Below are 57,671 nucleotides of genomic sequence, written 5' to 3' on the forward strand. Positions count from 1 at the left end.
CGGGGCATTATTGCCTGCGAAAATTCAAAAGCCTATTCATCCAAACGCCCGGCAGGCGTTCTGGCCTCATCGGCGAACGCGCTTGGCGGGAGGGGAAACAGTCATGGCGAAATCCAGCTCGATCCAACTGGATTCCTTCGAACTGACCATTGGCGATATAAAGGATGCCGATCTCGATGCTCTGCATGCGCTGTCCCTGTCGGTAGGCTGGCCGCATCGCGCCGAGGACTGGCAGATCGTTCGCGACATGGGACGGGGTATCGTAGCGCATGATGCCATCGGCCGTGTGCTCGGCTCGGCCATGTGGTTCGATTTCACGCCCGATTTCACGACATTCGGCATGGTGATCACCTCACCAAGGTTGCAGACGCTGGGAACTGGCCGCTGGATGATGGAACACATCATTGCTGAGACCGGTTCGCGGGCGCTCGGCCTCAGCGCCACCCACTCCGCCAAGCGGCTCTACGGCTCTTTCGGGTTTCGTACCGAAAGGATCGTTTATCAATGCAATGGCGAGGCGGTCGCTCCGCCCGCGGAACCCTTGCCATCCGGCACGCTGTTGCGATCGGTCGATGAAAGCGATCTTGCCGAGATCGCGGCCTTGGATCTGGCGGCCTATGGCGCGGATCGCACGCCCATTCTCGCGCGCCTTCTAAGCGTTTCGAAAGGGGTGGCGCTCGTCCGGGGTGGTCGAATGATCGCCTTTTCGCTGTGTCGCCGCTTCGGGCGCGGTCATGTGATCGGCCCTGTCGTGGCGGCGAGCGACGAGGCGGCGATCGCCGTGACGCGGCCGCATGTGGTCGAGCATGCAGGCAGTTTTCTGCGGATTGATACTCGTCAACAGACCGGTGCCTTTCCACGTTTCATCATGCGATCGGGACTGCCGATCTACGACACCGTTACCAGCATGTCGCTACGGCGCTCCTGGCTGCGCGGCGACGGCGCTCCCCCAGTGATGGATTGCCGCTGACCTATGGTTTGGCCAGCCAGGCGCTGGGATAGCGATCGCTCACCGGCGCTTTGCCGCCATGAAAATCCTCTCCAGTTCGAACGAATTCCGCCTCGGTGCGTTGAACGAGGTGCGAATGCCCAAGGAGGAAACCTCATGAAGAACGTCGCTCTCATTGCCGCTGCCATCTCGCTGGCTCTCGGTATCTCCACAGCTGATGCCCAAACGATGCATCGGTCACACAAGCAACCCCATAAGGAGCAGGCCGCAGCCGGGCCGAAGGAACGCCTCGGCACGTTATCCTGCCAGATTGCAGGGGGTGTCGGGATGGTGATCGGCTCCAACAAATCGGTCGAGTGCCTGTTCAAACGGCGATCCGGACCGGCTGAGCGCTATGTCGGATCCATCGGCAAGCTCGGTCTCGATATCGGCATCACGGGCAAGTCCTATTTGAGCTGGGTGGTTTTCAGCACCCAGGCGACCCGTGCCGGAGACGGTGCTTTGGCCGGCAGTTATGTCGGCGCGTCCGCAGGAGCCTCGGTGGGTCTGGGCCTGGGGGCGAATGCGCTCATCGGCGGAAATTCGAAAAACTTCGGCCTGCAGCCGTTGAGCGGCGAAGCGGGAACGGGGCTTAACGTTGCCGCCGGCGTATCGAGGCTGCAATTGCGCTCGGCCACGAGATAAGGTGCCGGGAAATTCCTTACGCCGCGTGCCATGGGAGTGCGCGCGGCAAAGGTAAGGAAACGGAAGTACTGCCGGCTGGGCATGCCGATGAATGGGAAAATCCGGCCCTCGAACGGGGTCGGTCGTACCGACAAACTTCGGCACTTGTTTGCTAAGGATCTATGACTATATTGGCCGGGCACTCGACCGTGTCTGTTTGGGTCGAGATTGCTCATGGCTGCATAGCTGCCTTCACCCGGCAATTTGACTTGCCGGTGGACTTTGGAAGGAGAAATTCATGTCCATTACTCCCAGTAACCTCAATAGTTCGAAAGCTTCCGTGGTTCCCCATTCTGAAATTGGCGCCGCCGTCAGGCGTTCCCGCGAGGCCATCGGCTATACGATCGCCGATCTCTCAGAGACCTGTGGCCTTACCCAAGACGAGATTTCCGAGATCGAGCTTGGTGCTGATGCAGATCCGGCAAAACTTCGGCGGCTCGCTGCTGCATTGCAGGTTGCGCCATCGACCTTTCTGGTCATGTGAAAACGGGGCGCACCCATCCGGGTGCGCCACCCCTCGATCGCTAAGCGACCCGTTTCAAGTTTTCAAAGCTCTCCATGGACTTCCAGCGCCTGCAATTGGCGGTCAAAAGGTAGGTCCGGTCGCGTTCCCCGCCGTGTCAGTTCCGACTTCATCTGATTGAGAAGATCGCTGATCATCTGTTTGAGTTCGTCGGTTGCCATGCTTTCGGGGTAGGAAACGGCGATGCCGATGATCTCGCCGCTTTCAGGGTCGCGCAATGCGATGCCCTGGGAGGCTACACCGTGCAATGTTTCGCTGGAAGCGGAAGAGCGTCCTGTCTTCCGGATTTTCTGGATGCGTTCCAGAAGGGCATCGTGGTCGAGCGGACTGTTCGGCGACACGAAGGGCAGCGGATCCGGTACACGATCGCGCCACTCCTGATCGCTCAACAATGCCAGCATGGCGCGACCGCTTGATGTCGCATGCAACGGCATGCGGTGGCCTGGCACCGCCGCGATCGCTAGGGGGCTGGAGCCGCGAACGATCCTGAGAGCGACCATCTGTGTGCCGTCGAATACGGAGATGTATCCCGTGTGTCTGCCGATTCTGCAGATGTCTTCGAGGCGTTTCTGAACCATATCCAGAAAATCATGATTGGAGCGGCAGATTTGTCCGAGTTCGAAGAGCCGAATGCCAGGAGAATAGAGCCGACGTGTCGGTTCGAACTCCAGGATTCCGCTCTCCCGCAAGGTGCGCATGACGCGGGAGATCGTTGCTTTCGGCCGTCGAACTCTCCGTGTCAGTTCGGCCTGCGTCAGCGCCGGTTCTTCAAGCGAGAAGCAAGCCAGAACAGCGACTGCATCCTCAAGGGAGCTCATTTCAATACTCTTCAATGGCGATAACTTATAGTTCCACTATTGGAGCTCGATGTCAAATATGAGACGAATGCTGGACTTCACAACCGGAAACATTTATAATTATCATGGTCTATAGATAAGCCTAACAATTGGGCGCATACCAATCGATGACTTTTATTGGTATTAAGTCTGTCAAGAAACGGCGACTGGCCCTAATTGGGGCATGGGAATTTTTTAGTGTGCGGAAAATATTAGGAAGCACTGTATCGCGGCTGTGCAGGTCGGCTAGCTAAGCGGATTTGGTACGCAATTATTAGGAAATATTGGCATGTGGCAGAGTAATAAGAGCCTTCGCGCCGACATCGATCTCGGCGGCACTTTTACTGATTCCATCCCACTCGACATCTCCCAATCTGCGATCCATATGCAACCCTGTCTGGCGACAACAAAAGATCCTTTGCCTGGTGGCGCGGACGAGTTCGTCGAGGACGCCAGAATTGCAACCTCCGGCCGCAATGACGTTGCTCGTGGGGCTCAGGTCGAAAGAAAGATAGAGACGATCGACGGGGTTGCCGCCAAGCGTTTTCGTGAAATGTTCGAAATTGGTAACGATCCGGCAGATGCCAATCTTCCGGGCTTTGCGCCAATCCAAATCGAGATCCAAAGCGCTGACGGCTTTTTCGTCGTCGATACCATCGAAAAAGCCGTCGCATGTCTCACAGGCCACTGGCTTGGTCTCAAAGGTGAAGCCTTCGAGGCAGCGCTTCAGGCCTGTATCGATGGGATCAATCATCGGATTTCACCGGAAGAGATCCGGCAAGCTTTTATCAAGGCTGCCAACGAGGCGGGCATCCGCATCATCCCCTGACATTTCGGAATTCGCCGGTTTCTGACGGATCGTCCAGATGGCCGCAGTGCAGCATTGTGTCGGGCTTTCCTTGCAGGTAGCCGATGCCGTATCTTATCCGTTCTTCAATATTCGTCCGCGCAGGCAGAGGATGGATGCTGTCGCCTTTCCCGGAGGTGGAGGTCCGGCCATCGCTCCGAGCAAATTAGCCGGACCTCCTGCTATCGCAATTTGGCGGTTGCGACAGCGGCTCAGATGTGTACCGCTTATGGCGGACAGTCCATGCGGGAAACGACAGCAAAAGTCTGATTGCGCACGGTGGATCAAATCTGCGCCGGGATGAAAGATCGGACGTGCTCGACCGGTACTGAGGCCTATTCCATTCTTACAATCTGACATCGCGTCGAACCGCGTTTGCTCGGTTGCCGATCTGTAGAGACATTTGTGCCGCCGACCAGCTCTTCGGTCGGATCATCCGCAAGCAGAAAAAGCCGTGAAATTCAGCGAGCTTGTTCGCTGGAAGGTGCAGCTGACTGAGTGACGAAGGGGAGGCTCAACGACCCAATTGAGTGGTCCGCCCCGTTGAGCCTCCGGCCGCCACGAATCTCAATCTGCAGCAGCAGGACAAACCTGACGATTGCGCGAAAACCGGTCTATTTGAAAAGCGACAAAACGAGCCTGATGACGCCAGCACCTGAGAGATATGGTTGCGGATATCAGCGTTACGGAAGGGGTTCTGTGCCGGGCGGAGACAGCGCCTGCCTTGCTATTGCGATGAGCTCAACATCGAATCCGTCACAAGATATCGCCTCAGTGAATGAAGCGTGGGCGCCATCGCAATTATAGCTTGCTCTAAAAAGACGATTTGCAATCTTTTTCAATACGTATTGCGACATCCTTATACACGTAAAGCTTACATATTGGAAATATATATGCGTACCTTCGTATTTACACATATAATCAAGTCTATATTATGGCTCCGATGTCAACTTGCTGAAGTTGCATGTTAATCCATGAATTGCCTTGAGGAGAATAAAGAATGCATAAAGTACTCGGATCCACCGCTTTCCTTTTCGCGATCGGTCTGGCGAGTGCGAGCTTCGCAGCGGACCTCTCGGTCGAGACGCCGCCGACGGCGCCTATTGAGCAGCCGGTATTTACCTGGACAGGCTTCTATGTCGGTGTGAATGGTGGTGGCGGCTTCGGCGGTGATGACAACTTTGGCTTGCGTTCCGGCGGCAACTATCTTGGCAGGTTCGGTAAGCTTGAAGGATCGGGTTTCTTCGGCGGCGGTCAGGTCGGCTACAACTATCAGATAGATCCCAATTGGGTCATCGGCCTTGAAGCCGATTTCCAGGGCTCCGACATCCATGACTCCTTCACCAACGGCGGTGCGAGTGGCACCTCGAAGATCAACTGGTTCGGCACCCTCCGTCCGCGTCTTGGCTATGCCTATGACAATACATTGTTCTACGGCACCGGCGGCCTTGCCTACGGGCATATTGATTACAAGGGATCGTTGGCTGGTGTCGGCAGCTTCGATGAAGACAAAACCAAAGCCGGTTGGGTACTCGGCGCCGGCGTTGAACACGCCTTCACGGATCATGTGACCGCGAAGCTCGAATACCAATATGTGGACTTTGGAAGCTTTACCGCGGGGGGAGATGCTCTTTCAAGCAAAGCAACTGCTGACTTCCACAGCATTCGTGTGGGGTTGAACTACAAGTTCTGACAAGTGGCTAGTTTTAGTATCAGAGAGAGGACAGTAACATGGCTTTGATTAATATTGGTCTCCTAAACGGTGGTACAACCGTAATCAACAGCGCCAATGCCGGCGGCGCCAGTGACACGATTTCGCTGGGGCTCGTCTCCAACGGCACGGTGGTTGTCGATGGTGTCGACGTTACCATCAGTGCCCTCGTTGGCGGTGGTATCCTGTCGAACACGGTCGTTCAGGCCATCAACGGTGCGAATGTAACGTTTACCGGCGGGCTTGCTGGGGTAGCGGCCGGTTCGACCTTTGTCTATCAACCCGGCGCGAATTCCAGCATCGAAGTCCAAACAGGCTTGCTGAATGTTGGTCTGCTGAACGGTGTTACCGTCGACTTCGCTAACGCTGGCGGCACCGGCACCTTCATTTATAACAGCGGCGGGATCAATTTGAACCTTTCGACGCCGCCAAATGTCATCAATGTTCAATCTGGTGACAAGATCGAGGTGACCGGAACGACCGCTGTCTCGCAATCGGGCAATACGATTACCTTCACGACACCGGGGCTCCTTGGTATTCCTACCACAGTCGCCACTTACACGATCCCAGCCGGCGTGACATACACCTACGACAACGCTTCGGATACGCTGACCTTCACAAGCTGCTTCCTGCGTGGCACCCTCATCAGAACGCCGGAAGGAGACGTGCCGGTCGAGGATCTGCGGGTCGGCGACCTGGTGGTCACCCACAAGGGCGTGTCGGAAATTAGGTGGGTTGGTCGTCGCAGGCTCGATCCAAAGGCGATTGACAAGCCGCGTGATACGCTGCCGATCCGTATGATGGCGGGTTCAATTGCGGAGAATATTCCGGAACGAGACCTTCTTATTTCTCCGGATCATTGCATGTTCCTCGAGGAGTCACTGATTCCGGCAAAATTCCTCGTAAACGGAACGACCATCACCCAGGAGACGGTGCTTGAGCCGTTCGAATATTACCACATCGAACTGGAGCAACACAGCGTCATCCTGGCGGAAGGCGCGCAGACCGAAACCTATCTCGATCTCGGCGGGCGTTTGTCCTTCCTAGAACCTGGCGTTCTGCGGTTCGGCGCGTATGCCGGTACACGGAACTGGAACGACTGGTGCTATCCGCCCGTCTATGCAGGTGCGGTGCTCGAAAGAGCCCGTGAGATCCTCAGCGCCCGCGCTGCGGAGTTGGGCTACATCGTCGAAGACGCCAAGGCTTCCTAAGCCGATTGAACCAAAGGGCGGGCGGCTTCGGCCGTCCGCCCCAAAAAACGAACCGGGAGGCGGTGGTTCCAGTATTCAATCCTTCGTCTGACAGCGAAGCCTTGTTAGTACGGCATCCCGCCTGTTTCCTTTGAGCAGGGGCTTGGGAGTGGTGAATGCGTTATGAAGGTGTCGTGTCGCCCTATTCACTCGATGCTGGGGGCATCGACGAAAAATCATTGATTGAAAAATTTTCCGGCAAGACCGTCTTTTTCGACGGTGTGTTTAAAGGCGACTATAGCCTTGCTATCGTTAATCGCCATCTGGCCCGCGCGCTGATCGATCTCGGAGTCAATCTCATATGTCATACGGCTGAGGACGATTGGCAGACCGATGCCCGCCTCGTTGCCGCGCCTGACATCATGCGTCATATGCGCGACGACTACCCCGCAAACGAGCGGTTTGACATTCACCTCAGAAATACCTGGCCGCCAAAAACACACGACATGATCGGGCAGGTCAATGCCTATGTCGGGTTTGCGTGGGAAGAGCTTGAATTCCCGCAGTATCTGGTGGACAGGTTCAACCAGGATCTCGATCTTATCTTGGTGACGGCGAATTTTGTTCGCGACGCCTTCCAGCGATCCGGGGTGACAATTCCGATCGAGGTCATCGGCAATGGCTGTGATCATGCGTCGATCCCCAGCGGTAACCCGGTCTCGCCCTTGCCAGAAAACGGGCGCAAACGCATCCTCCACGTCTCCTCCTGCTTCCCGCGCAAGGGCATCGATGTTTTGATCGATGCATATCTGCGCAGCTTCCGGCCGGAAGACGCAGTGGAACTGGTGATAAAGACCTTTCCAAATCCGGATAGCATATTGGCGTCGGTACTGGCAGAGAAGCGCGAGCAGCTTTCCGACGCGCCTCCGATCGTCGTCATCGACCAATATTATGACGATGAACAGCTTCTAGCTCTTTATCGTTCCGCCGCCATGGTGGTTGCGCCCAGCCGCGGCGAAGGCTTCGCTTTACCCTTGGCCGAAGCCATGCGGCTCGATGTGCCCGTGGTGACGACAAATTACAGCGGGCAACTCGACTTCTGCCGTCCTGACACCGCCTGGCTGGTCGACTACCATATGTCGGCGTCCCGAGCTCATGTGGCGGGCTCCTTCAGTCTTTGGGCCGAACCGTCCGTGGAACATCTGGGCGCACAGATGCGTGCGGTGCTGGATCATCCCGACGAGGCCAAGGCCCGTAGCGAACGGGCGCAGAAATTGCTCGCGGCACATTTCACCTGGCATGCCGTGGCGCGCCGTGTCCTTGCCGCCTTGGCCAAGCCACCTCGTATTGCTGCTGAAGCGAAGTTTGATTGGACGATCGATCTGATCTCCTCATGGCAGCAGCAATGCGGCATTGCGACCTATTCGGAGCATCTTTATTCCCAACCAGCCTTTTCGAACAAGATCGACCATATCTTTGCCCGGCGGATCATGAACGACGCCTTGCCGGAACAATCGCAGGAAGAGACAACCGCGTCGTCTCACGGCATGTCTCGGCTCTGGGGTTACGATCTTTCTTCGCTGAAGCGTTTCGCTGCGAGGCTCGAGCACGGGCGGGCGGATGTGCTGTGGATGCAGCATCATCCGGGCCATTTCTCCACGCCCGACATGGAGTTGCTTGCGCAGGGATTACCGTTGACCAGGCATCGGTTGCGAGTCCTCACGATGCACAGCGTGAAGGAGGCTCTTCGCGGTGGTTCGTTGCGATGGACGAAAGCCTTCGATGTCGTTTTCGTGCATTCGGCGGAGGACGCCGCGACATTGTCGGCAGCGGGGCATTCGAATGCGATCGTTATACCGCATGGCGTCCTTCTCGAACCGGAGAATGCGCCTAAGCCGGATCCATCGCAGTTCACTATCGGCTCTTTCGGTTTCTTGATGCCGCACAAGAATATCGATCGCCTCGTGCTCGCGTTCGCGGAGGCTCGAACCTACGATCCGAGATTGCGGCTGAAACTCTTGAACTGCATGGTTCTGAACGATGAATCGCGCGCCGCGCGGGCCGCCATCGAGAACCTGATCGAGTATCTGGATTTATCGGAGCATGTGACCGCGCGCTTCGATTTCGTGCCCGAGGAGGAGTTGCGTCGCGAACTGATGAGCTGCGACCTGCTTTCCTTCCTTTATGGTCACTCCACCGAAACGGCGACAGGGGCCGCACGCATTGCAATGAGCGTGAACCGCCCGCTGTTATGCTCTCGCTCACCGGTTTTGCGCGATATGTGGCCGATTAGCCATGTCGTCAAAAGTACGGAAATCGAATGCATCGCCGAGGCGCTCCTCAGTCTCGCCCAGAACCCGCTATTGCTGAAGATGCGCGATAACGAACGCCTTCAGGCGGCACATTGGTATTCCTATCCGCGCACTGCTGCGCGGCACGTCATAGCGATCGAACAAATGTTAGGGGGCAATATTGACCGTCGCCGAGTTGCATAGACAACAGCCCGTGAATGTTGTTCCGAAGGACATATTCACCTTGCCGGCCGAATCCTTTGTCGATGCCTGGGCAACGGCATTGGATCTGACGGAGATAGATCTGACACTGGAAGACAGGCTCGCCCTTGCGAACGCCATTCGCGGTGGAACCAACCGATTACGCGTCGTCGATGCGATCAAGGCGCGCCGCCCCGTTCCGTCGCTGCTCAACGAGCGATCCGGCATTCAGGCGATCCGACGTGAGCCGGATCATTATGCCATCCTTGAAAACTTCACCCGGTTCGCACCGGGCGACGATCCGACGTTCCTCCGTTATGCTTTCTCGCGGATTTGCGGCCGCGATCCGACATCGTCGGAACGGATTGGACTGGAATTCGACCTTAGACGCGGCGTTGCCACTCGGGCAGCGGTGGTGAAGAAGATCGTGGCCATTGCGCGCCGGGACGGTCAGACGGCTTTCTGGGACACACTGCTGCCCGAAAACGAAAGCGAAGTTCACGCAAACTCCGATCCGTCCGATGCCCGCCTCTCACCGGCGGGTTTGCTGGTTGATATGGATGGCCAGGCCACGGCTGTCTTTGTCCGCGAAGTCGAGAATGTCGGCTGGATGATTGCTCCCGATCATCTGCGCCAACCGCTTCAGATCCACGAGGGGAACTGGAAAGTCCAGCCCGGTTGGCTGTTGACTGGCCCCAAGCGTAGTTTTGCCGAGGGAACCTGGCTGCTCGATCTCGATCTGGTTCAGGCGCCGAATGCCAGGCTGGATGTTGAAATCGTCGCAAATTCAGGCCTGGACTTCCTTCAGAGCATTACATTGACGGGTTCGTTTTCGGGGACCTTGTGCGTCGCCATCCGGCAGGAGCACCGCTTCGTCGAGTTGCGCATACGCGTCCATGAGCGCAGCCCGGACGATTCCTGGCTGCGTCCTCGCAACATCTCCATGCGGCAGGTACCATGAGACGAGAGCTTCGCATCGCATCCACATTCCTGCGTGCCGGCCACACGACGGATGACAAGGCAGAGGTCGGCGTATCGGTTAATGCATTGGTGGAGGCCGATGCCGCTCGTGACCGGCGAGACTGGGCAAGCGCGGCATTCTATTATCACGAGGCGCTGCAGCGAAACCGGACACGGATCGACCTGTTCGTCCAGCTCGGCCATGCCTACAAGGAACTCGGGGACTTCGACGCCGCGCTGGAAGCGTATCGGCAATTCCTCGACAATGAGCCGCACGATGCCGACATTCATCTACAGCTTGGCCATCTCCACAACAAGATGAACGATCCGGCAGCCGCGCTCGAATGGTATAACCGCGCGAGCGCCCTGGCGCCGAATGATCCTGAAATCACACGACATGTCGATGCGGCAGGTTTGCGATTGTCTCGTTCTGGGATAGAGCGCAGGCGACAGAAGGCTCTGGAGCTTGTGCATTCGGGGCAATGGCAGCAGGCGCGCGAGCAATTGCGGAGCCTGGTCACAGTTGACGGGGAAATCGATCTGATCGCAGTCTATGCGAATGTGACCAAGGAAGCCGGTGATTTCGAGGAGGCGCTACAGCTTTACGAAGCCTATCGCGAGTATGCGAAGACCAATCAGCCGGCCTCGCTAAGCGACGTGGAGATCCAGCTCGGGCACCTTAACAAGGCCAAGCGTGATATAGGCGCTGCCTTGCAACACTATATTCTTGCCCGTGACGCCGAATTTCACCTCTATGGTCACGTTGCCCCCAATTCCATCTGCGAGCGTGAAATCCGTTCGTGCATGGGGGAAATCTATACCTGCTTCTGGCAGGCGGACTGACATGGCCGGCCGGCGTCGGCCATGTCGCATTGCGCTTAGCCGCTGTCGTGATCCCGGATCGCGGTCAGCAGGAGCCAGCCGAGCAGATAGGCGAGGCCGGTGGTCAGGAACACGATGAGAATGTTCTTGAGGGCAAGGGGCAGCTCGGCCTCGTCGGGCAGATGCGGCGGTACCACCACTTCCAGATAGAGCTGCTGCCGGCGCGCATCGGCCCTTGCCGCTTCGAGTGCATCGAGTGCGGTGACCATTGCTTTGTTGGCGAACTCCCGCATCAGGACCAGGCTCTCATAATCCGCGATTTTCGGGGCGATGGAGCTATCATTGCCGACCATCTTGCCGCGTTCCGTTTCAATCTGACGTTCGAGCGCGGCGATCTGGCTCGTCACGAACGGTACCGCGTTGCTATCGGGCGCGGTCTTTTGCATCCCGGCAAGGCGGGCTCGCGCATTGGCCAACTGGACGGACAATTGACTAATGAGCTCGATCATGGAGGTGGAACTGGCATTCGGGTCGATCATCAGTTCCTTGTTGCGGAAGGTCGTGATCTTCTTTTGCGCGTCGATAACCTGCTGTTCCGCTTCCTTCACTTCGTTATCGGCAAACCGAACGGCGTCTCCACGGGCGCGATCGTTCATGCGCAGCAGCAGCTTGCCTCCTAGCGCAAGCAGGGTGTTGTTCAAGTCATAGGCGTCGTGCGCATGAAAGGCGGTGGTCCGCAACACCGTTATGCCGGTCGTATCATTATGGATGACTTCGACGCGATCCGAGTAATACTGGTAGAGTTCCTCCTCACTATTGTTCTCCCAGAAGCGTGGATAACGCATCAACCAGTCGGCCTGCGGACTTCCGAAAATTGCGCGCACGGGCATTTCCTCCCCGAGCTCCTTAAGGGCTTCGCGCGAGCGTATGTATTCCTGAACGGAGAAAGTGTCGTCTTGGGAACGTGTTATCCCGCTGTTCTGCAGCAGGTTGCCAAAGGCGCTCGAGGATGGCGGTGCGGCCATACGCACGACGAACGAAGCTTCAGACACGAAGATCGGCGACGCGAAGAGGGCATAATAGACGCTGACAGCCAACGTGGGAATGAGGACAACCAGCAGGAACATGTACCGCCGCTTGGAGTGTTTTCGGCGTTTACCGGCTTTCGCCGGCTTGAAAGCTGGCAGCGGAGCCCTGTAATCGAATGGCTGCGGCCGTTTCTTTTCTTCAGGCACCTTGTCCTTAGCCTCGGACGCTATGAGAGCCATGGCAGCACCTTTCCAATTGATTGCTTGCGGACATATCGAGACATCGGCGCTTCACGTACCGTAATTGTCCAAAGCTGACGCAAAGGAGATTGAGCGGGGAGCCTTCGCCGGTATCGTGGGGTGACCCGCCGATAACGCTCGGGCGAAGAAATGGAGACTCCCGCATGGACCCGACATATGGTGAATCTCGTGGTCGCGGGCAGTTCATCACAGGATTGAAAATTCAAGCTCGTGTTCTCGGCGCCATGATCATGCGTGAAGTCGTGTCGCGCTACGGGCGGGAGAACATCGGCTTTCTCTGGCTGATGCTGGAGCCGATGATCCTCACGGGCGGCGTGATGATCATGTGGACTCTTTTGAGGCACGAGGCGCACGGGCTTGCGGTCGTCGCCTTCGTTCTCAGCGGTTACATGCCTTTGACCCTCTGGCGCCATGTAACGGGTCATGCGGTCTCGTGTCTGCGCCAGAATTTGCCATTGATGTACCATCGCCAAATCCGCCTGCCTGACGCCCTCATTTCCAGAGCGCTTCTGGAGGTCGCCGGCGCAACGGCAGCGCTGATCGTCGTCTATGTCGTGGTTCGACTGGCTGGGTTCATGCCGCCCTACGAGAATCTCGGATTGCTTCTGGCAGGTTGGTTGTTCATGGCGTGGTTTGCATTTGCCGTCGGGCTGATTTTCGCCGCCGCATCGGAAAGATTCGAGTTCGTGGAAAAGTTCGTCCAGCCGATGCAATATCTTACGCTGCCGATTTCCGGCATGTTTTTCATGGTCGCCTGGCTGCCGAGCGGAGTGCAGAAACTTGCACTCTATGTTCCGCTCGTCCATTGCTTCGAAATGTTTCGCGCCGGCGTATTCGGCGATACGGTGAAATCCTTTTATGATGTCGGCTACATTTTCAAATGTTGCCTGTTCACCACCGCCGTTGGCCTCTTTCTCGTCAACTGGGCGCGTCATCATGTGAAGTTCGAATAGAGCGCCGTTGCTCATCTGCCTAATGGCTTCACTGCTTGGCATAGTATTTCACCTGGTTCTGGAACTCGAACGAGCGTAGCAGCGTGTCTCGCAGCTCCTTGCGATTGGAGAGAGCATAGTGATTAAGGAAGGTCAGGGCCGATTCCGGCTCGCGACCCAGGATCCAGCGAAAAGCCGCGACAACGTCGTGTGATTCGACAGGCTCGACAAAATGGCTACGAGCGGGGCTTTGGATTTTCGCAAACAAGTAAGGCAGTGCGCCGTGCAGTATATCGAGACCGAACCTCTGGAGATCCGGATTCGATAAGGCGGTCTTGGAAAAGGCTTCCATCAGCCCGGAATAGTTGGTGAGCGTCGACACAAGGTCGCACGAACGCGACAGTCCGCTAAAGCCACCATTGGCGTGGTAGATTTTAGCCGTCTCCATCCAGACTTCCGCCGCGTAATGCATCGGCGCCGGCCCATAAAGTGCGGCGTCGTCGGAGTAGATCGGCACTGGTGGCGTTAGCACGCGGCTGTTCTTGATGCGTGCCAGGCAGAAGTCGATCAGCATGCGGCAGATCGGATAACGCATCTGCCACCGGCAGAAATCCGTCATGTAGGTGTTGCTATCGGTCAGCGTCCCGCGATAGTCGGCGGTGGGCGGGACGTCGAGAAGGATTACCTCCGTCTCCGGCAGCTCGGCAGTCAGGAATTCGCAGAATTTCTGCAGTGCGTCGGTCACAAGCTTCCAGAATTCGCGATTGCCAAAAGGTATGACCTTGAAAAGGCTGAACGCTTCGTGCTGCTGATGCGGACCGGCTTCGAGCAGTTCGTAGGGAACTGTCAAAACACTATTCTTGTAACGCATGATCGAGGCCCGCGACGCGCGGGAAAAGTCCACAACAAGCGTTTGCGGAGCGGCTTCCTTCAGCCTGTTGCGAAAGCCCTTCTTTGCCTCGTAGAGCAACTTCTTCTTGATTTGCTCAGGCCATTGCTCGATGCCCTTGATGCTGGCTTTCCTGTCATCCATGAAGCTGGCGACGTTTATTCCATAGCAGAAGAAATCGAGCCTGCTTTCCGGAAAGGCATATTTTACAAATTCCTCGCTGGGACATGAGCCATAATAGGCGATGACGCTCATGCGATTAACCCGTTCATTGTATTTCCCCCATATCAAGCACCAACGATCCGACATCCCCTACGAACCCGGACGCGGCGGCTGGTTAGAGCGCAGCCTCCTTCACGCGGCTTCGCCTGGTCTTCGGCTTCATTGCTTTCACTGAATTGTCAGCTGCCCTGGACTCTGTCGGCGCTGCTGGTTTCACGGCCAATTCCACGCCGATAGGCAGCAGGCGTTCACGCACCTGGTCCATACGATCCTCGTGAATGGCCAGAATATTCCCCACCTTGCCGATCGAGAAATCCCGGTCGAGTTCGGCGGCCGTCTCTACCTGCGTCACCTCTTCCCGAGTGCTGCTCCAGATGCTGTAACCCAGTTCAGACAAGCGCCGGTGAATGGAGCCAGGCGTTGTTTTCGACAGGACGGCGAGCATGTCGCGATTGATCTCCATCAACAGCGTCGGCTTGTGCACCGCGATAGTGCGCTTTGCTCCCTCAAGGAAAAGGCCTTCGGCGCCTTCGATATCCACCTTCATCGCATCCGGCCGCATACCGCCGATCACCCGATCGAGTGTCTCGACTTCGACGGACCGGTTGGTTTTCGCGGTGTCGCTGTCGGCAACCAACCTCGTCGCACCTGCGTTGCTTGTGTCCTCGGCATTGCTGAGCCGCATTTCCCCTGGCTCGTCGGCAAGAGCCTGCTGCCGGACACTGACGCGGTCGGCGAAGCCATTTTCCTGGATAGAGCGATTGAAGAGGTCCCAAAGCTTCGGCAGTGGTTCGAAGGCAAGTATCTTGCCTTTGAAAGCGGGGCGGGCGGCTACCGAGAGCGAATAGTAGCCGACATTGCCGCCAACATCGATGAAGTGGCCGTCATCCGGTACGATCGCCTTGATCAGTCCGACATCGAATTTTTCATATTCGCCGCTCATGATCCCGAACGAAATATGGTACTGTCGAAGATCTAGATACAATTTGAAATTGTATTTCGTTTCGAAGAACACGACGATCGACTTCGGAATGAAATTGTTGAAAAGCAGCTCGCCATGGCGGTTGTGAAATTCGGCCGAGGAGAGAAAGCGTCTGCGGTGTTCCTCCAGCGGTATGTCGGTGAGCTGTAGGAGATTCTTGGCTATGGCATCTCTTTCGTCGGCGTTGAGCGGACGACCAAGGATAAATTTGTAGCAGTTTTCAATATCGTAGTAGCTGGTCACAGTGCTGGCCCTTCCTCCTGCTGGCGACGTGAAAATGTCCCGTTCCTTTTCGATGCGGCTATCGCCTCTTGCTGAATTCATCTTAATGTTCATGACAACGCTCCAAGTGACATCGTCGGCAAACGCTGCGGCGCGCGCTGCGCGGAATAGCGGCGCGCGGCAACGTCACTTTCGATCAGGGTTTCCAGGTCCGAGAAATGCATATCCCATCGGTTCGCGGCGCTTGCCCTTGTCCGGCGCAGCGGCGAAGCTGTGATCGCATCCACTGCCGCGCGCCAGTTGAGGCCGTCGAGCGGGTTCAGGAAGATCGCCTCGTCGATGCCGGCGGCCTCCCGATGCGATGCGATGTTGGAAGCGATGACCGGCGTGCGCAGTGCGAGCGCTTCGGTGATCGGCATGCCATATCCTTCCGCGAAAGATGGTGCGAGTAGCGCTGCGGCACCGGAAACGAGCCGTGCCAATGCGGCATCTTCCAATCCCGGCACCTCGATCACAAGTCCTGGCAGGGCAGGGCAACGTTCGAGCATCGCAAGGATGTGACTATTCTCCCAGCCTCTTTTCCCGACGATCACCAGGCGCGGCGCTTTGGAGCCGTCGCGTTCGGCCAGATGTTGCCAGAGACTGAGCAGCAACATGTGGTTCTTGCGCGGTTCGATGGTTCCGAGCACGACAAAATAGGGATTTTTGGGATGCTCAATATCCTGCGGCGGCTTCAGGAAGCACTGCTCGACCCCAGGGGGTAACACGGCAATCGAGGGTAGCTTCCGATTGCTCTCCTGGGCGTAGGTGCGAAGGGCACGGGCAGTCACTTGAGAGTTGCAAAGGACGAGCGCTGCATGCTGCAACACCGTGTCCATCCTGCGCCGGTGCCGTTCTGGTTCCCCGGGCCGGACGAACTCAGGATGGGACAAGGGAATGAGGTCATGCACATAGAATATGCCATCGCGACTCGCTTCCTTGAGCCAGGAAAAAGCGGAGGTCCGCTCGAGACGGCTATGGGAGACATGCATGAATGAGGCGTTTCGGGGCACCGGCAGGCCATGGGAAAAGTGGGTGGTGACCATGTGCGCGAGCTTGCGCAGCTTCCGGGACGGCGCCTCAAACCCCTTCGGCGCAGGCGCCGGTTGCCAGGAAATTTTGCCGTCGATCGCGGCAAAGATTCGCTCAAGAAGGGCCCTCTGGGCGGAGGAGAGTTCCGTTGTGGCCCAGCGGTCGTTGAGGGTCGAGATCAGGCTATCCGCCCGCGCGGTTCCGACGGATATTGCCCCATGATAGCCGGTTTCGATGAATGACGGCGCTTGCGAAAACTGGATGCTATTCGATGGCACAGCTTGTTTGCGGTGCTCGTTGAGCCAAAGCGCATAGTGCAGCTCGTAGCGATCGATACCGGTCGGTGTCGAGCAATGCGCCCGCTCAATGAGCCGAGAAATATCCATGACAACAGATTTCATCGCAGCCTTCTTACTCCGGACATGTGGATCATATGGGCCAGCCATCGGCGCTTTGAGGGGTCTGGCGCCGTGCCCTGGCGGGCGCGGTACAATTCGGCAATGACATCCTCCACCTCACAAGGCAGGTCGGCGATATGTGACCAGTAGTGCGGGTAAAGGATAAGCGTACCGGCCACGAGCGCATCGAGGCTTAAGGTTCGCTTGCGTCGAAGCGAAACGACAGCATCGTGGGTCAGACCCCAGCCGGCGTAGAAAGGCAGCCCGTAGCACCATACCGACCGTTCCCGCAGAAGCGCCTCGAAGCCAATCTGCGAGGTCGCGACATGGACTTCATCGACCGCGTTAAGCAGATGGTTCAGATCGATATTGCCGACGACGAGGTCGGCGATGTCGTGCGGCGGTCGGCTTTGGCCCGGATGCATGAAGGGCTCGGCGAGGAGATCGGGATGCTGTTTGTAGACGATGAATGCATCGGGGCGTACGCGCCGGACGGCTCTCAGAAGCTCGGTATCGGAATCGTGGCTTGCCATGCCAAGCCGCAGCGAGGCATCGTTTGGTACCTGTCCGGCCACGAGGACGACGGCTCGTCCCTTGGCTTGCTCGCGGTAGTCGGGCGAGGGCTGCGCCGGTAAATTATACTTGGTGATTCCCGTCGAGACGATGGCGTGACGGAGCCTTCTCGCACGTTCGAGGAGGGCATTATCGAAGTCCGCGGTGCTCAGAATCGTTTCGAGCCCGCTCGGCTTGGACGCATCGAAATAAATGCCCTCGGCATCGAAGCAAAGCGAAGAGGGAGGGACCAGCGATGTCCCGAGCCCAGCGGAGCGGATAAAGCCGTCTTCCACCCGAATGATCGGCCGCCTGCTTCCCTGCTTCCATAAGGCGCTTTCCTCGGGTGGAGCGCTGTTGCCCCACAGCACGATCTTGTCTGCCGCCTGGATCTGGGCGACCGTGGGTCGGTTGGTGAACCGGACTTTCGACGAAGGGCTGGTCAGGTAACGACGCAGGACCGAGCGCTTATGCAGCGCAAAATTGAGGCAGAGATAGTGACCGGACAGGGAAGACGCGCGCCGCCGCCATTCCAGGAGCCGCTCGATAGCCTGTTCCGCCTGGATTGGCTGGCGCGTTACCGGATCGACATAGAGAGAATATTGAAGAAGCATCGCATGGGCGAGTTCGTCGATACTAACGCGGCGTGTCCGGCGCGCGCGCGCGGCGGCAGCGACAAGGCTATCGGCGCGGTCCTGCGTCAGGCCCCATCCGGCATAGGCCGGCATGCCGAATGTCACGACGGTCATGCCGCGCAGCAGTGCATCCAGGCCGAGTTGGCTCGAGACCGTCCAGACTTCATCGACAATGTCCAGGATCGAATGCGGAGAAACGGCGCCGTCGACGAGTTGGACACGGCTATCTCGCGCATGCGACGCCAGATAGCCTCGCGCGCGACCGGCCACGACATCGGGGTGGCTCTTGATGATGATATCCGCGTTGCTCTCGGCGCTCGCGGCACCCCACATCCTCAGAAATGTTTCGGCATTGGCACCTGAACCGGCGATAGAGCGGTCACCGACGACCTGGTCCACCAGCAGGATGCGCTTGCGGCGCGTGGGCCGAAGCGAGATATTTCCTTCGGGCAGATGGTTGTATTTGGAAAGCCGCTCGTGGACGATCCATTCACGCAGTTTCTTTGCCCGTGCCAGATCGGCGCCGGGGATCCCGTCCTGCAGCAATGTCTCCAGCCGGGACGCCGTATGAGCCGAAAAATGAATGCCAAGATCATCCGCGATGAGAGAGACCGAGGGGGCCCCGGCCTTGCCGAGGCCAACGGAGCGCAGGAAGCCGTCTTCCAGGGTCCAATAGGGAAGCTTGCGCATCTGAGCGTAGCGGCGGGCAATGCGCGCAAGCGGCTTGTCGCCCCAACCAACCACGCCGTCGGCCGTTCCTCTTGCAAGTTCGATCGGCTGAAGCGATGCTGAGAGCGTGGAGCCGATCAACGGGAAGCGCCAGCGCGTTGGAAGGAAGGCGAGAAGTCGCGCATCCGTTGGCGGTAGCCAGAACGCACGCTCACTCTGCTCTGCCGATATCGGCCGCTCCTCATTGGGAAAAAGTGTGAAATCTGAAAACATCCGCAATCTCCTGATCCCACATCACGATCCGCTGCGACCGCCGAAATCCGGCTGTTCGAGCAGAGTTGTGTTGTCGGGGTGGAGGAAGGCGACCGTCTTCGCGCCAGCGGCGGAAGGAAGTTGCGCGTGAAGGCGCTGCACGACGCGTTCGGCTGTGCTTTCAATATAGGCGCGGAGATAGTAGCTGCCGTTGATGAGGCTCTGACGATACATGTGGCGCACGAATTGCTGTACCCGATCCTTTTGTGGAGCGATCGGGTTTTCCCAGAAGTCGTCTATGGCGGCGGCAGACAGCGCGTCATTCCTGGGCAGGTTCGCAAGCCCTTCGGCGCCGTAGAATGTATCGCCGAGCGCCAGAAGCGGCTTTCCGTGGTTGAGCGCGAGAAGACCGGACGTGCTGTTGACGGTGATGAGGCCGAGGGAATGGCGAATGAGAAGACCGATCGATCCGTCGTCGAGCACCTGCACGCGGTCTTCGCATTTGCAGAGCATGGCCAGTTGCTTCACGAAGGGCCGATAGCTCCTGTGCCCGCGATCCATGGGATGAATCTTGAAGACCAGTTGATGCGCCGGGTCCGCGCGGCGTGCGAAGGATCTGATCGTTTCGGTGATCAACCGTTCCATTGTCCAGCCACGGCCATGGCTGAGAAGCTGCTGATCGTCATGGACCTGCAGTGCGACGACGAAGTAACGCCCTTCCTGATTCTCGATCAGATCGACCGTCAGGTTGTTGTTCCTGGGGTAATAGCGCAGTTTGCGATAGAAATTGCGCGTCCAAAGGATCACTTCCGACAAGATCGCCCGGTTGCGATGATGCTCGTTGCCGAAAAAGAATGGGGCACCCAGCGCCTTCACCACATAATAAGCGATCCCTTCCATCGCCATCGACCGAAACAGGTTGCCGCGCATCATTTCTGCCGGCTCCAAAGGCGTTTCCGCATCGCCAGCCTGGGGGGCACCGATGCGTAGCGGCGAGCGAGCATTGTTGCCGCCCCACTCGCAGGAAATGAAATGGGGGCGGGCGTAGCCCTCTTCGAAGCAAAGGACAGGCACGCCCAACTGCTTCGCGACATCAATGGCCGTCCGGTGATACGGGCGGCAGTCGCCAAAGAGTACGATGACCAGCGGCGCGTCTCTTTTGATGAAGGCCGCTAGCCAGTCTGCCCAAGCATCGGTCGTGCCACAAAAATTCACGGCACCTTTGCCATGGGAGAATAGCCAATCGCCGCCGTTGAAGTTGACCTTCAACGTATCGTAGCCCCCGGCGGTGAGAGCCTTTGCCAGTGTGTTGAAGAACGGGCCGACCGGCCCCTGCAGGAGGAGGACGACAGACTTCGAAGCGGACGCGTCGCCAATGGGCGACCGGGAGTGATTGGCCGCCCTGAAGTTCATGTGATCGCGCAGATTTACAAAATTGCTGCCGCGATCAGAGACTCCTCCGAACTTTCCCATTCCGAATTCCTTGAACAGCAATGAAGGATCAGCGGCTAAGTAGCTGACATCTATTGCTGCGACATTGTACCCACGCCATACGGATCACGCCGCGGAAGTATTAATTGCGACAGGACGGCATCTATTTGAATTTATAAGGAGAAAATATCTATTAGCTAAGAAATATATTTGACTTTAGAAGGATATATGGGAACCTGTCGCATAAATTCATGTCTCTTTCCGTGTTGTACACCCGCGAGACATGATGATTTGGCATGAGCGAAATGGGAGGCTCTCTGACGTCTTGATGATGACCCCGGAAAGCTACGGAGATGTCCCCTTTATTCTAAGTGAGAGAGATTTGACGGCCCTCATATGACCCGCATTGAGAACAACAAGGAGTTCACCGATTTCGTAACGCTGGTAACCGTGCGCGCGTCCGCTACGGCTTCCGGTGGAAATCTGAGCTGGTGGAGCGTACGCGCACGCTGGCTGCGGTCGCATCTGCTGCTGCTTTTCATGCTCGTGATCCCCGGATTGCTCGGCGCCGTCTACTACGCTTTTATCAGTGCCGAACAGTATGTTTCCGAGACGCAGTTCGTGGTTCGCAGTCCCAACCGGAACGCGGCGGGCCTACTCAGCGGCTTCCTGCAAAGCACGGGCTTCGTGCGGGCGCAGGACGACAGCTATATCGTAAGCGAGTTCATGATGTCGCGCGCAGCCGTGGACGAACTCGCTGCAAAGAACGGTTTGAAGGATATCATGTCCCGCCCGGAGGGGGACTTCCTTAACCGGTATCCGCTGCCGTGGACCGAGGCGAATAATGAGGAGCTGTTCCAGCACTACAAGAATTTCGTCAAGGTCGATACCAATAGCGGCAGCGGCGTGACCACTCTGGAGGTGTATGGCTTCCGGGCAGAGGACTCCTTCAATCTCGCAAATGCGCTGCTTCAGCATGCCGAAGAGCTCATCAACCGCCTTAATGACCGGGCGCGCGGGGATGCTATCCGCTATGCGCAGGTCGAGTTGACTGACAGCGCGGGCAGGCTGGAATCCACACAAAAGAACCTGACGGATTTCCGTAACCGGGAAACGCTGATCGACCCGGCCAAACAGTCGGCGTCCGCGCTCGACCTGATCGCCCGGCTTTCGGACGATGTCGCTGACAGCAAGGCCCGACTGGCCGCTCTTGACCAGCAGGCGCCGCAGAGTCCGCAGGGGGAAGCATTACGGGCTCGGGTGACCGCGATGGAGCGCGAGGTCAGTGACGAGCGGGCGCGGGTCGTGGGTAGCGACAGTTCGATGGCGCCACGCATCGCACAATATGAGCAACTTCTTCTGGAAAGGGAAATGGCGGCTAAGATGTTGGCTTCAGCCACCACCTCGCTGGAAAATGCCAAGATCGATGCGCAACGTCAGCAGCTTTATCTCGAGCGCATTTCCAATCCGAACTTGCCTGATCATCCTCTCTATCCAAAGCGCATCAAGTCGTTTCTGATGTTCCTGGCGATATGCGGCGCCATCTACATGATCGTGCAGTTCTTTGTCTCCCAAGTTCTGGAACACGCGGAATCGCAATGAACAGTATCCCTACCAGCCTCGCAGGGTTTGCAGCTCCAAAGGAGCCGCCGCAGAACGACACCTCGGCGCTGCCGGAAGGCATCGTCGGCGTGTTCGATATCGTCAAGGAATACGAGGTTCACGGTCGTATGCGGCGCGTGCTTGATGGCATCAACTTTACGATTTCGCGCGGGGAGAAGATCGCGGTCCTCGGCCACAACGGCGCCGGCAAATCCACGCTTGTGCGTTTGATTGCCGGAATCGAGGAGCCTACCTCCGGCAAGATCGTTCGTACCATGTCCATGTCCTGGCCCATCGCGCTCAGTGGCGGCTTTGGTGGATCTATGACGGGCTACGACTGCATGCGGTTTCTATCGCGCATCTATGACAAACCATTCGATGAAATCCGCGATATGGTGGAGGATTTCAGCGACCTCGGCAAATATCTGCGCATGCCGCTCAAGACTTATTCGTCAGGCATGCGCGCGCGCCTAGCCTTCGGCATGTCGCTGGCCATCGACTTTGACTGCTATCTCATTGATGAGGTGATGGCTGTCGGTGACAAGCGTTTTCAGACCCGTTCCTTCGAGGAACTCTTCGTCAAGCGGAAGGACCGCTCGATGATCGTGGTCGGCCATAACTTAAATGTGATCAGCGATATCTGCACCTCGGCACTGGTTCTGAAGAACGGTCGAGGCCGTGTTTTTGACGATGTCGAGTATGCCTTCCGTATCTATTCGACACTTTGATCGAACCGTTTTTAGGGATCCCCGGTTTCGAGCAGACCGATTCCCTCCGCAGATCGTCTCAAAATGATACAATATCCCTGAGCGATGGCCGTTTGCTGGCCTCCGGCTGAAACTTGCCATGCAGATGGATTGGAGTGGCGCACGGGCCGTCACAAACTTATTCAACTAAGCTATACTAAATTAGCGAAGTTGAAATTAATTCCTATTATAAGCGGTTACTCATGATACTCGCTCTTGCAGGGAGCGAATCTACCGATGCTTTTGTCCCTTCGGCAGGCAACTGTTTTCGTCCGGATTTGACCTTGCATTTTAGTGATTCATTCTGCAACCTAAGACCGTTGTTCGTAATACGAGCAAATACGTCAATGGCCGCTTTTTGTCTGATGTCGTCTTAATAAAAAGTTCACGCCTTACGGGAGAAGCCCCGCGACGCAAATATGTATAACATTGTCACGATCTGTACTATTCGGAAGAAATCTACTATGCTAATTTAACGGGGCTTAATGTAATTTAAGCTGAATGATTATGCCGTGTTAGGACGACTAAAGGAGTGCGCCTATGGTCTCACCCTTAAATGGAATTCGCGAAGTCTGGCCTAAATGAAAATCGAGTGCTTGCAATTGTTGGGATGCAACTTTAGATTTTGAGTAGGGTAGCAGATGACTATGTTGGGAAGAGTTGTCGAGCAATGCGTGGGCACCTTTGAGGTGTATTCTCGTGATGCGATTGTTCGCAATCTCGATGTTTTAGAGCCGAACTGGAAATGGACGGTGCCGTCGGATCCCGGCGGAGATTATTCGTTTAAGTTCAGCAAGCAGCCCCTCCAATCAGCGTCTATCATTAGCGCTGAGCATTCGGGTAGCCTGGAGGGGGTTGCCAAGCATGACATGCCTCGCGTCAGCATTGTCTTCGTCCTCGCGGGGGAGGTGGAGGCATATGACAGGCGCACGCGCAAGACTGTGCGTATTTCAGCTAATAATGTCGCAAGCATCAGCGACCGGATGGGAAAGCGGCTCGAGATAAAGCCACGGAGTTCCTGGCTGATGTTCCAGGTTCCGGAAGCTGTGTTGCGTCAACATTTCGAGGAGTTGACGGGTAGGCCCTATGTGCAGGAATTTGCTCTATCTCCTGTCAGTTTTCGTCAGGGTGGAGCGCAGGGGCTGTACCAGACCCTGAGGCAGGCTGAGAAAGATCTCATGTCGGCCCGTCCGGGCGAAAGGGTCATGCTTGCCAAAGCCTACAACGAGTTGGTGCTGGTCAAGCTTTTCGCAAAGCTACCGCACAATCTGTGCGATGCGTTTACACGTGGCGCATTGGAAACGGCACCCCGGCAGCTTCTGAGGGCGGAGGCTTTCATGCGCGACAATCTGCACAACTCGATCATGCTGGAAGATCTTGCCAATGCTGCAAGCTGCAGCCCGCGGGCGCTTCAGCGCATGTTCCGGACCTATCGGGGTGACAGTCCGATGGGGATATTGTGCAACTACCGCCTTGCCGCCGCTCATGGCGCTATTAAAGGTGGTCACGCTGAGAGTATAACTGATCTTGCGATGAGTCTTCAGTTCTCGAACCCGGGGCGATTCTCTGTTCTGTACAAGCATGCGTACGGTTTCAGTCCCTCGTCGATTCTCCGCTTTACCCGGGAGCGGAATGATGAAGTCGGGACGGCATGATGCGCGTGCGGACCAGTATTGATTGTAACTACCTCTGTGCCGCTCGGGATTGGTAATGCAGCTAAAAGTTGGAATTTTTTGTGTTCTCGCCTGTTTTTTGACGGGCTGCGGATTGCCTGATTCGGGTCCAAAAACCTCACGGATCCTGGAAGAAGCGGCCCGGGGGGCGGCGCCACCATTTGCATTGGTCGACGTCAACTCACCGTCGATGGTACGGAATGTGGAGCGCCCGCGACCGAGCCTCGCCGCCAGATTTGGCGAGGGGCCGCGCGATCCTGGCTTGCGCATTGCCGTGGGAGACGTGATTTCCGTCAGTCTCTGGGAAGCGCCACCTGGCAGCCTGTTTGGAACGGCTGCCAGCAGCACCGGCCAGCAGCAGGCTTCCGGTAGCTCGGTGGTCATTCCGCCGCAGGTCGTAAGCAGCGACCGGACGATCGGCATTCCCTATGTGGGCCGCATCAATGCCGCTGGACGCACGCCTGCGCAAGTCGAGAGCATGGTGGTAGCGGCGCTTGCCGGCAAGGCGGTCCAGCCACAGGCGCTGGTGACGGTGCAGCAGAGTACGGCCAACACCGTGACCGTTACCGGTGAGGTCGCTGGCGGTGCGCGCGTGACGCTTTCACCGGCGGGGGACCGTATACTGGATGTGATCGCGACTGCGGGCGGATTGCGCGCTGGGGTCAATGAGAGCGTCGTTTATCTGACAAGAAGGGGAGCAACCATGGCTCTCCCGTTCGAGATGATCGTCCAGTCGCCCCGCGAGAATATACGGCTGCGCCCGGAAGACGTGGTGACGGTGGTGCGTGAACCAAGAACCTTTACGATTCTGGGCGCGACCGGACAAAATGGGGAAGTGCCTTTCAGCTCGCAACGCGTCACCATGGCAAATGCCCTGGCGCGCGCCGGTGGGCTCCAGGACAACCGTGCCGACGTAACGGGCGTATTCCTGCTCCGCTACGAACCGCTTGATATCGCGCGCCGGATCGTTCCTCCCAATAATCCGCTTCTGCGTAGAGGCGGGCCAGTTCCAGTCGCCTATCGCTTCAATCTGAAGAACGCGACGACGTTGCTGGCAATGCAGAGTTTCGAAATCCAGCCGCGCGACATCGTTTACGTGTCCAACGCCAGCTCGGTCGATGTGCAGAAGTTCATGGGCTTGTTCCAGGGCCTCACCTCACAGGCACTGTCTGCCACATCCGTCGGCATATCCGCTGCGGCCGCGAATTGATGAAGATCGCGTAATATTTGGTTTGAGTATGAAGGGTATCGAGATGCGTACACGAGCGGAAAGGGGCCATCACCATGATGTCGGGCTTACGGACTGCTCTGCGCACCGGCTGGTCACGGAGAGTTGACATGAGTACGTCACCGCTGCTTCATCTTCACGAGCTTATGGCTTTTGATCGGCACCAGGCCGAGACGGCCATCCTCCAGCGTGTGACGAGCACTTATCTCGGCGATCATACGGCTCTGGTGCGTGTCCTTGGTCGATACAAGCTTTATGTCGACACGCGCGACAGGGGCTTCGGTTCGCACATCCTGCTCGATGGCTTCTGGGAGATCTGGCTTACGCTGTTTTGTGCCCGCAACGTCAAGCAAGGCATGACCGCCGTCGATGTCGGTGCGAATTTCGGTTATTATTCGGTGCTGCTGGCAGAGCTTGTTGGCGATAAAGGTCAGCTCATTGCCGTGGAGCCCAATCCCCACGCTGCAGATTTTCTGAACCGCAGCGTCGAACTCAACGGCCTCTCCAGGCGCACGAAGATCGAGACTGTCGCCCTCAGTAATGTCACCGATGAATGGGCACCGCTTTATATTCCCCGAAGCGAGCCGAAGAATGCACTGATCGTTTCCGATCGCTTTGTCCCGAACACTGAAAGCGGTGCGGTGGTCCAGGTTCCGGTCACGACGCTCGATCGGCTTTGTGCCACGTATGAGCGAATCGATTTCATCAAGATCGATGCCGAGGGGGCGGAGGAGGGCATATTCGAGGGGATGAGCGAGACGATTGCTCGCCATAAGCCGATTATCGTCGTCGAATTCAATGCTGGCCGCTATGTCGATGCCGGTGGTTTCCTTGACCGATTGACCGCCGTCTACGGGTCGCTCCGTCGTCTCGATTTTAGCGGCGCGTCGCTGCCGGTCACCCGTGAGCAGCTTCTGACTGTGTATGGGGGCGACGACGCGCTTCTTGTCCTTTCCCGCGACACGACGGCCTGAGAGGTCGCCGTCCGAGTAAGTAACGATGGTGGGAGAGGCTCGTGAGTCAAACTATTCTTTATGACGGTCTCAACCTTTCACTGAAGAAGGGCACGGGTGTAGCCACTTATACCCGTAGCCTGATGTCGACGGCGCAGGCCCTCGGCTACAAGACTGGCGTGGTCCATGGCATTCAGGGAAACATCCCACGCGACCCGATGTTGCGAGAGGTCATCCTGTTCGATGATAGCAGCGAACGTCCAACAGGACCGCTCTTCATTGCCCGGCGCTGGCTGCGGCGACGCATTGCCGCTCCGTTCGGCCTGAAGCCCGTACCCATTCCGCTGAACGGCACGGTCATCCTGAAGTCGCTTCAAGCACAACTTGGCGATTCCGGATTGCTCTACGCCTCGAACGACCTGTTCAATCTCGCGCGTCATCATTTCAAGCGCTATGGCAACAATCTCGCCTTAAGCTTCGAAAACCAGCCGGATCTTCTGCATTGTACCTATCCGATGCCGATCGCCGCGAAGAAAGCATTGAATGTCTATACGATCCACGATCTCGTACCGTTGCGGCTGCCTTATCTGACCGAGGACGACAAGCGCTATCACTACAGGATGCTGCGGTCGCTGGTGAAGCGCGCCGATCACATCATCACGGTCTCCGAAACCTCCCGCGCCGATATCATCAAGGTGCTGGGCGTGGATGAAAAGCGCGTCAGCAATACCTACCAAGCCGTCCAAGTGCCGGACGCACTCCGCGCCAAGCCTGACGACGTGGTGGCCGACGAGATCGCCGGCATCTTCCATCTGGACTGGAAGGGATACTTCCTATTTTTCGGCGCCTTCGAGCCGAAAAAGAATATTGCGCGCCTGATTGAGGCTTACCTCGCCAGCAAGACGGATCTGCCGCTGATCATTGTCGGCGCCCCCGGCTGGAAAGGCGATGCAACGCAGGAGCTGATCGACGACGAGCGTTTTCGGTTCTTTCGGCGCGCCGATGATCGAATCATTCCGCAACGCCAGATCCAGCGTTTCGATTTCGTCTCCTATCCTCTGCTCATCAGCCTGATCAGGGGCGCGCGAGCCGTGCTTTTCCCCTCGCTTTACGAGGGCTTCGGATTGCCGGTGCTCGAATCCATGCAGTTGGGAACTCCTGTGCTCAGTTCGACGGAAGGATCTATTCCCGAGATTGCCGGCAAGGCCGCCTTGCTGGTCGACCCGTACAATACTGATGACATGCGCAAGGCCATATCCAGCCTCGCACAGGATGACGGACTTTGCTCGCATTACGCCGAGGTTGGCCCGAAGCAGGCTGCTCGTTTTTCCGCAGACCGATATCATCAACGGGTTGGGGAGCTCTATGACACTCTCTTCCATGGATAGACCGGGGAGGATGCTTGCATGACGATCCTCTTTGCTTTTGGCATGCCAGGCGTGATGTCATCCTGGGGCGCTGCGGCGCTTCATGCGGTTGCGCGCGAGGCATATGGTGACTATGCGGTCATTTCGACGGATAAGGTCGAGGATCTCAGGCAGCATGTGCAAAACCGGACGAAGGCACATGCCGTCCTTGTTTCACAGTTTCCCGAAGCGAAGCTGTCGGAGCTGATCCTGCGCGTGAATCTGCCCTACATGCTGTTCCTCGAAAATCCGATGGATGCCGTTTCCTATCTCGCGCGCTCCACCGAACAACGGGATCTCGGGCTGGTCAGGGCCGTCTCGGCAAGCCTTGCCTGCCTCGAACCCATCGCGCACGCTCCCACCGCGCTTATCATGCGCCGCAATGATGCCGGTGGGCGAAGCGGTATCGACATGCTGCTGAAACGAATAGATGAACATTTCAACATCGATCTCACTGCCGAGCAGATTGCCAATGCCTTGCTGCACCTTGGCATGACGGCGCCGGGTAAAAAATTGCTGGCAACACCACCGAAACTGGAGGAAGCAGCGGCGACGGTTATTGCCGGCTATGCGCCACCGCAGAAGGACGGATCCGAACTCAGCGAACCTCTGCAACAGGCGATCGAGAAGGTTCTCCTACCGCTGGAAATCGGGCGTGGCGATATTTCCGGGCAGCCCATTTCCTGGCCACGAGAGACGTTTTTTTCGGGCGACAAACCTAACGAGAGCATCGAGGATTCGATCGATCTCACAGGCGGCGCGCGTTGCGTTATCTACGGCCCTTACTTTCATCTTCCTCCCGGCCGCTGGACCGTCAATCTGGCTTTCAATATCGACGAGGACTGCTATGGCCAGATCTTCACCATAGAAGTCCATTCCGGGGAAACGCTCGGCAAGCTTCGGGTCCGTCCGGAGGGGACGGGTTCATTTGAGGCGACCTTGCATGTTGACATCGTCGAGCCGCAAATCCCCATCGAAGTCCGGTTCATGATGGATAGCGGCGCTATCGAGGGCCGCTTGTCCGGCTGGACCGTCGAATGGCAGCGTGCGGCATAGCCTATTTGCACCTGGCGCGCCGCCCTGTTCCATTGCTCAACATTTCCCTCGGCGGGATTTTTGTAAACCAATGTTTCCTGCAGGGAATTTTGCGCGACTTGCCCGTGAAAAGTCTTCTTTTGAATAGGAGTTGGTATAAAACTTAGCAGAAATGGAACTGTGCCCATGACACTGACTACCGCGCCTGATGTCCTTATCGTTGACGACGATCACGAGATTCGCACGCTCCTCAGCCGCTATCTCGAGGAGCAGGGTTTTCGTGTCTCGACGGCAAGCGACTTGCGCGGCTGCAACGATGCCCTTAACCGGCGTGCTCCGGATTTGCTCGTTCTCGATGTCATGCTGCCCGATGGATCGGGCCTCGATCTTTGCCGCGACCTCAGAAACCGCCGGCCCCGCGTTCCCGTCATTCTCCTGACTGCCCTGAAAGAGGATATCGACCGTATCCTGGGGCTTGAGATCGGCGCCGACGACTATCTCGGCAAGCCATTCAATCCGCGAGAACTGGCGGCGCGCATTCGGGCCGTTCTTCGCCGCGTGAATGACGATTTGTCACCCGAGCCGGAGCAGCGACGTTATCATTTCGCCGACATGACCCTGGACCCGCAGCTTCGCCGCGTCACCAAGGACAATGGCGAGATTATTACGCTGACGGGAGCCGAATTCGATCTGCTCAAGGCCTTTCTCGAGCGATCCGGTCGGCTGCTCTCCCGCGATCAGTTGCTGGACCTGACGCAGGGGCGGGATCGCGATCCCGCGGATCGCTCGATTGACGTCTTGATGAGCCGGCTGCGCCGAAAGCTCGGCGAAACGGCCGAGGATCCGGTCTTCAGAACGATCCGGAATAGCGGCTATCAGCTCGTCGTTCCGGTAACCGCCGTCAAGGGCGATCCATGAAATCCCTGGGTGCTCGTCTGGCGCTTCTCCTGCTGACGGCCATCGTTCTGGTTGTCATCACGTCGTCTTTCGTAGCCAGCCTGGTGATGCGTGGGCCCCGACCGGACATGACGATGGAGCCGGTGGCCCGTCAGTTGTCGATCCTTGCGACATTTGCGGAGCAAGATCGTGCGGCTGCGGTCTCCTCCGGCCTGTTGATTGCCGCTCTGCCGGCGGATGGGCCTCGCGATGAGATGCTTTCCCGATTTCTGATGGAAGCGCTGGATCGCGTTTCGTCCACGCGCTATGCGACCATAACCCGCCCGCCGGGTGGAGATACGATTGCCTCCATCAAGCTTTCCGATGGTAATTGGATGGTGATGCCGATGCCGGAATTCGGTCCGCCACCCGGAGGCTGGATGATTCTCGTAGGATGGCTGGGCCTGATCATCACAGGAAGCGTGCTGGTATCCATCTTCGCAGCCTCGAAGATCATGAAGCCGCTTCGACTGCTGGAGCGGGCCGTGGCTGAGATGGGGCCGGATGGAACGCTGCCGCACGTGCCGGAAACCGGCCCAGGCGAAATTCGGGTTACCGCGCAGGCTCTAAACGGACTATCCGCGCGGGTGAAGGCGGCGACAGAAAGCCGGATGCGACTGGTCGCCGCCGCCGGTCATGATCTTCGAACTCCCATGACACGCATGCGGCTGCGCGCCGAATTCATCAAGGACGATGAAGATCGACGCAAATGGCTATCCGACCTTGAAGAACTCGATACGATCGCCGACAGCGCCATTGGGCTGGTTCGCGAGGAGATTTCCAGCGACGGCCTGCAATGCGTGAGACTCGATACGATCGTAGCGGATATCGTAGAGGAGCTTGCGGCGATCGGCATGAATATCGAGAGCGGAGAGCTGCAGCCTGCGTCGATCTCCGCAGGTGTCCTGGCACTCACCCGGGCTTTGCGCAATCTCCTCATCAACGCCGCAACGCATGGTGAATCGGCAACCGTCACGGTCGCCCGTTTCGGCGACAAGGCTATCGTCAGAATCCTGGATACCGGCCCCGGTATTCCCGAGGAACGTCTCGATCAGGTATTCGAACCCTTCTTCCGCATCGATATCGCACGGCAGAGATCCTTCCCGGGAGCAGGTCTCGGAATGGCCATCGCCAAGGAAATCATCTCGAGATTGGACGGCGAGATCGTCGTTCGCAATCGGCATCCTCGGGGCTTGGAGCAATTGATCACCTTCAAGAGTCCCAACCAAAGAATTGGCGGCACGCCCGTATCGTGACGGACTGCCATGGCCTGCAAGGGCGCAAAGTTGCCGCTATGACAGAGTCTTGATCGTAATTTAGCGGTATGACGAATAATGTGCTTGTCAGAACTCTGAAAAACTGGCTGATTGCCAGGTGCAATAACTTCGCAAAGCTTATTAAATAAAGGCCCTCAGAAGGGCAATGTCGGGACAATAAAATTCCCGAAAACTCCTTGTTTCAGCAATGTTCAGAAATGTTGTCGCCGCCGGTTCATGTAGAATTGGTGCTGGTCGTAAGCTTTGCTCGAGCAAGCTTTTGACCGCCCCCGCATACCGGCTTCGCCATGACGCCCCCCAACACGGATGGCGAAGCCGGATTACCTCTCAGGTGCCTACCGTTCGTTCCGACGACGTCAGTCTCTTGATAGCGCTGCCACCGGATCTAGCCTGGAAGCATTGCGCGCCGGCAGATAGCCGAAGGTGAGGCCAATCATGCAAGCGCATGTGAAGGCAAGCACGATCGAACTTACCGAATAGACCAAGGTGAAATTGGAGCTGAGCCGGTTGAAGGCAAAGCCGAAGCCGAGTGCCGTGGCGATACCAAGCGCGCCGCCCAGCAGGCAGACCAGGACTGCCTCGATCAGGAACTGCTGCAGGATGTCATGCCGCCGCGCGCCGACCGCCATGCGAACCCCTATCTCCGCGATGCGCTCGGACACCGAGACCAGCATGATGTTCATGACGCCGATACCGCCAACAAGCAGCGAAATGACCGCGATTGCGGAGACCAGCAGGGTCATCGTCCGGATCGTGCTAGTGATCGCCTGGCGGATATCGTCGGTATTGAGAACGAAGAAGTCTCTGGCCTTGTGACGGCGCTCCAGAAATTGCGTTACCGCCGCTTCGGCAGTCGCGCTTTCGGCGTCGTCGCTGACGCGCACGGTAATGCTGCGTAGCGACATGTCGCCGAGAAACCGAGCCTGTACGCTGGTATAGGGAAGATAGACCGAGAGATTGTCGCTTGAGCCGAAACCGCCCTGCTGCGAGGCAATGACGCCGATGACACGCACGGGTACCTTGCCGACGAAGACCGTCTGACCTAGTGGATCGAGACCTTTGTCTCCAAAGAGCGTCGTGGCCGTATTCTGGTCGATGACCGCATCCTGCGCCATGCGCAGCACACTGTCGCCATCAAACAGGCGACCGGCGACGAGCTTGGAACCCTTGACCGAGAAATACGCGTCGCCGACGCCATTGATCAGTGCATTGGCTTCCGTCGAACCAAACCGCACGGTGCTGCTGGTCGAGACCGTCGGTGTGACGGCTGCGACATAAGTCAGCTTGGCCAGGGCATCGGCATCGCTGACCATCAGGGTCTTGATGCGTCCGGAGCGCATGTCTCCGAAGCTCTTGCCGGGAAAGATTTCCAGCGTGTTGGTTCCAAGATTATTGATGTTTGACAATACCTTGCGCTGGGATCCTTCACCAAGCGCAATAACGCAGACCACCGAGGCAATGCCAATGATAATGCCGAGCATGGTGAGGAAAGTGCGCAGCCGATGGGCCTTGAGCGCCAGGACCGCCATGAGGAAGGCCTCGGTCAGGCGGCTGCCCAGCTCGCGCCAGCCGGCCTTGCCTGCGACCGTTTTGGGAGGAGAGTTGTGAGCGCGCGGGCTTTCGCCGGGTGAGCGCCTGTCTGCAACGATATCACCGTCGGAGATCTCGATAATACGATCAGCGCGGGCAGCAACCTTCATGTCATGGGTGACGATGATAACCGTATGGCCTTCGGCATGCAGCTCGGCAAGGATGCGCAGTACCTCTTCGCCGCTCTCCCGATCGAGCGCGCCGGTCGGCTCGTCGGCCAGAATGACCTGGCCGTTGTTCATCAGGGCACGCGCAATGGAAACGCGCTGCTGCTGGCCGCCTGAAAGCTGACCCGGCCGATGTCCTGATCTTTCGGCCATGCCGAGGCGATGCAGAAGAGCGGCGGCGCGCTCGCGACGCGCTTCGCTGGGTTGCCCCGCATAGATCGCCGGCACCTCGACATTGCCGAGCGCCGTCAGCTCGGAGAGCAGATGGTAGCGCTGGAAGATGAAGCCGAAATGCTCCCGCCGCAGCTGCGAAAGTGCGTCGCTGCCGAGGAGATGGGTTTCGGAACCGGCGATGGCATAGGTGCCATCGGTTGGGCGGTCGAGCAGGCCGATGATGTTCATCAGCGTCGACTTTCCGGAGCCGGAGGGGCCGACAATGGCAACCATCTCGCCTTCGGCAATCGACAGGTCGATGTCCTTCAGCACCGCGATGATGCGATCGCCGGACTGATGTTCGCGGCGGACGTTTTTCAGTTCTATGAGAGGGGACGACATGGCTTAGAACCCCATCGGCGGCGGGCCGCCACCCATGCTGCTTTTCGTCACCGTCGCGCTTGCCTCGCCGATCACGACGCGGTCGCCTTCGGAAAGACCGGATAGAACCTCGGCGGTGACATTGTTGTTGAGCCCGACAATGATCGTCCTAGCCACCTGCTTGCCGTCGGCGGCAACGACTTGCACGCCATAGGAGCCGTCGGCAGTCTTCGCACCGAGCGCCGAGGATGGAATGGTCAGCGCATTCTTGGCCGCGCCGAGCACGATGTGGACTTCGGCCGACATATAGGTGCGGAAATGGTTGTGCTGGTTCGGCACGGCAAAGATGCCATTGTAGTAGATCGCGGAGGACGACGAAGACGACGTCGAGCTACTGCTGGAGGAAGAGGTGGTGGTGCTGGAAGACGTGACGCTGCTGTCGCTGGTGATCGATTCAGGCGCAGGCTCGATCGATTGCAGCACGGCATCGTAACGGGTTACGGGATCGCCGAGAATGGTGAAGTAGACCGGCTGGCCCACCTTCACCTTGACGACATCGGCTTCCGAAATCTCGGTGCGGACAATCATCGTGTCGAGTTCGCCGAGAATGACGATGGTTGGGGCCGATTGGGCCGCGTTAACGGTCTGGCCCTGCTGGTTGACGATGGCAAGCACGGTGCCGTCCATCGGCGCGGTAATCCGGGTATAGGACAAATTGGCCCGCGCCGTCTCCACGGCAACTTCCGCCGCGATGATCTGTGCGTCGAGGGCGGCAATCTGGGCGGTGATCTTTTTGAAACTGGCTTCCGCCGTATCAAGGTCGGCCTTGGAGCCGGCTTGACTGCGGAAGATGGTCTGCTGCCGCGTCAGCGTCAGCTGCGCATTCTCGAGATCGGCTTCGCTTTCCTGACGCTGTGCCTTGACGTTGGCAAGCGAAGCCTGCGCGGTCTTCAGGTCGTTGCTTTGCGTGGTGGAGTCGATCTCGGCAATCAGGGTGTCTTTCTGGACCTTGTCGCCAAGTTTGACATTCAGCGCTGTGATCCGCCCGGAAACCTGCGCTCCGACGGCAACGAGCTTGATCGGTTTGAACGTACCCGTTGCGAGCACCGCTTCCTCGACATTGCCGCGGGTAACCGGCGCGGTGATGGCGGACGAGGTTTGCTCGGGGAAGATGTCGTCATGAAACAGAATTGCGCCGGCGCAGAGCAGCAGGGCCGTTGCGGCCAGAGCCAGGCCAGGACGCCGAAACCGCTTGTTTCGCGACTGGCTCGTCGGCGTGGCGCGCAGCACGGTTTCGCGCGCTTGCTCCGGTTCGGTTCGTGTCGGTATCCGGTTTGGGAAATTCAGCATGTCATCATCTGCTTGCGGTCAAGGTGGGAATTGTCGGTCCGGCTGATCGATTTTCCGGGGGGGGCTGATTATCTCTGCGGAGAGATGGCCTTGCACGAATTGGTCCGAGGACGCCGGGCGGGGCGTCCTCGGACCTGTCGACCCTTTGCGGAGGGCCGCTCCTTCCACTCGATGAGGATCGGATAACCGCGTCCGGTGGGGGCGATCCTTGACGGGTGGAGGCGGAGGTGGAATGATTGGGTCGAGATCCGCTTCGTCCTAGTGGAAGCCGTGAGAGCCAGGACCCATTGGGCCTGGATCCAGCGATTGTTCGGCATCCTCGAGCTTGGCGAATTGGTCGGGGGTCAGAACGTTGTGAAGCGCCGTTGCCTTGTCTTTCAGCACACGCGCCTTGGCGGCATGATCCAGCGCATGTTCGGCAGCCTGTTCGCCAAACAGTTCGTTCGACTTCCCGGCGCCACCGTCGGCATTGGCCGGCTTTGCGCCGTCAACCGGCGGCGGGGCCATCGGCTCATGTCTCGGCGGGGCGAAGAAATCCGTCAGAGCGCTGGTATAATCCCTCCAGGCATCCAACTGGGCGGAATGGATGCCGATCAATGTCTCCAGTACGGACAGCTTGGCTGCAAGCTCGAGCGCGGGGTCGGGCCGATGAAAATCACTGGGCATTCCATGCGGTGGCGGGAAGGGCATGCCTCTCCCGAATGCCATCATGTGCTCATCCATTCCAGGGTCACCGCAAGGGCCAGGGCACGGCGGTCCTTGCAGCGCCATGGCTTCGGGCATGGGGTGGCTGATCTCGGCGCCGATCAGCGTCTGGTCGGTGGGCGTGATTGCGGGCTCTGCGGCAAGAACAGTGGTGCTCATGCCGCCGATGGCGGTCATCAATACAGTCGCGACGATACGCAGTTGCCTCATGATTAGTGCCTTTAGTCTGGTTCAATTTACTAAGGGGAGCTTAATCAGGCCATGTGAATATAATGGGTCTCTATATTTCCGAGTGTTTCTGGAAGAGAGGCTATTGCGAACGAAGTTTGCTGTGAGCTCTCCGGCGATAATTGATTACAAATTTTTTCGAGACCCGATCGTGCCTCCCAGGCTGGCGTCGCTCTGTTTGTTGCGAATCGTCAAATAATTCGCAGGAGAAAATTGCTGGAGGCGGCAATAGCGGAGAGACAGACTTGAATTTGGTCATCAATACGGACGAAAATCGAGCTGAAGGCCGCTGATACAAATGGAAACGGCGATCATACAACCGAGGTGTTTCGATGAAATTCGATGAGGAAAGCCTGAACGCACTGCGCAAGAAGTATGGCGAGAGCCATGGTGGGGAGCTTTTCGACGCCAAGTTCCGCAAGGTTGCCGACAAGATCTTTTCGAAAAGCGGAACACGGCTTGCGCCATATGCGGGCGTCCCGACGTTCCTTTCCGCGCCCTACATGCCGGTCGATGCGGAAAATCCGGACTTCGGTAACCTGCAGGTCGCGATCCTGGGTGTGCCGATGGATCTCGGCGTCACCAACCGGCCCGGCTCCCGCTTCGGGCCGCGCGCTCTGCGCACGATCGAGCGTATCGGCCCCTATAATCACGTCCTCGGCTGCGCACCCGTTTTCGATCTACGGGTCGCCGACATTGGCGATGTTCCGTTCCAGAGCCGCTATCGCCTCGAACTCAGCCATGACGACATCGAAAAGCGCGTCAACCAGATCGTCGATGCGGGTGTGATCCCGCTGTCCGTCGGTGGGGATCATTCCATCACTCATCCGATCATGAAGGCGGTCGGCAAGAAGACGCCGGTCGGCATGATCCATATCGATGCTCATTGCGACACGGGCGGATCGTTCGATCAGACAAAATTCCATCATGGCGGGCCCTTCAGAAACGCGGTTCTCGACGGCGTGCTCGACCCGACCCGGACCATCCAGATCGGGATCCGAGGATCGGCGGAGTATCTTTGGGAGTTCTCCTATGAGTCCGGGATGACAGTCATCCATGCGGAGGAGGTGACAGGCCTCGGTATTCCGGCGATCATCGAGAAGGCAAAGAAAATTGTCGGTGATGGTCCGACCTATCTCTCCTTCGACGTCGACAGTCTTGATCCGAGCTTTGCGCCCGGCACGGGAACGCCTGAGATCGGCGGGCTCACGACCCGCGAAGTGCTCGAACTCATTCGCGGCCTGAAGGGCATCAATCTTGTCGGTGGTGATGTTGTCGAGGTGGCACCGCAATATGATGCGACGACCAACACGGCCCATGCCGGCGCGCAGGTGCTGTTCGAAATCTTGAGCCTGATGGTCTTCAGCCCTTCGGTGAAATAGGGCCGGTGGCCGATCGTTTGACGGCGAGGGGAGTGGCAACAGGCAGCGGGGAGATTCCGCCGCCTATTCCACTCGCATCTTCCGACAAAGCGGTTGAGAAGGCGGCCAAAATCGGTGTAGCAATCGGTCTCAAAAGGATAAACGATATGCCCGCCGCAAAACCCAATTCGCTCATTGCCCGTCTCTCCCCACCACCGATTCCTTCCGTCGTCGCCTGGAGCCGCGAATATTCCGGCGACAGGGGCCCATTGATCGACCTGTCGCAGGCCGTGCCCGGATACCCCGCGCATCCCGAAATGCTGAGGCTTCTCGGTGAGGCTGCTTCATCGCAGGCGATGACCGGATATGGGCCGATCGAGGGGGAAGATGTGCTGCGGGACGCCTATGCGCGGCATGTGAGCGAGGTTTATCGCGCGCCGATCCGGGCGGAAAACATCCACATCACCTCCGGCTGCAATCAGGCATTCATGTCCACGGCAATTGCGCTTGCCGGGGCTGGCGATACCGTGGCGCTGACCAATCCCTTCTATTTCAATCACGAGACGACCCTGGCGATGCTTGGCATCAAGCGCGCACTGGTAGAGTGCGACGCGGCGAACGGATTCCTTCCGGATATCGGCTCGGCGGAGCAGGCGCTTGCCGCCGGCGCACGCGTGCTGGCGGTTGTCACGCCCAACAATCCGACCGGTGCCGTCTATCCGCCGGCGCTGCTGCGCGAGCTTTTTCTGCTCTGCCGGAAATACGGCGCATGGCTGATCATCGACGAAACCTATCGCGACTTCCTTGCCGAGGGTTACGGACCGCCGCATGCGCTTCTGTCCGAACCGGGTTGGGAAGACACGCTCGTCCTGCTCTACAGCTTCTCCAAGTCCTTCTGCATTCCGGGCCACAGGCTCGGCGCGGTCACGGCGGGGCCGAAGCTCCTTGCCGAGATCACCAAGGTCATGGACAATATGCAGATCTGCGCGCCGCGTTCCGCGCAGCATGCCGTGGCTGCGGCGCTACCCATCCTCGCCGACTGGCGGGCGGGTAACCGGCTGGAGATCGCGCGCCGCGCGGACGCGCTGAAGAGCACCATGTCGGAATTGCCCGGCTGGGACATCGCGGCGATCGGCGCCTATTTCGCCTTCATCCGCCATCCCTTCGCCGACCAGTCGTCCGCGACGGTCGCTGAAAGGTTGGCTAAGCAGGCGGGGATTATCTCGATCCCTGGAAGCTATTTCGGCGAGGGGCAGGAGCGCTATCTGCGCCTTGCCTTTGCCAATGCCGATGTGGCCTCGATCGGTCTGCTGGCCGAACGCCTGCGGGATGCAGGCTAGGCTTTCGCAAACCGATTGACAGGCATTGAGAGCCCAAGATTTTCGCGAAGGGTCGAGCCCTCATATTCCTCGCGGAAGAGCCCGCGCCGGCGCAATTCCGGCAGGACGAGCGTCACGAAGTCGTCAAGGCTCGCCGGCAAGGTCGGGAACATCAGGATGAAGCCGTCGGCGGCGCGCGTCTCGAACCATTCCTCCATGAAGTCGGCGATCTGCGTTGGTGTGCCGGTGATGCCGTTGCCGGTGTGCTTTTCCGCGTAATGGCGAATGAGTTCTCCGACGGTGCGGCCGCTCTTGACGAAGTCGACGAGCTCGTCGAAGAGCGCTCGCGAGCCCTTGGGTGCTGCGGGCAGCCGGTCCATTGGAAAGGGCTGATCCAGCGGCACGCCGCGTAGATCCGCTTCCAGAAACTCGGACAGCATCAGCCTGCCGACATCCGGGTGCATCTTGTCGATCAGATAGTTGACCTTCGCTTGCGCCTCGGCCTCTGTCTCACCGACATTGATGACGACGCCGGGCATGATTTTCAGGTCGTTCGGATCGCGACCATGGGCCGGCATGCGTTTCTTCACATTGTCGTAGAAAGCCCGATTGCGATCGATGTTGGAGGCGAGGCTGAAGACGATCTCAGCGGTGCGGGCCGCCATGTCCATGCCGGGCTCCGACCCACCGGCCTGCGCGATGATCGGCCGGCCCTGCGGCGAGCGGGCGATATTGAGCGGGCCGCGCACCTGGAAATGCTTGCCCTTATGGTTCAGCGTGTGATGCTTCGTCTTGTCGTAATAGATGCCGCTTTCCCGGTCGAGAAGCAGGGCGCCTTCCTCGAAACTATCCCAAAGCCCGAAGACGACATCGACGAATTCATTGCCGCGTTCATAGCGCAGGACATGCGGGTCCAGCCCCTCGCGGTTGAAGTTGTAGCCGGTCTCGTCATGGTCGGAGGTCACCACGTTCCAGCAGGCGCGGCCGCCACTTAGATGATCTATCGAGGCGAAGAGGCGGGCGACATTGTAGGGCTCGTAGTAACTCGTCGAAACGGTTGCGACGAGACCGAGATTCTGGGTGGTGACTGACAGGGCCGAGAGCAGCGAAAGAGGCTCGAAGCGGTTCATCTTCGTCGGAATGCGCGCAAGCGCATCGGGATCACCGACGGCTGCGGCCGGCGAATCCGCCATGAACATGAAGTCGAATTTCGCCGCTTCCGAGCGTTCCGCAACATCAAGAAGATGGCGGAAGTCATTGGCGCCATTGACATCGCTCTCGGGATGGAGCCAGGACGCCGGGTGGAAACCGAACGTATAGACAAAAGTGCCCAGCTTCATCTTGTCGGTGCGCGCCATGAAATGCTTCCAATCTCAATCGTTGATGTCTGCGTAAAATATCGCCACGCAAGTTTTTTCATCAATATCGCTGGAGCTGTCTTCCGTTTTAGTTTTTCTAAAATGTCACGATGGTGCGGAGATCCGCGCCTGATGACGGGAAATGGCAACGACCCAATCGCGAAACGCGCCGCCATAAGGCTTCTGAAGAGCGGATCGATCCCAGGCGAGGAAATAGCTCTCGCGAAGCGGGATCCTGATATCGACGGGGATGACGAGGGTCTGGGCCTGCAGTTCATCGGCTATCATCGACATCTGCGCGAGAACGACACCGCGCTTGTTGACGGCTGCGTCGATTGCGCTGCTCGATAGGGTGAAGGACAATCCCGGTGCCGTTTCCTTGAGCGATACGCCTACTTTCGCGGCGAATTCCGTCCAGCTGGGGTAGGGCGTAAAATGCCGTTCCCATTCGACGTGTAGCAACGGATGACCGAGAAGCTCCCAGATCGAAGGAGCATGGCCCTGTATCAGTGCCGGCGAGCAGGCAGGGACGACCCAGTCGCGGAACAGTTCGGTATAATGTTCGTGCTGCAGCACGTCCGATCCGTAGCTGATGCGAAAATCGATCTCGTCGAAGCCCATGCGCGGCTCCTTGTCGCGACCGACAATCCTCACCTTCGCGTCAGGATGAAGGGTCTGCCAATCGAAAATCCGCCGGCCGATCCATTTGTTGACGACGGAAGACAGCGCGCTGAGCACCAGCGCATTCTCGTTGCGCGCCCGTTCCAGCTTCTGTTCGGCGATAGCGAACTGTTCGAAACCCCTAGATATCTCCTGGTGGTAGAGCCTGCCCCATAAGGTCAGTTCGGCAGTGCGGCCGTTGCGCTCCAAAAGCGTAACGCCGAGGAAGCTTTCGATCTTGCGGACCTGCTGGCTGATTGCCCCGGGGGAGACCTTCAGTTCCAGGGCAGCGGCAGTGACGCTGCCACAGCGCCCCACGGCCTCGAAGGCCTGAAGTCCCTTGAGCGGAATGGTTTTGAAGGGGCGTTTTTCGGTCACGTCGCGCTTCTCCGGGCGAGGTGGTCAGGCACTTCTTTCTCCGCCGGCTGAAAGTCGCCGGCGAATTGAAAGCGATCGCCGGGATGCGTGATCTCGACATAGGTGACTGTATGGCCATTCTGCCATGTCTGACGGATGAGTGTCAGGCAGGCCTCACCGCGTTCGGTCTCAAGCAGGCGTGCCGTCGCAGCATCGGCCGAAACCGCGCGAATGACATGCCTGGCTTTCGACCACGGAACCTGCTCCAGCAGCCACTTGGCTGGCGGCACGGAGGCAAAGGTCTCGTCTCTGGCGAGCGGCACCGCGTCGAGCATGATGATCCGCCGCTCGATGGCGTTCGGCTTGCCGTCGACCAAATGCAGGCATTGGAGCCGCAGGATCTCTGCGCCTACCGGCTCGCGCAACAGCGCGGCGTCGGATGCATCGAGCCTTTCGATCCTGCGCATCAGCATCCGATAGTCGTGTTCATACCCGGCAAGCTCCGCTTCTGTGCTGATATCCTGGATATCCATCACCGTGCGGTCGATCTGTTGCGTGGCGACGAAGGAGCCGGCCTTGCGCCGGCGCACGATCATGCCGCGCTCCGCCAGCGCCGACAGCGCCTTATTGACCGTCATCCGCGAGCATCGATATTCCGCAGCCAGTTCGTGCTCGATCGGGATTCGCTGGCCGGGCTGCCAGTCGCCGCTCATGATCTTCGTCTCGATATCCCGAAAGATTTTCTGATGAATTGAGACCAATACCCACCTCGATCCAGTGACGGCGCTCAAATCCGAAAGCCTGCATCCGCCGCTTCCAATTTGGCCGTCCGGCACAATTTTTGCGTTCCTAGAGTTTTACATTGACAGTGTAGGCCTGCCTATATCTATTTGTATAGACAAAAGCGGGTCATAGAAGCCCGTTCAGTGGGAATACGCTGGGGAACTTGGACTCTTCCGTTGGAAGAGCAAAAAAACTGGAGAGAAGACCATGAAGAAAAATTCATTGCTCAAGGGGCTGGTCGGCGCCGCATTCCTGTTCGGGGCGACGCTTTCCGCGCATGCGGCCGACACGCTTGCAGCCGTCAAGGCGGCCGGCACCCTGAAGGTGGGGACCGAGACGGCTTTCGCGCCATTCGACTTTATCGATGCTGGCGAACATGCCGGTTTGAACGTCGACCTCTTCGCCGAGATCGGCAAGGAACTCGGCGTGAAGATCGAGTGGGTGGCGCTCCCCTGGGACGGCGTTTTCCCCGCACTCGAGGCCGGCAAGTTTGACATCGTCGCGGGCCCGGCGACGATCACCAAGAAGCGCATGGAGCGTTATCGCTTTACGCCGCCGATCGCCGAAGCCACCATCGCCATCCTGAAGAAGGCGGGCGACAAGACGATCACCAAGCCTGAAGATATTGCCGGCAAGAAGATCGGGGTCGGCAAGGCGACTTCGCAGCTCGACCAGCTCAAGGAATTCTCCGATACGCTGCCGACCAAGGCCGAGATCCGCGAATATCCGGCCTTCACGGAATCCTACGCCGATCTGGCGGCCGGCCGTATCGCCGGCGTTGCCAACTCGTTGCCGAACATCGCTTTCGTCGCCAAGCAGCGCGAAGGCACGTTCGAAGTCGTGCTGCCGCCCTTTGGCAAGAAGTCCTATTTCGGCTTCATCGGCCTGAAGGATGCCGACCATGCGCCGCTGATGGACGCAGTCGACGCTGCTCTCCTGAAGATCAAGGCAGATGGACGCATGGCCGCGCTCCAGAAGAAGTGGTTCGGCGCAAGCTTCGATACGCCGGATTCGATCAAGGACCCGGCATTCTGATAGGCCTGTCAGCAATCGATCATGCCTCGGGTTTTGCCGAGGCATGATCCACGACTGTCAAGTGGACGACATCCGAACATATGTCCTTCAAACTCTTTGAACTATTGCTCCAGGCGTCGATCTACACGGTGACGATCAGCGTCGTGTCGATACTGATCGGCTTTGCGATCGCGATCCTCCTGTCGGGAATGCTGCTGTCGCAGCGCAGCCACCTTATGCTGCCTGCACGGATTTTCATCAGCTTTTTCCGTGGCGTACCGCTGCTCGTGCAACTGCTGCTGATCTACAATCTGCTGCCGGTCATCGGGATCAATGTACCGAGTATCGTGGCGGCCATTATTGGCCTGTCGCTGTGCACCGCCGCCTATCAGGCGGAGAACCTGCGCGGCGGTTTCGCCAGCGTTCCCACGGGCCTGGTCGAATCCGCCGAAATGGTAGGCCTCTCGCCCAGCCAGATCTTCCGGCGCATCAAGGTTCCGATCGCCCTGCGACTTACCTTTCCAGCTCTCGTCAACGAGGCAATCCTCATTCTCAAGGCGTCTTCTCTGGTTTCCGTCGTCGGCATCGTCGAATTGACGCGCATGGCGCAGGACCTTGCCGGCAGCACTTTCCTGCCTCTGCAGCTCTTTGCGTCCGCCGGGCTCATCTATCTGGTGATCAACTGGATCGTAGCTCTTGCCGGTGGTCTGATCGAGCGCCGCCTTCCGGGAGTGCCGCGATGAGCTTCGACATCAATGCCATCCTCGACCAATGGCCGGCGATCGTCAGTGGCGCCGGCGTCACGATCATGATCTGGATCCTCGGAACGATTGCCGCCGCCATCATCGGCTTCCTGGTGGCTGTCGGCCGGCAATATGGCGGACTGCTGCTCGACAAGGTGCTGGGTTTCGCCGTCGCGATCCTGCGCGGCACGCCCTTCCTGATCCAGATCTTCTTGGTTTACTACGGCGGTCCCTTCGTCGGTCTGTCGCTCGATCCGCTGCCGGCCGGGTTGCTCGGTATCTCTATCTATGGTGCCGCCTATTTCAGCGAAATTTTTCGCTCGGGTTTTCAGGCGGTGCCAAGGGGCCATATCGAGGCCGGTGAATGCGTCGGCCTGACGCAGGGCCAGATTGTCAGGCGTATTCTGCTGCCCGAAATGACCATGCTGGTGCTGCCGCCGTCGCTGAACATGACGATCGTCCTGATGAAGGAAACGGCGGTACTGTCGATCATCACCGTTCCAGAATTGACGGCGACGCTGAGTGCTATCGGATCGCAGCAATATGCCTTCGTCGAAGCGCTATCCGTACTCGCGCTCTTCTACTGGGTGCTTGTCGAACTCACCGGTTGGCTTGGCAATCTCGCCGAAACGAAACTCTCCAGATTCAGGTTTTTCAACGCATGAGCGTCCCCGCAATCGCAGTCAGGAATCTCGTCAAGAAGTTCGGGGACTCTACCGTCCTGCACGGCATCGATGTCGAGATTGCGCAAGGTCAGGTCTCGTGCCTGATCGGCCCGTCCGGCTCCGGCAAGAGTACTCTTCTGCGCTGCATGGCCTTTCTGGAGGAGGCGACGCTAGGCACGATCGCGATCAATGGCGAGGTGCTCGGCTTCACCGAAAACGCTCAAGGCGTGCGAGAGCGCATTTCGGCCGCCACCAACCGGTCGATCCGCGGGCAGATCGGCATGGTTTTCCAGCAGTTCAATCTCTGGCCGCATATGACGGCGCTTGGCAATGTCAGCGAGGCGCTGAAGACGGTGCACAAGATGAGCCGCAAGGCCGCCGAGGACGTGGCGATGGCGCAGCTCGTCAAAGTTGGGCTGGAAGCGCGGGCGGGGCACTATCCGTCGCAGCTCTCCGGCGGACAGCAGCAGCGCGTTGCGATTGCTCGCGCGCTGGCGCTGAAACCGAAGATCATGCTGTTTGACGAGCCGACCTCGTCGCTCGATCCGGAACTGACGGGTGAAGTGCTGAATGTCATGCGTGATCTGGCCGCCGAGGGCATGACGATGGTGGTCGTCTCCCATGAAATCGGCTTTGCCGCGACCGTGGGCCAGCAGATCATCTTTCTCGATCACGGCAAGGTGCTGTTTACCGGTGAGCCGAAAGAGGTTTTCAAGAAGCCGAGAAATCCGCGTCTCGAACAGTTTCTCGACACCTACCTCGACCGCGGCGCGTCGATGCTTCTTTAGGCACGCCACTCGCCGCGCATAGCGGTTGTCCAGCTATGATGTCACGCCTCTATAGCGGCCTTCTTCAGCCGACGCTGGCTGGGGCCGTTGCGGATGTTTCCTGTGCAAGGATGCGCTGCTGCTGCGCGCCGCCGAGAGACATTGCTCCAATTCGATGGCAAGAAGCGTCACCGCCTCTGCCAGCGCTTTCTCCGCATCGGTAAATGGCAGCGCCAAGCCTTCCTCCCTTGCCTGACTGTATATTTCCGCCGCCGCGAGGACACGCTCGGCATGATAGAGGCATTCGGGTGTCGGTTCGACAAGCGTCAAGGCGAGCCGGAGATTGAAGGCAACCTGAAGGGCGAAAGCCGAGGCTGAGAAATCCACGACGGCGCCGGGCGGTTTCGCGTGATCGAGATATGTCTTCCAATGTCTGTTCATCGCGACGTTATCCGAGCTGCGCCAAAAGCTGATAGATGACCCACTGCATCCATGACAAATTGCCCCGTTTCCGCCAGCGACGGAGCGTGATGAAGGACGTTCATCTGTATTTCCCCATATTTGATGCATCCACTACCCTGTAGGCAGTAGTAACCGAGCGGCAGACGCTCTTTCAATCTTGGTCTTCGCCATCGGGGCTTCAGTCGAGTTGACCTTAGGACCTTAGTCTGATGGCGGACGGGGCGAAGGTCCCGAAGGGGGTTGCAAAAGGCCTGATATTAGCGTTTTAGCGCAGACAAGTGTTGACGACTTGCGTCGCGAAGACGATCTGATGTCGTAGCGGAGGCACTGTCTCCAGCACAATGGCTGGCGAATCTCTCCTGGCCCTTTAGTCCATGCATCCGAGAGCGTGTGAAAAGCCTATGTCTTTACGCGGAAAGTCGATCGCTGTTTCTCTCTGCACCCTATTCACGCTGGTGCTTGTCGCAATGCCCTATCACATCGAGATTCGTGGATCGTCGATCGGGCTTGTTGCCGAAACCGCCGATGCAAAAGGCGGCGGTAATGGCAATGGAGGAGGCAACGGCGGCGGTAACGGCAATGGCGGCGGTGGCAATAGCGGGAACGGGGGTGGAAATGGGGGCAGCAATGGCAATGGCAATGGCAATAGTAACGGGAACGGGAAAAATTCCAGCGGGAAAAGCGCCAAACAAAGCCAGGACAACACCGATGCTGCAACCAGTTCAGACGATGCGTCGATGAAAGTCGAGCACACCGACGGCATGAGCGAGGCCATCCAAAACGGACGCTATGTCATGAAGGATTCAAAAGGTCGCACCATCATCAACCGCAGTGCGACCACGGACGACCAGAAGCGACTGAAATCCTTCGTGCACTAGCCGTTTCTTTCCAGCGCGTCGCGAAACGCCATTGCTGCTTCTGTGCGGTTTGCAACGCCCAGCTTCGTGAAGATCTGCGTCATGTGATGCTTCACCGTCTTCTCGTGGAGATCGAGCTTGAGACCGATCTGCTTATTGCTCAAGCCGGTTGCCACGAGTTGGAGCACTTCGCTTTCCCTGTCCGTCAGTGCGCGGATAAGATCCGCCTTCGCCGGCGCATTGCCTTGTCCGGAGATCAGGCGGGCAGAAAGCGTCGGTGCAACATAGCTTTCACCAGAGGCCACCGTGCGGAGGATCTCTGCCAGCGTTCTCGATCCGACGCCCTTCAGAACATACCCCTTTGCCCCGCTTCTCAGCGCCGTCGTTACATCGTCGCTTGCCTCGGATACGGTCAGCATCACGATCTTCTGGCCCGGCACCCGCTCGAGGATCAGCGGGATCGCTTCCAGCCCGCCGCCGGGCATGGAGATGTCCATCAACAGAATATCCGGGCGCGCCTCGTCGACTATGCGGACGGCATCGTCCCTCGTGCTGCCTTCGCCCACAATCGAAAAGCCGCTGATCTCTGCAAGACTGCGAATGACGCCCTCGCGGAACAGCGGATGGTCGTCGATGACCGCTAGGCTGATGGCTGTCGTCATGTCTGTTCCATTTCCGCCGCGTTGAGCGACATCCGAACGATCGTCCCGTCCCTGGAGGAACTCAGCTCGAACGTGCCGCCAAGGCTTTCCACTCTTTCCCTGAGACCAGCCAAACCGAGGCTGCTTGCGGGAACATCTTCCGGATCGAACCCCGGCCCATTATCCGATACCGCAATCGTGACATGTTTGCCATCGGTGCGCTGCTCAACGTGCTGTGTGGCGCCATCGCCGTGACGGTAACCATTGTTCAGCGCCTCCTGAACAAAGCGATATATGCAGATCTTGGCGGAGGTCGACAGTTCCTGCACCGCATCAGAAATGGACAGGCTAACCACGGTTCCAGTACGCTGCTCATGGGCGCGAACTGCGCGGTGCAACAGTTCCGAGAGGTTCGCCGCTTCGATCTGCGGCAAGACGAGCCCGCTGCAAATGCTTCTGATCTCCGCCATGGCGTCGTCGAGGCTCGATTTGATTGCGGCAAGCGACAGCTCGCGCTCCCGCGCCGGAGCAGTCGGATTTGCCAAGGCCTCGCTATCCAGTCTTAACGATGCATAGGCGACGAGCTGCGCTGGGCCGTCATGCAGATCGGCGCCGATGCGCCTGAGGTAGCTTTCGTTGAGGGCGGCGGCGCGCTGCGAGGCCCTTTGAACGCGGGCGCGCAGGATCTCGTTTTGCTGCAGGAGAGCCGACAATTCGCCGATGCGGGCCTTGAGCGCGCCGCGCTGGCTTTCGATCGTCCGGCTTCCGCGAAGGACGATCATCGAAAGGATAAGAAAGAAGGTGAGGGTGAACATGCCGACAGCGAGCCAGCTTCGAAAGCGCGCCTGGTTCATGCTGCGCTGGAAATCATACGCAACTTCGTGAAATTCCGAGACCGCAACGACCTTGCCCGACCAGGGCTGAAGAACCGGATTGTAGATCTCCAGGAGCGGCTTGCCGCTGCCGCGCTCGGCAACGCTTTCGACGTCCCCAATCTGATTGAACTGCGCCGTCATCGTGCCGGAAAATGCCGTCTTCAGATCATCGCTCAGCGGGAACTGCTTTCCCATCAGGTTCTTGTCGTTGGAGTAGAGAACGGTGCCGTCGTTGCGCCAGAGGCGAAAGGACATCAGTCGGCTGCCAAGCGCGCCTTCGCCGAGCGTTTCATCCAGCGCGCGCATCACCGTATCGTCCAGCATCTCGTTTGTCTGCATATCCGGGAGAAGCGGCGCGATGACGCTGTCGACATAAAGAGCGGTGCTGGCGGCGGAATTGCGGGTAACGGCATCCTCGATGAGGCTGGTGACGACGGCGCCGACGATGACCATGGCGCAGGCGGCAACGAGGCCACCGATCAGCAGGAATTGCCGCGCAAGGGATTGGGAGTTCCAGCTGGCGATCAGACGAACCGGCGACAGCAGTGATTTGAGATTTGTCTGCAAGTCTGGCTACTTTCCGCGATGATCATCCAATGCCGGCATGACTGTCGTCGCCGAGCAACACGTTGAATGGTGGTCCGTTCATTCCGTTGGCAAGCCTCCGTATTGATGTAAATCCCAACCCATCCGTTCTCAGACTTTCAGCCATCGGCAATCAGGCTAAGGTCTGATCCCCTGAGGCATTGGTCCGTCCCCCGTGGAAACTTCCATTTCCAGCAATATTATGGCGAGCAGCATGAATGCTCGTCCCGCGTGGCAGTTGCACCGCGTGGCAGGAGCATAGTCTGGAATGAGAGGAATACGCAGATGAAATTCAGTTCAGCCTTTGGAACGACTGTTGTTGCCTTGGCATTGGCTGTCGCTCCGGTAGCCGGCGGCAGCCTCGGTTTTGCAAACATGGCCTACGCCAAGGGTGGCAATGGCAATGGAGGAGGCAACGGCGGTGGCAATGGAAATGGCGGGAGCCATGGCAGCAGCAGTTCCAGCGATGGAAAGTCAAGTGCCGCGCAATCGGACGATAGTGATTGAAGCGTCGGCAGCCTGAAACATACGACACATTCCTCAAAGCCCGCGACTGCAAACAGGAAGCTCGATAAGACGGGCTCCACGAAAGTAAAGACGGCGGCGGCACAGCTTGGCAGCCTCAACTCTCTCAAGCGGAATTATCATGCCTATATGAATTCTAAGGATCCGAAGATGGCGGCCATCAGGGCCTATGTCATGGATTATGCTGAGTTCGAACTCAAGAACGGAACCAATGCCGTGCCGACGGACCCAGCCCTTAGTGACGAGGCGTTGCGCTCGGCTTTGGCTCAGGCGTCGAAGACAGGTGTCGTAACCGACAAAACCTTGGCGGAAGCCAAGGGTATTCTAGGCGTTGGTCCTACCGTCGGAAAAATAGACCAAGTGCGCGACGCGTTGGAGCAATCCACAGCCACAACGACGTCTGCGAACTGAACGTCTTTGTGGAAAAGCAAAGCCGGCAACCGCTGAACCGCGATTGCCGGCTTTTCTGTATCAGGCGGCCTGGCGCACCTTGGAGGGGCGGGTAGCCGCTGCTTTTTCGACCATGGCGGTGACTTCGGCGCGGCGGGCGCCGGACAGCGGCAGACGCGGCATGCGGACACGCTCGGAGCCGCGGCCCATGATCTGCTCGGCGAGCTTGATCGACTGCACCAGGTCATGCTCGGCATCGAGATGCAGAAGCGGCATGAACCAGCGATAGATCTTGCGGGCTTCTTCCCAATCGCCACGTTCGGCGGCGGCGACGAGCTGCACCGATTCCTGCGGGAACGCGCTGGTCAGGCCGGAAACCCAACCCTTGGCACCGAGCATCAGACCTTCGAGCGCGACATCGTCGAGACCGGCGAAAATATCGAAACGATCACCGAAGGCATTGATGAGATCGGTGAAGCGGCGTGGATCCGGAGCGCTTTCCTTGACGGCCTTGATGTTCGGCACGTCGGCGAGCGCCTGCAGCACGTCGGCGCCGATATTGACGCGATAGGCAGGGGGTTGTTGTAGAGCATGATCGGCAGCGAGGTCGCTTCAGCGACCGTGCGGAAATGCGCGATCAGTTCCTCCGGCTTCGGCACATAGACCATGGCCGGCAGAAGCATCAGGCCATCGGCACCGAGCTTCTCGGCATCGCGGGCATAGGCGACGGCGCGGCGCGTATCGAGTTCGGACACGCCGGTGACGACGGGAACGCGGCCGTTGACCACTTCGACGGCGGCCTTCAGGATCGTGCGCTTTTCCTCCGGGTCGAGCGAGTTGTTCTCGCCGCAGGTGCCCATGACGATCAGTCCGTTGACGCCGTCATTGACGAGGGCATCCTGAACGCCCTGTGTGGCCGTGAGATCCACGGACAAATCTTCCTTGAACTGTGTCGTTACGGCGGGAAATACGCCCTTCCATCCAGTGGTCATCGCTTGATCCTCATTGAAAGCTGACGGCGTTATATACAAACTGTCGACAAAGCTCAAGAAGCGGGCTAGAAAAGTTTTGGGAAGGGCAGGCGGTCTTGCGGCGCCCTGCCAAAACGACATACGAAGATGTGGGTCGCGAGGGATATCCGAATGCAGAATGATGCGGAAAATGCGCGCGTGCGCGGATCGGGCACTCAAAGCGTCTATGCCGCGCTGCGCCGGGAAATCCTGTCGATGGCGCTCGAACCCGGCAGCCCGCTCGATGAAGTGCGACTGTCGGAGCGCTTCAAGATGTCGAGAACGCCGATCCGCGAGGCGCTGCTGCGACTTGTTGCCGAGGGGCTGGTCACGACCCTGCCAAATAGAAGCACGATCGTGGCAACCATCGATTTCGCCAGCCTGCCCACTTATTTCGAAGCGCTGACGCTGATGTATCGCGTCACTACGCGGGGTGCGGCCCAGCGGCGGAATGCCGGGATCATGAAGACCATCCGCGCCCATCAAAAGGAATTCGCGGACGCTGTTATTGCCCACGACGCCTATGCGATGATTGAGGCAAACCGGGAATTTCACGTCGCTATCGCTGAGCTTGCCGGCAATTCCTATTACACCACCTTTTTCGCTCGCCTCCTCGACGAAGGCCGGCGCATTCTTCGCCTCTATTATTCGACATTCGATGATCGCCTGCCACGCCAGTACGTCGATGAGCATGAGGAGATGATCGCCGCCATCGAAGCGGGCGATGTCGAGCGCGCCGACCGGCTGGCGATCGATCACGCCGCGCAGATCGTTCGGCAGATCCAGGACTATGTTGCCCGCAATCTGGACCGGCCGGTGGCGATACCGTTGTCCTGAAACCCCGCGACGAAAACACTTTCATCTCCGCCTCTTGATCGAATGGATTGGAAAACCGCATGTCTTGGCAGCATCCCGTACCCCGCATAACTCAGGACGAGAGACAGCGTCGCCTCTCGAAACTCCGCCAGTCCATCGAGGCCGAGGGCTTGTCCGGCGTGCTGCTCGGGCCGACCGAGAGCCTGCGCTATTTCACCGGACTGGTCTGGCATTTGAGCGAACGGTTTCTTGGCGCGCTCGTTACCCCGACCGAGCTTTACTACATCGTTCCGGGCTTTGAGCGCAGCCGCGTGGAGACGCTCCCGCATCTGCCCGGAGACATCCTGGTCTGGCAGGAAGAGGAAAGCAGCGTCGCCCTGATCTCCAACCTTATCAGCGGCTCCGGCAAGTTGGCTCTCGATGATGACCTGCCGCTTTTCTTCTACCACGCGCTGGCGGCGGAAATCGGCGTTGAAAGGCTGACGGATGGTGGGCGGCTGACCCGCGATCTGCGCCGGATCAAATCGCCTGCGGAGATTGCGCTTATTCAATATGCGATGGATCTGACCCTCGATGTTCACAAGCAGGCGCATGCGCTTTTAAAGCCTGGGATCAAGGCGTCCGAGGTGGTGGATTTCATTGATCGACGGCATCGCGATGCCGGGGCTGATGGTGGCTCGACCTTCTGCATCGTCTCCTTCGGCACGGCGACCTCGCTTCCACATGGAGCAGATGGTGATCAGAACCTTGCCGATGGCGACGTTATTCTGATCGACACCGGTTGCCGGCTTGACGGCTACCATTCGGACATCACCCGAACCTACGCCCTTGAGAGCGGCCACAAGGAATTCGAACAGGCTTGGGCGATCGAGCGAGAGGCGCAACAGGCTGTCTTCGACGCGGCCAAGTTGGGAGCTGCATGCTCAAGCCTCGATGACGCGGCTCGCGCGGTGCTTGCGAAGCATTCTCTCGGCCCGGACTATCGTCTGCCGGGATTGCCGCACCGCGCCGGCCATGGGCTCGGCCTCGAAATCCATGAGGAGCCCTATATCGTCCGCGGCAACGCGACGCCGCTTGCCGCCGGCATGGTTTTCTCCAACGAACCGATGATCGTTTTTCCGGAAAAATTCGGTATCCGGCTGGAGGACCATATCTACATGACCGAGGACGGCCCTCGTTGGTTCACCAAGCCGGCGAAGGCCCCGACCGAACCCTTCGCCGATTGAGACACCGGGCGCGCTGAGCAAGGCAACCCTTTGCTCAGGTCGCCCGTTTGCCGTCTTCGTCGAATACATGCAGATGCTGCGCCGGGAACGATACATTCACCTGCGGACCCGCGCTCAGTGCCTCGCGATTGAGCGTGAACACCTTGAATGGCAGGCCGTGCAACGACAGGTGAAGGATGATGCCGAAGCCGGTGGGTTCGATCAGCTCCACATTGGCGCTGAGATCGGCGCTATCCGATGACAGAACCACATGTTCAGGCCGAATTCCGACGGTCGCCTTGGCGCCGACCGGCAGGTTCAGCGGTGTCGGCAACGGAACAATGGTTCCGTCCTTCAGCTTCATGCCTTCGGTCTCGTAGGTGGCGTCGAGGAAATTCATCCCCGGCGAGCCAATGAAGCCGGCAACGAAGAGGTTGGCGGGGCGGTCGTAAAGTTCGAGCGGACTGCCGACCTGCTGCACCACCCCGCCATGCATGGCGACGATCCGGTCCGCCAGCGTCATTGCCTCGATCTGATCATGCGTGACGTAGATCGAGGTCGCCTTCAGGTCGGCATGCAATTTCTTGATTTCGGCCCGCATCTGCTCGCGCAAGCGGGCGTCGAGGTTCGACAGCGGCTCGTCGAAGAGGAAGGCCTTCGGCTGTCGCACGATGGCGCGGCCCATCGCAACGCGCTGGCGTTGGCCGCCTGAAAGCGCCTTTGGGCGACGTTCGAGCAGTGGATCGAGGCCGAGCTTCGATGCAGCGGCTGCGACGGTGCTCGCAATCTTGTCCTTCGCGATCTTCCGAAGCTTGAGGCTGTAGCTCATATTGCCGGCGACGTTCATGTGCGGATAGAGCGCATAGGACTGGAACACCATGGCGATGTCGCGATCCTTCGGATGCAGCTCGTTGACGCGCTTGCCAGCGATGCGGACCTCGCCGCCGCTGATATCCTCGAGACCTGCAATCATCCGGAGCAGCGTGGACTTGCCGCAGCCCGAAGGCCCGACGAGAACAACGAATTCCCCATCCTTGATCTGGAGATCGATGTCTTGCAGCACCTGCACATGCCCGTAGGCTTTTCTGACGTTCTGAATATCGATCGATGCCATTTGACTAACCCTTGACCGCGCCGGCCGTCAGGCCCTGCACGAGATAACGCTGAATGAGCAGGAAGAAGAGGCAGGCCGGAATGAGCGCCATGACGCCCGCTGCCATCATCTGCCCGAAATCCACGGAGAATTTCGAAACGAAGGTGAGAAGCCCGACGGGGAAGGTCGCGGCCTGATTGCCGTTGATGAGCATCAGGGCAAACAGCAACTCGCTCCAGGCGGCCGTGAAGACGAAACCGAGCGTCGCGGCGATGCCGGGCAGCGTCAGCGGCAGGATGATCTGCCGGAACGCGGTAAACTGTGTCGCGCCATCGATCATTGCCGCCTCTTCCAGATCCTTCGGAATACCGTCGAAGAAGGACTGCATCAGGAAGGTCGCGAAGGGCACGTTGAACGCCGTGTAGACGATGACGAGGCCGGTCAGGCTGTTGGTCAGGTGCAGCGGCGTCAGGATCTTGAAGATCGGCGCCACGAGCATGACCAGCGGAAACATCTGGGTGAGCAGCATCAAGGCCACGATCCAGTATTTGGCTCGGAAATTGAAGCGCGAGAGCGCATAGCCAGACAGCGATGCGCAGATGGTCACCGCAATCGCCGTCGATCCGGAGACGATCAGGCTATTCTTGAAGAACGTGGGGAAGTCGCTGTGTTGCAGCACGAAAGCATAATGCTCCCATGTCGTGCGCGACGGCCACATGCGCACGCCTTCCGTATAGAGCAGGTCGTTCGGGGTGAGCGACACCTTGAACAGCCAGAAGAGCGGGAAGAGCGCGAAGACGACGTAGCAGAGGATTGCCAGGCGATGCGCGATGGTGGGGAGGATGGATCGTCTCATGGCTCAATCCTTGTTCAGCAGGGTCTGCCGCAGCAGGATGATCAGCATGGAATAAGCGAGCAGCAGCACGAGCAGCACGAGCGCGATGGCCGAGGCATAGCCAAAATCCAGTCGCTTGAAGGCCTGAGTGAAGATGTAGCTCGCGACGATCTGGGTACGATCGGCCGGTCCGCCTCCGGTCATGACCACGATCAGATCGGCGAAGTTTGAGACCCAGACTGTGCGCAGCAGCACGGTGATGGCGATGGTCGGGGCGAGAAAGGGGAGCGTGATCGAACCGAAGCGCTGGAACCAGCCGGCACCGTCGATGGAGGCTGCCTCATAGAGATCACGCGGGATTGCCTGGAGGGCGGCTAGCAACGTGATCGCAAAGAAGGGAATACCCCACCAGACATTGGCGACGATCGGCCCCCACATCGCATATTGCGGATCGGAGAGGATGTTGTGGGGCTCGCTCATCAAGCCGAGATCGAAGAGCCAATGTGGGATCGGTCCGATCACCGGATTGAACAGCCAGGCCCAATTGAGGCCGGCAAGGAAGGACGGGACCGCCCAGGGCAGAAACACCAAAGCCTGTACGAGCGCCCTGCCGAAAAACGGCTTGTCCAGCAAAAGGGCCAGGATCAACCCGAAGACAAATTGCAGGAGAACTGACGCGCCGGTCCACCAGAGCGTGTTCTTCAGCGCGCCATAAAAGGCGGCATCCTTCGAGAGATCACGGAAATGCTCCAGGCCGATAAACCCGCCGGAAAACGGATTGAGCAGTTGAATATCGCGAAACGCATAGGAAATGCCGATTGCCAGCGGCACCAGCATGACGACGATAATGAGGATAAGTGCGGGCGCGCTATAGAGGTAAGGCTCCGAGGCATCGGCAAAGCGCTTCAGCCACGGCCTGCGGTCGCGACGCCTATCGGCGGTCATGGTCATAAGCCAGTTCCCATTCGCGGCGTTCAAGCGCCGTCTGTTTCATGTACGAAGAAACGGCGGCGGAATGATCCGCCGCCGGAGAGGAATTTATTTCTTGGCGAGGAACTTCTGCTGCGCCTTGGTCAGATAGTCGGCCCATTGATCGGCAAGATCCTTCGCCGAGATATCGCCGATCAGTGCCTGCTGCGAGGTTTTGATGGCGAGCGAATCCTTAAAGAAGGCGAATTCCTCGAGATAGGTCGGCATGACGGTCGGCACCGTGTTCTTGTCGGCGAGTTCCTCGAACCAGCCCTTGAACTGATCCGTTGCATAGAAGGGATCCTTCTCGGCCGAGGTGTAGGCCGGCAGGGCGCCGATCTTCTTGTTCCATTCGAGGTTGCCCTCCTTGCCTTCAAGAGTCGCGATCAGCTTCCAGGAAAGATCCTTGTTCTGGCTGGTCGAGAACATAGACCAACCGGCATAGCCGATCGTCGGGAAGGACTTGCCGTCCGGCCCCTTCGGGAGCGGCATGACGCCGAAATCGTCCTTGCTCATGCGCTCGGCAATCGCGATCAAGGCATCCGGGTCCTGGTCGAGGAAGGCGCAGGTGCCGGAATAGAAGCCGGCGACGACTTCGTTAAAGCCCCAGTTGACGCTATCCTTCGGCGCCAATCCCTTCTTATAGAGATCGACCATCCATTCGATGCCCTTCGCCCAGCCGGCGCTGTTCATCGTCGAGGTGCCATCGGCGGTGAAATACTTGTTGTCGCCGGCCATGGAGGCGGCGAAAATCATCCAGCCGTTCAGGCCGCCGGCACCGCCACGCATGCAGTAGCCGTATTTGCCGGGTAGCTTGGCAACTGCCTCGGATGCCTTGACGAACTCATCCATCGTCTTCGGTGGTTCGCTGACACCAGCTTCCTTCAGCAGTTTCTTGTTGTAGAACATGGCGCGAAGATAGAAGCCGTAAGGCAGCATATAGGCCGTGTTCTTCACGTCGCGGCCTAGTTCGAGGGCACGCGGCGTCAGCTCCTTGGTGTTATCCCACTTGGCGAGGTAGGGCTCGAGGCTTTCGAGCATGCCGTTATTGCCGTAGAGCGACAGCCAGGTATCCGGCATTTCCATCACATCCGGCGTATCGCCGGCCGAAACCATGGTCGCGAACTTCTGGAAGGCTTCGTTCCAGGGCAGCGAGATGATGTCGACCTTCGTACCCGGATTGGCTGCCTCGAACTTGCCGACGATCGACTTCAGCGTTTCGGTTCGTTCAGGGCTGGTGATGACTTCAACGAGTTTCAGGGTCGTATCGGCAAAGGCGGTGCCTGCCATCATTGCGGTAAAGAGTGCTGCTGTTATCAGTCTTTTCATGCTCAGTTCCCCCTTTTTAGGTTTTTCTCTCAAGGTTTCAGGTTTTACGAGGCAGCGGCGATCGCTTGCTCGATATCTCTCCACAGCGCCTCGGTTCCCTCGAGACCGACATGGAGACGTACGGACCTCGGGTTGATACCGAAGGTATGCGCGGAATTCGGTTGTGCCTTCTGCTGAAGCACGACTTCGCCTGGTACGATCAGGCTTTCGTGCCCACCCCAGCTCACACCCAGTTTGAAGAGCTTGAGGTTATCGGCGAAGGCTCTGATATCGACGCCCTCGCGGAAGATGAAGGAAAACAGGCCCGAGGTGCCGTTGAGGCCGGCGGGAAGGCGGTTGGCGAGGCCCGGATGGCAGACCTGTTCGACGGCATCGAGCTCTTGCAGTCGCTGCGCGATCGTTGTGGCTGCGGTCTGATGCGCCTGCATGCGGATGGGCAGGGTGCGAAGGCCGCGGATCAAAAGCCACGCATCGAAAGGCGACAGCTTGCCGCCGAGATAGGGATAGGCTTCGGCCTTTAGCCGGGCGATCATCTCCTTGGAGCCGGCAACGACGCCGGCGACGACATCGCTATGTCCGCCGAGATATTTGGACGCGGAGTGGATGACGAGATCGACACCGAGCGTCAGCGGCCGCTGGAAATAGGGTGTGGCCCAACTGTTGTCGATCATCGAGACGACGCCGTGCTGCTTGGCGAGTGCTGCCAGCGCGCCGACATCATGGGCTTCCATCACCCAGCTTGTCGGGCTTTCCATGTAGAAGACCTTGGCGCCCGGAAGCGCCTTGGCGACGGCTTCCTCGTCGCGACCGTCCACATAGGTCACCTCGACCTTCATGCGTTTCAGGATAGTACCGAAGAGGCGGAAGGCGTCAGGATAGATATGCTTGACCGCAACGATCCTGTCGCCGGGTTCGACGAAGCTCAATACGGCCGAAGAAATCGCGGCCATTCCGCTCGCAAAGCCGAGCGCATCCTCGGCGCCTTCGAGTTTTGCCAGCATTTCCTCGAACATGCGCACGGTCGG

48 protein-coding genes and 3 pseudogenes (1 of these 51 cut by a window edge) are annotated in these 57,671 nt (G+C 58.4%); 29 read left to right on the plus strand and 22 right to left on the minus strand.

Annotated features, from left to right (window positions below; translation table 11 throughout):
• The first annotated feature begins 103 nt into the window (after positions 1 to 103).
• The 3 genes and pseudogenes from HB780_RS06995 (at position 104) to HB780_RS07005 (ending at position 2,156) form a co-directional block, all read left to right on the plus strand.
• A pseudogene (locus HB780_RS06995) lies at positions 104 to 1,002 on the plus strand (GNAT family N-acetyltransferase).
• A 103-nt stretch (positions 1,003 to 1,105) separates the two neighbouring features.
• Positions 1,106 to 1,633 carry a DUF992 domain-containing protein gene (locus HB780_RS07000; RefSeq protein WP_183689306.1) on the plus strand — a complete coding sequence of 176 codons (528 nt, stop codon included), beginning with the start codon at positions 1,106 to 1,108 and terminating at the stop codon, positions 1,631 to 1,633.
• 277 nt (positions 1,634 to 1,910) lie between these two features.
• Positions 1,911 to 2,156, plus strand: a complete 246-nt coding sequence (locus tag HB780_RS07005; RefSeq protein ID WP_183689307.1) for a helix-turn-helix domain-containing protein — start codon at positions 1,911 to 1,913, stop codon at positions 2,154 to 2,156.
• A gap of 62 nt (positions 2,157 to 2,218) precedes the next feature.
• On the opposite strand, the gene HB780_RS07010 is transcribed toward HB780_RS07005, so the two are convergent.
• Positions 2,219 to 3,013, minus strand: coding sequence for an IclR family transcriptional regulator (locus HB780_RS07010; protein WP_183689308.1), 795 nt, complete (start codon positions 3,011 to 3,013; stop codon positions 2,219 to 2,221).
• A gap of 307 nt (positions 3,014 to 3,320) precedes the next feature.
• On the opposite strand from HB780_RS07010, the gene HB780_RS07015 reads away from it, so the two are divergent.
• From HB780_RS07015 to HB780_RS07040, 6 genes are all read left to right on the plus strand, one after another.
• Positions 3,321 to 3,860 (plus strand): DUF982 domain-containing protein, encoded by a 540-nt coding sequence (locus tag HB780_RS07015; RefSeq protein ID WP_183689309.1) that lies wholly within the window; start codon positions 3,321 to 3,323, stop codon positions 3,858 to 3,860.
• A 1,018-nt stretch (positions 3,861 to 4,878) separates the two neighbouring features.
• Positions 4,879 to 5,571, plus strand: coding sequence for an outer membrane protein (locus HB780_RS07020; RefSeq protein ID WP_183689310.1), 693 nt, complete (start codon positions 4,879 to 4,881; stop codon positions 5,569 to 5,571).
• 38 nt (positions 5,572 to 5,609) lie between these two features.
• A complete protein-coding gene (locus HB780_RS07025; RefSeq protein WP_183689311.1) occupies positions 5,610 to 6,800 on the plus strand; it encodes a Hint domain-containing protein in 1,191 nt (396 codons plus the stop codon).
• A gap of 155 nt (positions 6,801 to 6,955) precedes the next feature.
• Entirely contained in the window at positions 6,956 to 9,274 is a 2,319-nt protein-coding gene (locus HB780_RS07030) for a glycosyltransferase family 4 protein (protein ID WP_183689312.1), read from the plus strand.
• 10 nt (positions 9,275 to 9,284) lie between these two features.
• Positions 9,285 to 10,232: a hypothetical protein gene (locus HB780_RS07035; RefSeq protein ID WP_286202991.1), complete on the plus strand. Its 948-nt coding sequence runs from the start codon at positions 9,285 to 9,287 to the stop codon at positions 10,230 to 10,232.
• The gene (locus tag HB780_RS07040; protein ID WP_183689314.1) at positions 10,229 to 11,074 is read left to right on the plus strand and encodes a tetratricopeptide repeat protein; all 846 of its coding nucleotides are present in this window, start codon (positions 10,229 to 10,231) and stop codon (positions 11,072 to 11,074) included. Before HB780_RS07035 ends, HB780_RS07040 begins: the two co-directional genes overlap by 4 nt.
• Before the next feature lie 35 nt (positions 11,075 to 11,109).
• On the opposite strand, the gene HB780_RS07045 is transcribed toward HB780_RS07040, so the two are convergent.
• Positions 11,110 to 12,288, minus strand: coding sequence for a KpsE/RkpR family capsule polysaccharide export protein (locus HB780_RS07045; protein WP_286202992.1), 1,179 nt, complete (start codon positions 12,286 to 12,288; stop codon positions 11,110 to 11,112).
• Between the two features lie 197 nt (positions 12,289 to 12,485).
• On the opposite strand from HB780_RS07045, the gene HB780_RS07050 reads away from it, so the two are divergent.
• A complete protein-coding gene (locus tag HB780_RS07050) occupies positions 12,486 to 13,295 on the plus strand; it encodes an ABC transporter permease (RefSeq protein WP_183689316.1) in 810 nt (269 codons plus the stop codon).
• Positions 13,296 to 13,323: 28 nt separating this feature from the next.
• On the opposite strand, the gene HB780_RS07055 is transcribed toward HB780_RS07050, so the two are convergent.
• The 5 genes from HB780_RS07055 to HB780_RS07075 all read right to left on the minus strand — a co-directional run bounded on the left by HB780_RS07055 (position 13,324) and on the right by HB780_RS07075 (position 20,639).
• Complete coding sequence (locus HB780_RS07055; protein WP_286202993.1) at positions 13,324 to 14,418, minus strand: DUF6270 domain-containing protein; 1,095 nt, start codon at positions 14,416 to 14,418, stop codon at positions 13,324 to 13,326.
• A gap of 82 nt (positions 14,419 to 14,500) precedes the next feature.
• Positions 14,501 to 15,703, minus strand: coding sequence for an FkbM family methyltransferase (locus HB780_RS07060; protein WP_286202994.1), 1,203 nt, complete (start codon positions 15,701 to 15,703; stop codon positions 14,501 to 14,503).
• Complete coding sequence (locus HB780_RS07065) at positions 15,700 to 17,061, minus strand: glycosyltransferase family 4 protein (protein WP_183689318.1); 1,362 nt, start codon at positions 17,059 to 17,061, stop codon at positions 15,700 to 15,702. The genes HB780_RS07060 and HB780_RS07065 overlap by 4 nt, the downstream gene beginning before the upstream one ends.
• On the minus strand, positions 17,058 to 19,187 hold the full coding sequence (locus tag HB780_RS07070; RefSeq protein ID WP_183689319.1) for a capsular polysaccharide biosynthesis protein: 2,130 nt from the start codon (positions 19,185 to 19,187) through the stop codon (positions 17,058 to 17,060). The genes HB780_RS07065 and HB780_RS07070 overlap by 4 nt, the downstream gene beginning before the upstream one ends.
• A gap of 21 nt (positions 19,188 to 19,208) precedes the next feature.
• The gene (locus tag HB780_RS07075; protein WP_183689320.1) at positions 19,209 to 20,639 is read right to left on the minus strand and encodes a capsular biosynthesis protein; all 1,431 of its coding nucleotides are present in this window, start codon (positions 20,637 to 20,639) and stop codon (positions 19,209 to 19,211) included.
• A 354-nt stretch (positions 20,640 to 20,993) separates the two neighbouring features.
• On the opposite strand from HB780_RS07075, the gene HB780_RS07080 reads away from it, so the two are divergent.
• The 9 genes from HB780_RS07080 (at position 20,994) to HB780_RS07120 (ending at position 31,432) form a co-directional block, all read left to right on the plus strand.
• Complete coding sequence (locus HB780_RS07080; protein ID WP_183689321.1) at positions 20,994 to 22,199, plus strand: KpsE/RkpR family capsule polysaccharide export protein; 1,206 nt, start codon at positions 20,994 to 20,996, stop codon at positions 22,197 to 22,199.
• A gap of 80 nt (positions 22,200 to 22,279) precedes the next feature.
• Positions 22,280 to 22,927 carry an ABC transporter ATP-binding protein gene (locus HB780_RS07085; RefSeq protein WP_183689637.1) on the plus strand — a complete coding sequence of 216 codons (648 nt, stop codon included), beginning with the start codon at positions 22,280 to 22,282 and terminating at the stop codon, positions 22,925 to 22,927.
• 659 nt (positions 22,928 to 23,586) lie between these two features.
• The gene (locus HB780_RS07090) at positions 23,587 to 24,600 is read left to right on the plus strand and encodes a helix-turn-helix transcriptional regulator (RefSeq protein ID WP_183689322.1); all 1,014 of its coding nucleotides are present in this window, start codon (positions 23,587 to 23,589) and stop codon (positions 24,598 to 24,600) included.
• Positions 24,601 to 24,808: 208 nt separating this feature from the next.
• The gene (locus tag HB780_RS07095; RefSeq protein WP_286202995.1) at positions 24,809 to 25,828 is read left to right on the plus strand and encodes a polysaccharide biosynthesis/export family protein; all 1,020 of its coding nucleotides are present in this window, start codon (positions 24,809 to 24,811) and stop codon (positions 25,826 to 25,828) included.
• 128 nt (positions 25,829 to 25,956) lie between these two features.
• On the plus strand, positions 25,957 to 26,820 hold the full coding sequence (locus tag HB780_RS07100) for an FkbM family methyltransferase (RefSeq protein WP_286202996.1): 864 nt from the start codon (positions 25,957 to 25,959) through the stop codon (positions 26,818 to 26,820).
• 41 nt (positions 26,821 to 26,861) lie between these two features.
• Positions 26,862 to 28,187 carry a glycosyltransferase family 4 protein gene (locus HB780_RS07105; RefSeq protein ID WP_183689325.1) on the plus strand — a complete coding sequence of 442 codons (1,326 nt, stop codon included), beginning with the start codon at positions 26,862 to 26,864 and terminating at the stop codon, positions 28,185 to 28,187.
• Between the two features lie 18 nt (positions 28,188 to 28,205).
• Positions 28,206 to 29,261 carry a hypothetical protein gene (locus tag HB780_RS07110; protein ID WP_183689326.1) on the plus strand — a complete coding sequence of 352 codons (1,056 nt, stop codon included), beginning with the start codon at positions 28,206 to 28,208 and terminating at the stop codon, positions 29,259 to 29,261.
• 165 nt (positions 29,262 to 29,426) lie between these two features.
• The gene (locus HB780_RS07115) at positions 29,427 to 30,158 is read left to right on the plus strand and encodes a response regulator (protein ID WP_183689327.1); all 732 of its coding nucleotides are present in this window, start codon (positions 29,427 to 29,429) and stop codon (positions 30,156 to 30,158) included.
• On the plus strand, positions 30,155 to 31,432 hold the full coding sequence (locus HB780_RS07120; protein ID WP_183689328.1) for an ATP-binding protein: 1,278 nt from the start codon (positions 30,155 to 30,157) through the stop codon (positions 31,430 to 31,432). Before HB780_RS07115 ends, HB780_RS07120 begins: the two co-directional genes overlap by 4 nt.
• Positions 31,433 to 31,809: 377 nt before the next feature.
• Here HB780_RS07120 and HB780_RS07125 read toward each other — a convergent pair whose 3' ends face one another.
• From HB780_RS07125 to HB780_RS07135, 3 genes are all read right to left on the minus strand, one after another.
• Positions 31,810 to 33,765, minus strand: coding sequence for a MacB family efflux pump subunit (locus HB780_RS07125; RefSeq protein ID WP_183689329.1), 1,956 nt, complete (start codon positions 33,763 to 33,765; stop codon positions 31,810 to 31,812).
• A gap of 3 nt (positions 33,766 to 33,768) precedes the next feature.
• Positions 33,769 to 35,094, minus strand: coding sequence for an efflux RND transporter periplasmic adaptor subunit (locus HB780_RS07130; protein WP_183689330.1), 1,326 nt, complete (start codon positions 35,092 to 35,094; stop codon positions 33,769 to 33,771).
• A 258-nt stretch (positions 35,095 to 35,352) separates the two neighbouring features.
• Positions 35,353 to 36,009 carry a hypothetical protein gene (locus HB780_RS07135; protein WP_183689331.1) on the minus strand — a complete coding sequence of 219 codons (657 nt, stop codon included), beginning with the start codon at positions 36,007 to 36,009 and terminating at the stop codon, positions 35,353 to 35,355.
• A gap of 350 nt (positions 36,010 to 36,359) precedes the next feature.
• On the opposite strand from HB780_RS07135, the gene speB reads away from it, so the two are divergent.
• A complete protein-coding gene (gene speB, locus HB780_RS07140; RefSeq protein WP_183689332.1) occupies positions 36,360 to 37,409 on the plus strand; it encodes an agmatinase in 1,050 nt (349 codons plus the stop codon).
• 146 nt (positions 37,410 to 37,555) lie between these two features.
• Entirely contained in the window at positions 37,556 to 38,728 is a 1,173-nt protein-coding gene (locus tag HB780_RS07145) for an aminotransferase (protein ID WP_183689333.1), read from the plus strand.
• Here HB780_RS07145 and HB780_RS07150 read toward each other — a convergent pair.
• From HB780_RS07150 to HB780_RS07160, 3 genes are all read right to left on the minus strand, one after another.
• Positions 38,725 to 40,065 carry an LLM class flavin-dependent oxidoreductase gene (locus HB780_RS07150; RefSeq protein WP_183689334.1) on the minus strand — a complete coding sequence of 447 codons (1,341 nt, stop codon included), beginning with the start codon at positions 40,063 to 40,065 and terminating at the stop codon, positions 38,725 to 38,727. The genes HB780_RS07145 and HB780_RS07150 overlap by 4 nt on opposite strands.
• A 105-nt stretch (positions 40,066 to 40,170) precedes the next feature.
• Entirely contained in the window at positions 40,171 to 41,103 is a 933-nt protein-coding gene (locus HB780_RS07155; RefSeq protein ID WP_183689335.1) for a LysR family transcriptional regulator, read from the minus strand.
• A complete protein-coding gene (locus HB780_RS07160) occupies positions 41,100 to 41,843 on the minus strand; it encodes a histidine utilization transcriptional repressor HutC (RefSeq protein ID WP_183689336.1) in 744 nt (247 codons plus the stop codon). Before HB780_RS07160 ends, HB780_RS07155 begins: the two co-directional genes overlap by 4 nt.
• A gap of 229 nt (positions 41,844 to 42,072) precedes the next feature.
• Here HB780_RS07160 and HB780_RS07165 point away from each other — a divergent pair, with 229 nt between their 5' ends.
• From HB780_RS07165 to HB780_RS07180, 4 genes are all read left to right on the plus strand, one after another.
• A complete protein-coding gene (locus HB780_RS07165) occupies positions 42,073 to 42,900 on the plus strand; it encodes a transporter substrate-binding domain-containing protein (RefSeq protein ID WP_183689337.1) in 828 nt (275 codons plus the stop codon).
• An 80-nt stretch (positions 42,901 to 42,980) separates the two neighbouring features.
• Positions 42,981 to 43,622 (plus strand): amino acid ABC transporter permease, encoded by a 642-nt coding sequence (locus HB780_RS07170; RefSeq protein ID WP_183689338.1) that lies wholly within the window; start codon positions 42,981 to 42,983, stop codon positions 43,620 to 43,622.
• Positions 43,619 to 44,287, plus strand: coding sequence for an amino acid ABC transporter permease (locus tag HB780_RS07175; protein WP_183689339.1), 669 nt, complete (start codon positions 43,619 to 43,621; stop codon positions 44,285 to 44,287). Before HB780_RS07170 ends, HB780_RS07175 begins: the two co-directional genes overlap by 4 nt.
• Positions 44,284 to 45,075, plus strand: a complete 792-nt coding sequence (locus tag HB780_RS07180) for an amino acid ABC transporter ATP-binding protein (protein WP_183689340.1) — start codon at positions 44,284 to 44,286, stop codon at positions 45,073 to 45,075. Before HB780_RS07175 ends, HB780_RS07180 begins: the two co-directional genes overlap by 4 nt.
• 33 nt (positions 45,076 to 45,108) lie before the next feature.
• On the opposite strand, the gene HB780_RS07185 is transcribed toward HB780_RS07180, so the two are convergent.
• The gene (locus HB780_RS07185; protein ID WP_286202997.1) at positions 45,109 to 45,495 is read right to left on the minus strand and encodes a hypothetical protein; all 387 of its coding nucleotides are present in this window, start codon (positions 45,493 to 45,495) and stop codon (positions 45,109 to 45,111) included.
• 422 nt (positions 45,496 to 45,917) lie between these two features.
• Between HB780_RS07185 and HB780_RS07190 the strand changes: the two genes are divergently transcribed.
• Entirely contained in the window at positions 45,918 to 46,394 is a 477-nt protein-coding gene (locus HB780_RS07190) for a hypothetical protein (RefSeq protein ID WP_183689638.1), read from the plus strand.
• Here the strand turns inward: HB780_RS07190 and HB780_RS07195 are convergent.
• Entirely contained in the window at positions 46,391 to 47,035 is a 645-nt protein-coding gene (locus tag HB780_RS07195) for a LuxR C-terminal-related transcriptional regulator (protein ID WP_183689342.1), read from the minus strand. The genes HB780_RS07190 and HB780_RS07195 overlap by 4 nt on opposite strands.
• Positions 47,032 to 48,456 carry a sensor histidine kinase gene (locus HB780_RS07200; RefSeq protein WP_183689343.1) on the minus strand — a complete coding sequence of 475 codons (1,425 nt, stop codon included), beginning with the start codon at positions 48,454 to 48,456 and terminating at the stop codon, positions 47,032 to 47,034. The genes HB780_RS07195 and HB780_RS07200 overlap by 4 nt, the downstream gene beginning before the upstream one ends.
• Before the next feature lie 303 nt (positions 48,457 to 48,759).
• Between HB780_RS07200 and HB780_RS33465 the strand changes: the two are divergent.
• A pseudogene (locus tag HB780_RS33465) lies at positions 48,760 to 49,410 on the plus strand (hypothetical protein).
• A gap of 60 nt (positions 49,411 to 49,470) precedes the next feature.
• On the opposite strand, the pseudogene HB780_RS07210 reads toward HB780_RS33465, so the two are convergent.
• Positions 49,471 to 50,381 (minus strand): annotated as a pseudogene (locus HB780_RS07210) (dihydrodipicolinate synthase family protein).
• Positions 50,382 to 50,531: 150 nt separating this feature from the next.
• On the opposite strand from HB780_RS07210, the gene HB780_RS07215 reads away from it, so the two are divergent.
• A complete protein-coding gene (locus HB780_RS07215; protein WP_183689344.1) occupies positions 50,532 to 51,236 on the plus strand; it encodes a GntR family transcriptional regulator in 705 nt (234 codons plus the stop codon).
• Positions 51,237 to 51,295: 59 nt separating this feature from the next.
• Positions 51,296 to 52,441 carry a M24 family metallopeptidase gene (locus HB780_RS07220; protein WP_183689345.1) on the plus strand — a complete coding sequence of 382 codons (1,146 nt, stop codon included), beginning with the start codon at positions 51,296 to 51,298 and terminating at the stop codon, positions 52,439 to 52,441.
• Positions 52,442 to 52,475: 34 nt separating this feature from the next.
• Here HB780_RS07220 and HB780_RS07225 read toward each other — a convergent pair whose 3' ends face one another.
• From HB780_RS07225 to HB780_RS07245, 5 genes are all read right to left on the minus strand, one after another.
• Entirely contained in the window at positions 52,476 to 53,534 is a 1,059-nt protein-coding gene (locus HB780_RS07225) for an ABC transporter ATP-binding protein (RefSeq protein ID WP_183689346.1), read from the minus strand.
• Positions 53,535 to 53,538: 4 nt separating this feature from the next.
• Positions 53,539 to 54,369, minus strand: coding sequence for a carbohydrate ABC transporter permease (locus HB780_RS07230; RefSeq protein ID WP_007698012.1), 831 nt, complete (start codon positions 54,367 to 54,369; stop codon positions 53,539 to 53,541).
• Between the two features lie 3 nt (positions 54,370 to 54,372).
• Positions 54,373 to 55,299 carry a carbohydrate ABC transporter permease gene (locus HB780_RS07235; protein WP_183689347.1) on the minus strand — a complete coding sequence of 309 codons (927 nt, stop codon included), beginning with the start codon at positions 55,297 to 55,299 and terminating at the stop codon, positions 54,373 to 54,375.
• Between the two features lie 87 nt (positions 55,300 to 55,386).
• The gene (locus HB780_RS07240) at positions 55,387 to 56,646 is read right to left on the minus strand and encodes an ABC transporter substrate-binding protein (protein WP_183689348.1); all 1,260 of its coding nucleotides are present in this window, start codon (positions 56,644 to 56,646) and stop codon (positions 55,387 to 55,389) included.
• A 44-nt stretch (positions 56,647 to 56,690) separates the two neighbouring features.
• Positions 56,691 to 57,671, minus strand: partial view of a PLP-dependent transferase gene (locus HB780_RS07245; RefSeq protein WP_183689349.1) — the 3' portion only. It continues 186 nt past the right edge of the window; 981 of the gene's 1,167 nt are visible here — the last part of the coding sequence; its start codon lies beyond the right edge, outside the window; the stop codon is at positions 56,691 to 56,693.

The sequence above is a fragment of the Rhizobium lusitanum genome (genome assembly GCF_014189535.1).
Lineage (GTDB): Bacteria > Pseudomonadota > Alphaproteobacteria > Rhizobiales > Rhizobiaceae > Rhizobium > Rhizobium lusitanum_C.

Bases quoted from the DNA above. Each gene is read 5' to 3' on its own strand.
- HB780_RS07000 (WP_183689306.1), top strand. From the start codon at position 1,106: ATGAAGAACGTCGCTCTCATTGCCGCTGCCATCTCGCTGGCTCTCGGT.
- HB780_RS07005 (WP_183689307.1), top strand. From the start codon at position 1,911: ATGTCCATTACTCCCAGTAACCTCAATAGTTCGAAAGCTTCCGTGGTT.
- HB780_RS07010 (WP_183689308.1), bottom strand. From the start codon at position 3,013: ATGAGCTCCCTTGAGGATGCAGTCGCTGTTCTGGCTTGCTTCTCGCTT.
- HB780_RS07015 (WP_183689309.1), top strand. From the start codon at position 3,321: ATGTGGCAGAGTAATAAGAGCCTTCGCGCCGACATCGATCTCGGCGGC.
- HB780_RS07020 (WP_183689310.1), top strand. From the start codon at position 4,879: ATGCATAAAGTACTCGGATCCACCGCTTTCCTTTTCGCGATCGGTCTG.
- HB780_RS07025 (WP_183689311.1), top strand. From the start codon at position 5,610: ATGGCTTTGATTAATATTGGTCTCCTAAACGGTGGTACAACCGTAATC.
- HB780_RS07030 (WP_183689312.1), top strand. From the start codon at position 6,956: ATGCGTTATGAAGGTGTCGTGTCGCCCTATTCACTCGATGCTGGGGGC.
- HB780_RS07040 (WP_183689314.1), top strand. From the start codon at position 10,229: ATGAGACGAGAGCTTCGCATCGCATCCACATTCCTGCGTGCCGGCCAC.
- HB780_RS07050 (WP_183689316.1), top strand. From the start codon at position 12,486: ATGGACCCGACATATGGTGAATCTCGTGGTCGCGGGCAGTTCATCACA.
- HB780_RS07055 (WP_286202993.1), bottom strand. From the start codon at position 14,418: ATGAGCGTCATCGCCTATTATGGCTCATGTCCCAGCGAGGAATTTGTA.
- HB780_RS07060 (WP_286202994.1), bottom strand. From the start codon at position 15,703: ATGAACATTAAGATGAATTCAGCAAGAGGCGATAGCCGCATCGAAAAG.
- HB780_RS07065 (WP_183689318.1), bottom strand. From the start codon at position 17,061: ATGAAATCTGTTGTCATGGATATTTCTCGGCTCATTGAGCGGGCGCAT.
- HB780_RS07070 (WP_183689319.1), bottom strand. From the start codon at position 19,187: ATGTTTTCAGATTTCACACTTTTTCCCAATGAGGAGCGGCCGATATCG.
- HB780_RS07075 (WP_183689320.1), bottom strand. From the start codon at position 20,639: ATGGGAAAGTTCGGAGGAGTCTCTGATCGCGGCAGCAATTTTGTAAAT.
- HB780_RS07080 (WP_183689321.1), top strand. From the start codon at position 20,994: ATGACCCGCATTGAGAACAACAAGGAGTTCACCGATTTCGTAACGCTG.
- HB780_RS07090 (WP_183689322.1), top strand. From the start codon at position 23,587: ATGACTATGTTGGGAAGAGTTGTCGAGCAATGCGTGGGCACCTTTGAG.
- HB780_RS07095 (WP_286202995.1), top strand. From the start codon at position 24,809: ATGGTACGGAATGTGGAGCGCCCGCGACCGAGCCTCGCCGCCAGATTT.
- HB780_RS07100 (WP_286202996.1), top strand. From the start codon at position 25,957: ATGAGTACGTCACCGCTGCTTCATCTTCACGAGCTTATGGCTTTTGAT.
- HB780_RS07110 (WP_183689326.1), top strand. From the start codon at position 28,206: ATGACGATCCTCTTTGCTTTTGGCATGCCAGGCGTGATGTCATCCTGG.
- HB780_RS07115 (WP_183689327.1), top strand. From the start codon at position 29,427: ATGACACTGACTACCGCGCCTGATGTCCTTATCGTTGACGACGATCAC.
- HB780_RS07120 (WP_183689328.1), top strand. From the start codon at position 30,155: ATGAAATCCCTGGGTGCTCGTCTGGCGCTTCTCCTGCTGACGGCCATC.
- HB780_RS07125 (WP_183689329.1), bottom strand. From the start codon at position 33,765: ATGTCGTCCCCTCTCATAGAACTGAAAAACGTCCGCCGCGAACATCAG.
- HB780_RS07130 (WP_183689330.1), bottom strand. From the start codon at position 35,094: ATGCTGAATTTCCCAAACCGGATACCGACACGAACCGAACCGGAGCAA.
- HB780_RS07135 (WP_183689331.1), bottom strand. From the start codon at position 36,009: ATGAGGCAACTGCGTATCGTCGCGACTGTATTGATGACCGCCATCGGC.
- speB (WP_183689332.1), top strand. From the start codon at position 36,360: ATGAAATTCGATGAGGAAAGCCTGAACGCACTGCGCAAGAAGTATGGC.
- HB780_RS07145 (WP_183689333.1), top strand. From the start codon at position 37,556: ATGCCCGCCGCAAAACCCAATTCGCTCATTGCCCGTCTCTCCCCACCA.
- HB780_RS07150 (WP_183689334.1), bottom strand. From the start codon at position 40,065: ATGGCGCGCACCGACAAGATGAAGCTGGGCACTTTTGTCTATACGTTC.
- HB780_RS07165 (WP_183689337.1), top strand. From the start codon at position 42,073: ATGAAGAAAAATTCATTGCTCAAGGGGCTGGTCGGCGCCGCATTCCTG.
- HB780_RS07170 (WP_183689338.1), top strand. From the start codon at position 42,981: ATGTCCTTCAAACTCTTTGAACTATTGCTCCAGGCGTCGATCTACACG.
- HB780_RS07175 (WP_183689339.1), top strand. From the start codon at position 43,619: ATGAGCTTCGACATCAATGCCATCCTCGACCAATGGCCGGCGATCGTC.
- HB780_RS07180 (WP_183689340.1), top strand. From the start codon at position 44,284: ATGAGCGTCCCCGCAATCGCAGTCAGGAATCTCGTCAAGAAGTTCGGG.
- HB780_RS07185 (WP_286202997.1), bottom strand. From the start codon at position 45,495: ATGAACAGACATTGGAAGACATATCTCGATCACGCGAAACCGCCCGGC.
- HB780_RS07190 (WP_183689638.1), top strand. From the start codon at position 45,918: ATGTCTTTACGCGGAAAGTCGATCGCTGTTTCTCTCTGCACCCTATTC.
- HB780_RS07195 (WP_183689342.1), bottom strand. From the start codon at position 47,035: ATGACGACAGCCATCAGCCTAGCGGTCATCGACGACCATCCGCTGTTC.
- HB780_RS07215 (WP_183689344.1), top strand. From the start codon at position 50,532: ATGCAGAATGATGCGGAAAATGCGCGCGTGCGCGGATCGGGCACTCAA.
- HB780_RS07220 (WP_183689345.1), top strand. From the start codon at position 51,296: ATGTCTTGGCAGCATCCCGTACCCCGCATAACTCAGGACGAGAGACAG.
- HB780_RS07225 (WP_183689346.1), bottom strand. From the start codon at position 53,534: ATGGCATCGATCGATATTCAGAACGTCAGAAAAGCCTACGGGCATGTG.
- HB780_RS07230 (WP_007698012.1), bottom strand. From the start codon at position 54,369: ATGAGACGATCCATCCTCCCCACCATCGCGCATCGCCTGGCAATCCTC.
- HB780_RS07235 (WP_183689347.1), bottom strand. From the start codon at position 55,299: ATGACCATGACCGCCGATAGGCGTCGCGACCGCAGGCCGTGGCTGAAG.
- HB780_RS07240 (WP_183689348.1), bottom strand. From the start codon at position 56,646: ATGAAAAGACTGATAACAGCAGCACTCTTTACCGCAATGATGGCAGGC.